This window comes from Streptomyces griseoruber, assembly GCF_001514205.1.
In the GTDB taxonomy this organism is placed as follows: domain Bacteria; phylum Actinomycetota; class Actinomycetes; order Streptomycetales; family Streptomycetaceae; genus Streptomyces; species Streptomyces griseoruber.
In genome coordinates, this window is the sequence record NZ_KQ948763.1 from 702,802 (window position 1) to 750,654 (window position 47,853).

The 47,853-nt window shown below is 72.1% G+C and carries 37 protein-coding genes and 3 pseudogenes; 25 read left to right on the forward strand and 15 right to left on the reverse strand.

The annotated features are described in order from the left end of the window. From AQJ64_RS02955 to AQJ64_RS02965, 3 genes and pseudogenes are all read left to right on the forward strand, one after another. Nucleotides 1–602 (forward strand): histidine phosphatase family protein (locus tag AQJ64_RS02955; protein ID WP_063808069.1); only part of this gene is annotated, 602 nt, incomplete at its 5' end. A 42-nt stretch (nucleotides 603–644) separates the two neighbouring features. Next, nucleotides 645–2,264 carry an ABC-F family ATP-binding cassette domain-containing protein gene (locus AQJ64_RS02960; protein WP_055638897.1) on the forward strand — a complete coding sequence of 540 codons (1,620 nt, stop codon included), beginning with the start codon at nucleotides 645–647 and terminating at the stop codon, nucleotides 2,262–2,264. A 27-nt stretch (nucleotides 2,265–2,291) separates the two neighbouring features. Further along, nucleotides 2,292–2,561 (forward strand): annotated as a pseudogene (locus AQJ64_RS02965) (DUF6158 family protein); the annotation flags it as partial. Nucleotides 2,562–2,760: 199 nt separating this feature from the next. Here the strand turns inward: AQJ64_RS02965 and AQJ64_RS02970 are convergent. Further along, nucleotides 2,761–3,048 (reverse strand): hypothetical protein, encoded by a 288-nt coding sequence (locus AQJ64_RS02970; protein ID WP_055638898.1) that lies wholly within the window; start codon nucleotides 3,046–3,048, stop codon nucleotides 2,761–2,763. 379 nt (nucleotides 3,049–3,427) lie between these two features. Between AQJ64_RS02970 and AQJ64_RS02975 the strand changes: the two genes are divergently transcribed. From AQJ64_RS02975 to AQJ64_RS02985, 3 genes are all read left to right on the forward strand, one after another. Then, nucleotides 3,428–4,219 (forward strand): hypothetical protein, encoded by a 792-nt coding sequence (locus AQJ64_RS02975; protein ID WP_059202380.1) that lies wholly within the window; start codon nucleotides 3,428–3,430, stop codon nucleotides 4,217–4,219. Between the two features lie 205 nt (nucleotides 4,220–4,424). Then, nucleotides 4,425–5,672, forward strand: a complete 1,248-nt coding sequence (locus tag AQJ64_RS02980) for an aminotransferase class I/II-fold pyridoxal phosphate-dependent enzyme (RefSeq protein WP_055639204.1) — start codon at nucleotides 4,425–4,427, stop codon at nucleotides 5,670–5,672. Next, nucleotides 5,669–6,772 (forward strand): MBL fold metallo-hydrolase, encoded by a 1,104-nt coding sequence (locus AQJ64_RS02985; protein WP_059202381.1) that lies wholly within the window; start codon nucleotides 5,669–5,671, stop codon nucleotides 6,770–6,772. The genes AQJ64_RS02980 and AQJ64_RS02985 overlap by 4 nt, the downstream gene beginning before the upstream one ends. Before the next feature lie 19 nt (nucleotides 6,773–6,791). On the opposite strand, the gene AQJ64_RS02990 is transcribed toward AQJ64_RS02985, so the two are convergent. Together AQJ64_RS02990 and AQJ64_RS02995 are read right to left on the reverse strand one after the other, a co-directional pair. Further along, the gene (locus AQJ64_RS02990) at nucleotides 6,792–7,418 is read right to left on the reverse strand and encodes a DedA family protein (protein ID WP_055638525.1); all 627 of its coding nucleotides are present in this window, start codon (nucleotides 7,416–7,418) and stop codon (nucleotides 6,792–6,794) included. Next, nucleotides 7,415–8,188: an MBL fold metallo-hydrolase gene (locus AQJ64_RS02995; protein WP_055638526.1), complete on the reverse strand. Its 774-nt coding sequence runs from the start codon at nucleotides 8,186–8,188 to the stop codon at nucleotides 7,415–7,417. Before AQJ64_RS02995 ends, AQJ64_RS02990 begins: the two co-directional genes overlap by 4 nt. An 84-nt stretch (nucleotides 8,189–8,272) precedes the next feature. On the opposite strand from AQJ64_RS02995, the gene AQJ64_RS03000 reads away from it, so the two are divergent. From AQJ64_RS03000 to dnaK, 7 genes are all read left to right on the forward strand, one after another. Next, the gene (locus AQJ64_RS03000; RefSeq protein WP_055638527.1) at nucleotides 8,273–8,674 is read left to right on the forward strand and encodes a hypothetical protein; all 402 of its coding nucleotides are present in this window, start codon (nucleotides 8,273–8,275) and stop codon (nucleotides 8,672–8,674) included. A gap of 94 nt (nucleotides 8,675–8,768) precedes the next feature. Next, nucleotides 8,769–10,889: a phage holin family protein gene (locus tag AQJ64_RS03005; protein ID WP_055638528.1), complete on the forward strand. Its 2,121-nt coding sequence runs from the start codon at nucleotides 8,769–8,771 to the stop codon at nucleotides 10,887–10,889. A 77-nt stretch (nucleotides 10,890–10,966) separates the two neighbouring features. Then, complete coding sequence (locus AQJ64_RS03010; RefSeq protein WP_055638529.1) at nucleotides 10,967–12,028, forward strand: ATP-binding protein; 1,062 nt, start codon at nucleotides 10,967–10,969, stop codon at nucleotides 12,026–12,028. Nucleotides 12,029–12,047: 19 nt separating this feature from the next. After that, on the forward strand, nucleotides 12,048–13,847 hold the full coding sequence (locus AQJ64_RS03015) for a vWA domain-containing protein (protein WP_055638530.1): 1,800 nt from the start codon (nucleotides 12,048–12,050) through the stop codon (nucleotides 13,845–13,847). Between the two features lie 68 nt (nucleotides 13,848–13,915). Further along, nucleotides 13,916–14,341, forward strand: coding sequence for an OsmC family protein (locus AQJ64_RS03020; protein ID WP_055638531.1), 426 nt, complete (start codon nucleotides 13,916–13,918; stop codon nucleotides 14,339–14,341). A 627-nt stretch (nucleotides 14,342–14,968) separates the two neighbouring features. Beyond that, entirely contained in the window at nucleotides 14,969–15,742 is a 774-nt protein-coding gene (locus AQJ64_RS03025) for a glycerophosphodiester phosphodiesterase family protein (protein WP_055639138.1), read from the forward strand. A 70-nt stretch (nucleotides 15,743–15,812) separates the two neighbouring features. Next, nucleotides 15,813–17,708 carry a molecular chaperone DnaK gene (dnaK, locus tag AQJ64_RS03030; RefSeq protein ID WP_059202382.1) on the forward strand — a complete coding sequence of 632 codons (1,896 nt, stop codon included), beginning with the start codon at nucleotides 15,813–15,815 and terminating at the stop codon, nucleotides 17,706–17,708. A 139-nt stretch (nucleotides 17,709–17,847) separates the two neighbouring features. Here dnaK and AQJ64_RS03035 read toward each other — a convergent pair whose 3' ends face one another. After that, nucleotides 17,848–18,654, reverse strand: a complete 807-nt coding sequence (locus tag AQJ64_RS03035) for an SAM-dependent methyltransferase (protein ID WP_059202383.1) — start codon at nucleotides 18,652–18,654, stop codon at nucleotides 17,848–17,850. Between the two features lie 50 nt (nucleotides 18,655–18,704). Next, nucleotides 18,705–19,568 carry a helix-turn-helix domain-containing protein gene (locus tag AQJ64_RS03040; RefSeq protein ID WP_055634289.1) on the reverse strand — a complete coding sequence of 288 codons (864 nt, stop codon included), beginning with the start codon at nucleotides 19,566–19,568 and terminating at the stop codon, nucleotides 18,705–18,707. A 313-nt stretch (nucleotides 19,569–19,881) separates the two neighbouring features. Between AQJ64_RS03040 and AQJ64_RS03045 the strand changes: the two genes are divergently transcribed. Further along, nucleotides 19,882–20,310 (forward strand): hypothetical protein, encoded by a 429-nt coding sequence (locus tag AQJ64_RS03045; RefSeq protein WP_055634290.1) that lies wholly within the window; start codon nucleotides 19,882–19,884, stop codon nucleotides 20,308–20,310. Here the strand turns inward: AQJ64_RS03045 and AQJ64_RS03050 are convergent. Next, on the reverse strand, nucleotides 20,296–21,129 hold the full coding sequence (locus AQJ64_RS03050; RefSeq protein WP_055634291.1) for a helix-turn-helix domain-containing protein: 834 nt from the start codon (nucleotides 21,127–21,129) through the stop codon (nucleotides 20,296–20,298). The two genes, AQJ64_RS03045 and AQJ64_RS03050, sit on opposite strands and share 15 nt — an antisense overlap. A gap of 60 nt (nucleotides 21,130–21,189) precedes the next feature. Between AQJ64_RS03050 and AQJ64_RS03055 the strand changes: the two genes are divergently transcribed. Next, nucleotides 21,190–22,284 carry an ADP-ribosylglycohydrolase family protein gene (locus AQJ64_RS03055; protein ID WP_240512632.1) on the forward strand — a complete coding sequence of 365 codons (1,095 nt, stop codon included), beginning with the start codon at nucleotides 21,190–21,192 and terminating at the stop codon, nucleotides 22,282–22,284. Nucleotides 22,285–22,358: 74 nt separating this feature from the next. Here the strand turns inward: AQJ64_RS03055 and AQJ64_RS50490 are convergent. After that, nucleotides 22,359–22,484: pseudogene (locus AQJ64_RS50490) on the reverse strand (aminoglycoside phosphotransferase); the annotation flags it as partial. Between the two features lie 215 nt (nucleotides 22,485–22,699). On the opposite strand from AQJ64_RS50490, the gene AQJ64_RS03060 reads away from it, so the two are divergent. From AQJ64_RS03060 to AQJ64_RS03070, 3 genes are all read left to right on the forward strand, one after another. Beyond that, nucleotides 22,700–23,005, forward strand: coding sequence for a 4a-hydroxytetrahydrobiopterin dehydratase (locus AQJ64_RS03060; protein WP_055634292.1), 306 nt, complete (start codon nucleotides 22,700–22,702; stop codon nucleotides 23,003–23,005). A 209-nt stretch (nucleotides 23,006–23,214) separates the two neighbouring features. Beyond that, complete coding sequence (locus tag AQJ64_RS03065) at nucleotides 23,215–23,988, forward strand: class I SAM-dependent methyltransferase (protein ID WP_055634293.1); 774 nt, start codon at nucleotides 23,215–23,217, stop codon at nucleotides 23,986–23,988. Nucleotides 23,989–24,088: 100 nt separating this feature from the next. After that, nucleotides 24,089–25,960 carry a rhamnogalacturonan lyase gene (locus tag AQJ64_RS03070; protein ID WP_099053969.1) on the forward strand — a complete coding sequence of 624 codons (1,872 nt, stop codon included), beginning with the start codon at nucleotides 24,089–24,091 and terminating at the stop codon, nucleotides 25,958–25,960. A gap of 61 nt (nucleotides 25,961–26,021) precedes the next feature. Here AQJ64_RS03070 and AQJ64_RS03075 read toward each other — a convergent pair whose 3' ends face one another. The 3 genes from AQJ64_RS03075 to AQJ64_RS03085 form a co-directional block, all read right to left on the reverse strand. Further along, nucleotides 26,022–26,357, reverse strand: coding sequence for a hypothetical protein (locus AQJ64_RS03075; protein ID WP_157880946.1), 336 nt, complete (start codon nucleotides 26,355–26,357; stop codon nucleotides 26,022–26,024). Between the two features lie 115 nt (nucleotides 26,358–26,472). Continuing rightward, complete coding sequence (locus tag AQJ64_RS03080) at nucleotides 26,473–29,145, reverse strand: cellulose binding domain-containing protein (RefSeq protein ID WP_055634296.1); 2,673 nt, start codon at nucleotides 29,143–29,145, stop codon at nucleotides 26,473–26,475. A 143-nt stretch (nucleotides 29,146–29,288) separates the two neighbouring features. Then, nucleotides 29,289–32,204 carry a glycoside hydrolase family 48 protein gene (locus AQJ64_RS03085; protein ID WP_055634297.1) on the reverse strand — a complete coding sequence of 972 codons (2,916 nt, stop codon included), beginning with the start codon at nucleotides 32,202–32,204 and terminating at the stop codon, nucleotides 29,289–29,291. A gap of 264 nt (nucleotides 32,205–32,468) precedes the next feature. On the opposite strand from AQJ64_RS03085, the gene AQJ64_RS03090 reads away from it, so the two are divergent. The 4 genes from AQJ64_RS03090 to AQJ64_RS03105 all read left to right on the forward strand — a co-directional run bounded on the left by AQJ64_RS03090 (nucleotide 32,469) and on the right by AQJ64_RS03105 (nucleotide 39,644). Beyond that, nucleotides 32,469–33,959 carry a cellulase family glycosylhydrolase gene (locus AQJ64_RS03090; protein ID WP_211286458.1) on the forward strand — a complete coding sequence of 497 codons (1,491 nt, stop codon included), beginning with the start codon at nucleotides 32,469–32,471 and terminating at the stop codon, nucleotides 33,957–33,959. 66 nt (nucleotides 33,960–34,025) lie between these two features. Continuing rightward, the gene (locus AQJ64_RS03095; RefSeq protein WP_059202385.1) at nucleotides 34,026–35,756 is read left to right on the forward strand and encodes a glycoside hydrolase family 6 protein; all 1,731 of its coding nucleotides are present in this window, start codon (nucleotides 34,026–34,028) and stop codon (nucleotides 35,754–35,756) included. Nucleotides 35,757–35,920: 164 nt separating this feature from the next. Further along, nucleotides 35,921–36,943: a class I SAM-dependent methyltransferase gene (locus AQJ64_RS03100; RefSeq protein ID WP_079061462.1), complete on the forward strand. Its 1,023-nt coding sequence runs from the start codon at nucleotides 35,921–35,923 to the stop codon at nucleotides 36,941–36,943. Between the two features lie 61 nt (nucleotides 36,944–37,004). Then, complete coding sequence (locus tag AQJ64_RS03105; protein WP_157881032.1) at nucleotides 37,005–39,644, forward strand: hypothetical protein; 2,640 nt, start codon at nucleotides 37,005–37,007, stop codon at nucleotides 39,642–39,644. 107 nt (nucleotides 39,645–39,751) lie between these two features. Here AQJ64_RS03105 and AQJ64_RS03110 read toward each other — a convergent pair whose 3' ends face one another. The 3 genes from AQJ64_RS03110 to AQJ64_RS03120 all read right to left on the reverse strand — a co-directional run bounded on the left by AQJ64_RS03110 (nucleotide 39,752) and on the right by AQJ64_RS03120 (nucleotide 44,034). Further along, the gene (locus AQJ64_RS03110) at nucleotides 39,752–40,588 is read right to left on the reverse strand and encodes an aldo/keto reductase (RefSeq protein WP_055636120.1); all 837 of its coding nucleotides are present in this window, start codon (nucleotides 40,586–40,588) and stop codon (nucleotides 39,752–39,754) included. A 172-nt stretch (nucleotides 40,589–40,760) separates the two neighbouring features. Continuing rightward, complete coding sequence (locus tag AQJ64_RS03115; RefSeq protein WP_059202386.1) at nucleotides 40,761–42,587, reverse strand: AMP-dependent synthetase/ligase; 1,827 nt, start codon at nucleotides 42,585–42,587, stop codon at nucleotides 40,761–40,763. A gap of 529 nt (nucleotides 42,588–43,116) precedes the next feature. After that, nucleotides 43,117–44,034 carry a LysR substrate-binding domain-containing protein gene (locus AQJ64_RS03120; RefSeq protein ID WP_055633979.1) on the reverse strand — a complete coding sequence of 306 codons (918 nt, stop codon included), beginning with the start codon at nucleotides 44,032–44,034 and terminating at the stop codon, nucleotides 43,117–43,119. Nucleotides 44,035–44,173: 139 nt separating this feature from the next. Here AQJ64_RS03120 and AQJ64_RS03125 point away from each other — a divergent pair, with 139 nt between their 5' ends. Together AQJ64_RS03125 and AQJ64_RS03130 are read left to right on the forward strand one after the other, a co-directional pair. Further along, nucleotides 44,174–45,190: a bile acid:sodium symporter family protein gene (locus AQJ64_RS03125; protein ID WP_055633980.1), complete on the forward strand. Its 1,017-nt coding sequence runs from the start codon at nucleotides 44,174–44,176 to the stop codon at nucleotides 45,188–45,190. Between the two features lie 80 nt (nucleotides 45,191–45,270). After that, on the forward strand, nucleotides 45,271–45,798 hold the full coding sequence (locus tag AQJ64_RS03130) for an isochorismatase family protein (RefSeq protein WP_055633981.1): 528 nt from the start codon (nucleotides 45,271–45,273) through the stop codon (nucleotides 45,796–45,798). Between the two features lie 73 nt (nucleotides 45,799–45,871). Here AQJ64_RS03130 and fdhD read toward each other — a convergent pair whose 3' ends face one another. Beyond that, on the reverse strand, nucleotides 45,872–46,720 hold the full coding sequence (gene fdhD / locus AQJ64_RS03135) for a formate dehydrogenase accessory sulfurtransferase FdhD (protein WP_055633982.1): 849 nt from the start codon (nucleotides 46,718–46,720) through the stop codon (nucleotides 45,872–45,874). Nucleotides 46,721–46,727: 7 nt separating this feature from the next. Then, nucleotides 46,728–47,021, reverse strand: a pseudogene (locus AQJ64_RS03140) (4Fe-4S binding protein); the annotation flags it as partial. Between the two features lie 251 nt (nucleotides 47,022–47,272). Here AQJ64_RS03140 and AQJ64_RS03145 point away from each other — a divergent pair. Continuing rightward, nucleotides 47,273–47,853, forward strand: a 581-nt coding sequence (locus tag AQJ64_RS03145; RefSeq protein ID WP_159060271.1) for an MFS transporter, incomplete at its 3' end; no start/stop codon positions are given.

Here is a 47,853-nt window from a genome sequence, read left to right on the forward strand (position 1 = left end):
CCGCCGTCCCCGGTCCCGGCCTCACCGCACTCGGCGAACAGCAGGCGGCCGCCCTGGTCGACGCCCTCGCCGGCGAGGACCTCGACGCGCTGTACGCCTCCACCCTCGTACGCACCCAGCTCACCGCCGCCCCCCTGGCCGCCGCCCGCGGCCTCGACGTCCATGTCCGCGACGGCATCCGCGAGGTCTTCGCCGGCGACCTGGAGATGCAGGCCGGCGAGTCCGCGCACGCCGCGCTCTACATGCGCACGGTGTTCGCCTGGGCCGCCGGCGACCTGGGCCTGCGCATACCGGGCGGCGAGAGCGGCGCCGAGTTCCTCGCGCGCTACGACGCCGTGGTCGCCGAGGCCGCCGCCGGCGACGCGTCCGCCGTCGCCCTCGTCAGCCACGGGGCCGCCATCCGCACCTGGACCGCCGCCCGCGCCCGCAACGTGGACGTCCCCTTCGCCGCCGCCCACGGGCTCGCCAACACCGGCACCGTGATCCTGGAGGGCGACCCCGCGTCCGGCTGGCAGGTCCTGACCTGGGCGGGCGCCGCGGTGCGGCCGGCGGGCGGGGGCGGCCCGGCGGGCGAGCCCGCCACCGGGGACCGGCGGGATTAAGAGTTTGCCGCCCGGCGGGGGCGGCCCGCAGAATGCCTCCTCATGGGACACCTGGAAGCCGCGCACCTCGAGTACTACCTCCCCGACGGGAGGGCGTTGCTCGGCGACGTGTCCTTCCGGGTGGGCGAAGGGGCCGTGGTCGCCCTGGTCGGCCCCAACGGCGCCGGCAAGACCACCCTGCTGCGCCTGATCTCCGGCGAGCTGAAGCCCCACGGCGGCACCGTGACCGTCAGCGGCGGCCTCGGCGTGATGCGCCAGTTCGTCGGCTCCGTACGCGACGAGACGACCGTACGCGACCTGCTCGTCTCGGTGTCCTCGCCCCGTATCCAGGACGTCGCGAAGGCCGTCGACAAGGCCGAGCACGCGATCATGACCGTCGACGACGAGGCCGCCCAGCTCCAGTACGCGCAGGCCCTCTCCGACTGGGCCGAGGCCCGCGGCTACGAGGCCGAGACCCTGTGGGACATGTGCACGACGGCGGCGCTCGGCGTGCCCTACGACACGGCGCAGTTCCGGCTCGTACGGACCCTCTCCGGCGGCGAGCAGAAGCGGCTGGTGCTGGAGGCCCTGCTGCGCGGCACCGACGAGGTGCTGCTGCTCGACGAGCCGGACAACTACCTCGACGTCCCCGGCAAGCGCTGGCTGGAGGAGCGGCTGAAGGAGACCCGCAAGACGGTCCTCTTCGTCTCCCACGACCGCGAACTCCTCTCCCGCGCCGCCGAGAAGATCGTCTCCGTGGAGCCGTCGCCCACCGGTGCCGACGCCTGGGTGCACGGCGGCGGCTTCGCCACCTATCACGAGGCCCGCCGTGAACGCTTCGCCCGCTTCGAGGAGTTGCGCCGCCGCTGGGACGAGAAGCACGCCCAGCTGAAGAAGCTCGTCCTGAACCTCCGTCAGGCGGCCTCCATCAGCCATGAGCTGGCCTCCCGCTACCAGGCCGCCCAGACCAGGCTGCGCAAGTTCGAGGAGGCCGGACCGCCGCCGGAGCCGCCGCGCGAGCAGGACATCAAGATGCGGCTCAAGGGCGGCCGCACCGGAGTAAGGGCCGTCACCTGCAAGGGACTTGAACTGACCGGCCTGATGAAACCCTTCGACCTGGAGGTCTTCTACGGCGAACGGGTCGCCGTCCTCGGCTCCAACGGCTCCGGCAAGTCCCACTTCCTGCGCCTCCTCGCCGGTGACGGAGTGACCCACACCGGCGAGTGGAAGCTCGGCGCGCGGGTCGTGGCCGGACACTTCGCCCAGACCCACGCCCACCCCGAGCTCCAGGGCCGCACCCTCCTCGACATCTTGTGGAAGGAGCACTCCCAGGACCGGGGCGCGGCCATGTCCCGGCTGCGCCGCTACGAGCTGACCCAGCAGGCCGAACAGGCCTTCGACAAGCTCTCCGGCGGCCAGCAGGCCCGCTTCCAGATCCTGCTCCTGGAACTGGAGGGCGCGACCGCGCTCCTGCTCGACGAGCCCACCGACAACCTCGACCTGGAATCCGCCGAGGCCCTCCAGGAGGGGCTGGAGGCCTTCGAGGGCACGGTCCTCGCCGTCACCCACGACCGCTGGTTCGCCCGCTCCTTCGACCGCTACCTCGTCTTCGGCAGCGACGGCCGGGTCCGCGAGACACCGGAGCCGGTGTGGGACGAACGGCGCGTGGAGCGGGCCCGGTAGGCGACGCCCGGGGGCCCGGGGGCCCGAATGTTCGTACAGTGGAGTGGACGCAGTAGGCGGAACGACGAGCGGGGCACCACCATGACCGGAGTCGACCCTGACCGGCTGGACGACCAGCAGCTCATGAAAGAGCTGGAGACGATCCACCGCACGCGCCACGACACCCTGCTGTACGGCTCGAACGACGCCCTGCGCGCCCACAACGACCGTATGGCCCAGCTGGAGGGCGAGTACCTGCGCCGCAACCCGGGCCGCTTCGTCGCCCCCGGCCGCACCCGCGACGGGGCCAGGGAGCGGCCCGTCGCGGCCGAGGGCGGCCGCGGCGCACGCCCCGTGACCGGGACGGTCGCGGCGCGCACTCCGGTCGGCAAGTGGGGGCCGGGCTCGACGGGCGGGGGCTCCGGGGCGACGTGAGCCGACCGGACGGCCGTCCGGGCGCGGGGCGGCCCCGGGATCCGCAGCCGGATCCCGGGGCCGCCCTGTTCAGTGCTGTGCCTTACTGGCCGCTGTCCTCGCCGCCATCGGCCTGTACGCTGCCGTTGCCGTTGCCGTTGATGCAGCTGTACTGGGCCCCGTTGTCCTGGTTGGCCGACCCGAGGCCGAGAAGCGCTCCGAGTCCGAGGTTCAGCTTCGAGAGGTTCACCAGGCCGACGTTGACCTCGCCCGTCTGGGTGCAGTTCTGGGCGTTGCCGTCCGAGCCGTTGGCGGAGGCGACTCCCGCACCGGCGAGGGTGAGGCTGCCGATCATTGCGGCCACGAGGCCGGCCTTGCGAAGCGTGCGCATTACATCCCCTTTGCTTTCTGGGTGTGTGTCTTGTGATGTAACTGAACGTTACGAGTGTGCACCGTATGTTACGATTGCACCTTTTGCACCCCAACACGCCGACCCATCCACGGCAACCACTGGCATGCCACCCGGGGGACACGGGAGCGCCGAAGTCACCCGTTCGGAACCGTGCGCAGACCTCACCGGCCGCTCGCGGCCACCGCCTCGGCCGGATCGGCCGTGTTCCTGCCCCACCCCCCCGTCCGCACTCACCCGTGTGGCGGGTCCCCGTCCCGCCAATGGACCGCGGCCGCGCGCGGCCGCGGTCGTCTGCGGCTGTGATGAGGGCGGGGCGTGAACGCCGTGCCCCGTCCTCGCCGGCCGAAGGAGCCGTCCCATGCGCCGCACCGCCCCCTTCCTCCTCGCCGCCGCCCTGCTGGTCGCCGCCGGGCCGGTCGCGGTCGCCGATCCGGCGGCCGAGGTCGGCCCCGGCAGCGCCGACCCCGGGGGCAGCGTCACCGTGTCGGTCTCCTGCGACCCCCTCGGCGGCACCGCCCCGGAGACCCTGGACGCCGCCTCACCGGCGTTCTCCGAGGGGACCGTCAAGCTGACCAAGGTCCCCGGCGGCGACGAGACGGCCGCCGGGCCCACCTACCAGGGCAGCGCCCACGTCGCCCCCGACCTCGGCGAGGACGACGGCGGGCTCGGCCCGGACACCGCCTGGACCGTCGACGGCACCTGCCCGGCACCCCCCGGCGGCCAGGGCAGCCCCTGGAGCGCCACCTTCGACGTCAACCGGCCCACCCCCGCAGGCGGCACCACCGCCGCAAGCGGGGGCGCGGGCCTGGACGGGGGTGTCGGCGCGGGTAGCGGCGCGGGTGCCGGCGCGGGTGTCGGCGGGGGTGCCGGCGGGGGCGGTGTACCGCCCTGCCCCCCGGCCCCCGGCCAGAGCGCCTCCTCCTGCGACGGCGGCCGCACCTGCCCCCACGGCAACCCCTGCCCCACCGCCCGCCCCACGGAGCGGCCCACCACCCCGGCCACCGTCGAGCACGGCGTACGGGCCGGCACGGGCGGTACCTTCCGCGACTCCGTGCCCGCCCTCGTCGCCGGCGGACTGCTGATCGCGGGCGCGTTCGGCGCCGCCGCCCACCGCCTGCTGCGCCGCCGCAGGACCCCGGCGGACGCCTGACCCCGCCCCACGGTCCGGCCCCGCTGTGACCGGCGCGACGCGGGCGGGCGGCCATGGGGCCGGGACCCACGGGGTACACAGAGCGCGGGGGCACGACCCGCCCCGTACGAGACGGCACACACCACCGGCACCCCGGGCACCGCACCCCACGCGGCCCGGCGGGCGCCGGCATCCGGCACCAGGGACGTACTGCGCGGAGGACCCCATGCGGCGCACGGAACCGGAAGGCCACGGGCCCGTCCGCTACGGCCCACCGCTCCCGCCCGACGGACTGCCCGTCCTCCCCGAACTCGCCGACGTCCTCGCCCGGGCCGCCACGCGCGCGTACGGCGAACCCGTCGGCGGCGGCCCCGAACTCCTGGACGCCGCCCGCGGCCACCTGGAACGGCGCGGCGCCCCCGCCGGGCCCGGCCGGACCGTCGCCGCGCCCGGAGCGCCCGCGCTGCTGGTCGCGCTGACCGCCGCGCTCGGCGGCGACGTCCTGGTGCCCCGGCCCTGCGCGGCCTGGTGGGCGCCGTACGCCCGCCTCCTGGGCCGTCCCGTCTTCCACGTGGCGACGCCCGCCGAGTGCGGGGGCGTACCGGACCCGTACGCCCTCCTGGAGACCGTGCGCCGGGTGCGCGCCGAGGGCGGCGAGCCGCGGCTTCTGGTGCTGTCCGTCGCCGACGACCCCACCGCCACCGTCGCCCCGCCCGAGGTGCTCCACGAGGCCGTCGAGGCCGCCGCCGGGGAAGGCCTGCACCTGGTCAGCGACGAGACCTGGCGCGACACCCTGCACACCCCGCACGACACCGTACTGGTCGGTCCCGCCGAGATGCTGCCCGAGCGGGTCACCGTCGTCACCGACCTGGCCGGCGCGCTGCTGCCCGGCGGCTGGCCCGCCGCCGTCGCCCGGCTGCCCGCCTCGGCCGCCGGGGACGACCTGCACGCGCGCGTCCTCGACGTCCTCACCGCCCTCGACGCGCGCGTGGCCGCACCCGTCGCCGCTGCCGCCGCGTACGCCCTGGCCGAACCCGAACCGGTCGCCGCGCGTGTGGCCGCCACCGTACGGCTGCACACGCGCGTGGCCCACGCGCTGCACGCCACGGTCGTGGCCGCGGGAGCCCTCGCCCTGCCGCCGCGGGCCGGACGCCACCTGTACGCCGACCTGGGCCCCCTGCGGGAGGCGCTCGCCGCGCGCGGTGTGGGCGACGCACAGGACCTGGAGGACTTCCTCACCGCCCGGCTCGGCATGCCCGCCCCCGGCGGCCACCGCTTCGGGGACGACCTCGGCGCGCTGCGCGTACGGCTGTCCACCGGCTCCCTGCTGGGCGGCACGGACGCCGAACGCGCGGAATGCCTCACCTCGCCCACGCCGTTGGAACTGCCACACGTGCAACGCGCGTTGACGCTTCTGAGGTCGGTCTTCGACGATCTCCGTGACGACGCTCAGCGACGGGAGCCTCCTCGATGACGCAGCAGTCCGAGTCGACCACCACCACCGCCGGACCCGTGCCCCCGCAGGACACCGACACCCTGGTCCCGCCCCCTTTCCCCCCGCTCGCCGAGCCCCGCCCGCTGGGCGAGCGGCGGGTGTGGCCGCGCACCTTCCACGACCGGCTGACCGCCCCGCTGCCCGGTCTCAAGGCCCTCGCCCGCTTCGCCCGCGAGGGCTCCGTACGCCCCGGCAGGGAAGGTCTCGCCGACGTCCCCCGGCTGCCCGTCGCGCCCGCCCCGGTGCCCCGCGCGGACGCCGGCACCCTCGCCGTCACCTGGGCGGGACACGCCAGTTGGGTGCTCGGCATCGGCGGACTCACCGTCCTCACCGACCCGGTCTGGTCGCGCCGCATCCTCGGCACCCCCGCCCGCATCACCCCCGTCGGCGTCCCCTGGGAGGACCTGCCGCCCGTCGACGCGGTCGTCATCAGCCACAACCACTACGACCACCTGGACGCGCCGACACTGCGCCGACTCCCGCGCGACACCCCCGTGTTCGTGCCCGCCGGACTCGGACGCTGGTTCCGGCGGCGCCGGTTCACGGCCGTGACCGAGCTGGACTGGTGGGAGGCGGCCGAACTGTCCGGCGTCCGCTTCGACTTCGTCCCCGCCCACCACTGGTCCAAGCGCACCCTCCTCGACACCTGCCACTCCCTCTGGGGCGGCTGGGTGCTCACCGCCCCCGACGGACAGCGCCTGTACTTCGCCGGCGACACCGGCTACGGCCACTGGTTCTCCCGCATCGGCCGCCGCCACCCCGGCATCGACCTCGCCCTGCTGCCCATCGGCGCCTACGACCCCCGCTGGTGGCTCAGCGACGTCCACTGCGACCCCGAGGAGGCCGTCCGGGCCACCCTCGACCTCGGCGCCCGCCGCATGGCCCCCATGCACTGGGCGACCTTCGTCCTCTCCGCGGAACCGGTCCTGGAACCCCTGGAGCGGGTACGCGCCGCCTGGGAGAAGGAAGGCCTGGCCCGCGACGACCTGTGGGACCTCCCCATCGGAGGCTCACGCCTGCTGCACCCCCCTCAGGGGCGCGGGGAACCGCGCGACCGGCCCCAACCGGCCCGCAGGTGACCACGGCCTTCCTCCGGCCTCACCCGGCGGAGCGGAACCTCCGCCACACACTCGGCGCCGCGCTGATCAGAACGGTCAGCGCGACCGCCGTCACCACCCCCTGCCACGGCTCCGGAAACAACGAACCACCCAGAATCCCGATCAACTGATAAGTGAGCGCCCACGCCAGACAGGCCGGCAGATTGCCCCGCACGAACCGCCGCAGCGGCCAGTCCGCCATCAGACAGGCCAGCATCACCGGTATCCGGCCCGCCGGCACCAGCCGCGACAGCACCAGCACCGCCACGTCGTGCTCGGCGAGCCGCGTCTGCGCCTGCTCCAGCCGCTGCTCCGGCGCCCGCGCCCGGATCGCCTCCAGCCAGCGCGAGCCGTTCCTCGAGCGCATCCCGCGCCGCCCCAGCCAGTACAGGGTCGCGTCCCCGAGGAACGCCGCCAGCGACGCCGTCACGAACACCAGCGCCAGCGAGAACGGCGCGGTCTGATGAAACGCCACCACCGCCGCCGAACTCACCAGCGCACCCGTCGGCACCACCGGCACCAGCGCCCCGATCAGCACCAGCAGGAACAGCGACGGATAGCCGATCGCCTGCTGCGTGGACTCCGCCGGTACGACCGTCGTCGCGGCCGCGGCGAGCCACCACCTCACCGCACGACCTCGGGGCGCACGCTCTCGCCGTGTTCCAGCCGGTGCACCGTCACGCCCGGCGCACGCAGCGCCGCGAGGCGCACGAACTCCTCACCCGGCGCATGGAACTCATGGGGGCGCACGGCGTCCATCCCGATCGGCCAGTACGTGCCGTAGTGCACCGGCACCGCGCTCCCCGGCGCCAGCCGGGCCAGCGCCTCGGCCGCCCGGCCCGCGTCCAGATGCCCCTCGCCCAGGTACGGGCCCCAGCCGCCCACCGGCAGCAGCGCCACGTCGACCGGCCCGACCTCGCGCACCATGTCCTCGAACAGCCCGGTGTCCCCGGCGAAGTAGGTGCGCGCCTCGCCCTCGATGACATACCCGAGCGCGGGGGAGCGGTGCGGGCCCACCGGCAGCCGCCGCCCGTCGTGCCGCGCGGACACCGCCCGGATCCGCACCCCGCCCACCGAGGTCACCTCCCCCGGCTCCACCTCGCTGACCTGGAGATGCGTCAGCCGCCGCAGCCCCGGTACGGCGCGCGGCGCACCCCGGGGCACCAGCAGGCGCGTGCCCGGCGCGAGACGCGCCAGCGAGGGCACATGAAGATGGTCGGCGTGCAGATGGGAGACGACCGCCACGTCCGCCCGCCACGCGGCCGACGGGGGGAGCACGCCCCGGCGGCGCCGCAGATGCGCGAGCCGGCGCACGAACAGAGGGTCGGTCAGCACGCGCACGTTCGCATCCTCGACCGTACAGGTCGCGTGACCCCACCAGGTGATCTCCACCGGCACCCCTTTGCCTCCTTCGCGCGACTCCCCCGAAGCCTACGGGCAGGAGTAGGGTCGGCGGCGAAACCCGGAGGTGAGGGGGACGCCATGGGACCGGTGCGGGTCACGGCGATCGCGAGTCTGACGCCGCTCGAGGAACTGGACGCCGATCCCTTCCTGGTGGACTCCCGCAGCCAGCACGCGATGTGCGCGCGCTGGGCCGCCCAACGCGGCTACACCGTCAGCCGCGAACTGCTGGTGCGCGCGCTGCGCGCCGACCACTGCGTGCTCTGGGACGGGGTGCGGCCCGGCGTCGACCTGTTCGTCGCCCCCAGCCGCCGGGTCCTCGAGAGCGCCCTGTCGGACGTCGAGGAGTTCACCGAGGAGTGCGCCCGCCGCGGGGTCCGCGTGGAGACCGTCGGCTACGCCGAACCCGCCTACGACGCCCAGATGAAGGCCCGCGTCCACCGGCGGCTGTCGATGCCCACGGCCGGCTACGACGGACGGTGAGGACGCCGACCGGGCCGGTTGTCAGTCCCGTGTGACAGGGTGGACGACGGCCCCTCCTTTCGGCGTCGGGGCCGGAAGACGAGGTGACCGGGGCGTGCGTGGGGTGCGGTGGCGGCGGGCCGTCAGCCAGGCGGGGCGGAGCCTTGCCGTGTGGGCCGTCTCCACGCTGACGATGCTGGTGCTCGCGGGGATCCTGCCCGACTTCCGGCTCCAGTCCGCCGACGGCGACAGCGCCACCACCATCGCCGTCACCGCGGCCGTCGGCGCCGGCGTCTTCGGTCTCCTCTCTGCCCTGGTCTGGCCCCTCCTGGTCCGTCTCCTGCTGCTGGTGCCGGCGCTCGTCCTCGGCCTGCTGGTGTTCTTCCTCAACGGCTCCCTGCTGCTGATAGCGCTGCGGCTGACCCCCTCCGGACAGACCGAGGCCGCGCCCGAGACCGCCGTCATCGTCGCCGCCGTGATGTCCGCCGTCGCCTCCGCGACCGGCGGCGCCCTCGCCGTCCGCGACGACGACGCCTACCGCCGCCGCCTCTACCGGCTCGCCGACCGCCGCCGCCGGGGCGGCCCGCCCTGCGCAGCCACCCCGGGCACCGTGTTCCTCCAGCTCGACGGCGTCGGCCACGACGTGCTGTCCGCCGCCGTCGACAAGGGCCTGATGCCGACGATCGCCACCTGGCTCGGCCGGACCCCGGGCACCGGCCCGGCCTCCGCCACCGACGGCCGACCCGGCCCGGGGCCCCGCCCCACCCACCGCCTCACCCCCTGGCACACCGACTGGTCCAGCCAGACCGGCGCCAGCCAGCTCGGCATCCTGCACGGCAGCAACCACGACGTGCCCGCCTTCCGCTGGTACGAGAAGGACAGCCGGGAGGTGATGGTCTGCAACCGCCCCACCAGCGCCGCCGAACTCCAGCGCCGCGCCGTCGAGCGCACCGGCGACGGCGGACTCCTCACCCTGGACGGCGCCAGCCGCGGCAACCTCTTCGGCGGCGGCGCCGACGAACAGGCCCTCGTGCTGTCCATCGCCACCCGCAGGCGAGGCCGCGAGACCCGCTCCCGCGCCGGCTACTTCGCCTACTTCTCCGACCCGGCCAACGCCGTGCGCACCGCCCTGTCCTTCGTCGCCGAGGTGGTCCGCGAGATCGCCCAGTCCACCCGCGCCCGGCTGCGCAAGGAGCGCCCGCGCGTGAGCCGCGGCGGCCTGTACCCGTTCGTCCGCGCCTTCGCCACCGTCGTCGAACGCGACGTCGTCGTGGCCGCCGTCATGGGCGACCTGCTCGCCGGCCGCACCGCCGTCTACGCCGACCTGGTCGCCTACGACGAGGTCGCCCACCACTCCGGCCCGCTCGGCCGGGACACCGAACAGGTCCTCGGCCGCCTCGACCGCGCCCTCGCCCTGATCGAGAAGGCCGCCGAGCACGCCCCCCGCCCCTACCGGATCGTCGTCCTGTCCGACCACGGCCAGAGCCCCGGCGAGACCTTCCGCGCCCGCTACGGCCTCACCCTCGGCGACCTGGTGCGCGCCGGCTGCGGGCTGCCCGTGCCGCGCCGCGCCGAACACACCCACAGCGGTGCCGAGGCCCGCGCGGCTGTCCGCGCCGCACTGCGCCGGCCCGTCGAGGAGAGCGGCGAACGGCACCGCCCGTCCGGCCGCCGCTCCGAGCCGATCGTGCTCGCCTCCGGGAACCTCGGCCTGATCTCCTTCCCGGACGTCCCGCACCGGATGACCAAGGAGGAGATCGACGCCCGTCACCCCGCCCTGCTGTCCACCCTCGCCAACCACCCCGGCATCGGCTTCCTCCTGGTCCGCAGCGAGGAGCACGGCGGCGTCGTCCTCGGCGCGTACGGCGCCGAGACACCCCTGGCCCGGCTCGACGACGACCCCGGCCCGCTGGCCCCCTTCGGACCCGGCGCCGCCGACGCCGTGCGCCGCACCCACTCCTTCCCGCACACCGCCGACATCATGGTCAACTCCTTCCACGACCCGGCCGACGGCGAGGTCCTCGCCTTCGAGGAGCAGATCGGCTCCCACGGCGGCCTCGGCGGCGCCCAGTCCAGACCCTTCCTGCTGTCCCCGCTCACCCTGTCCGTCCCCGTCGACGACAGCGGGCTCCTCACCGGCGCCGAACACGTCCACCGCGTCCTGCGCCGCTGGCTCCGCGAATCCGACGGACCCCAGATACCCCTGGAGCCGGCCCCGGAGGAGCGGGCCGCCTGAAAATCGGCTGCGCCGCCACGGCCGTACACCCACACTGGGCGGGTCGCACTCCCCTCCGGCCCCAAGGAGCAGCAGCGTTGCAGGCTGCCGTCACCGTCACGCCCTCCCGCATCCCCGAACTCCTCCTCGGCCTCGCCACCGTGCGGCCGGTCTTCCTCTGGGGCGCCCCCGGCATCGGGAAGTCCTCCCTGGTCCGGGAGTTCGCCGAGTCGCTGGGACTGGAGTGCGTGAGCCTGCTCGGTACGCAGCTCGCACCGGAGGACCTGATCGGCGTACCCCAGATCCGCGAGGGACGCTCGGTGTTCTGCCCGCCGGAGGCGATCGCCCGAGACGAGCCGTACTGCCTGTTCCTGGACGAGCTGAACGCGGCCACCCCGGACGTGCAGAAGGCGTTCTACTCGCTGATCCTGGACCGCCGTATCGGCACCTACGAACTCCCCCAGGGCTCCATCGTCATCGGCGCAGGCAACCGCGCCACCGACAACGCGCTCGCCCGGCCCATCGCCTCCGCGCTCGTCAACCGCCTCACCCACGTCCACCTGGAGGCCTCCCCGAGGGACTGGCTGGCCTGGGCGGCGGCCCACGGCATCCACCCCTGGGTCCTCGACCACCTCACCGACCGGCCCGACCACCTGTGGTCCAAGCCGCCGAAGACCGAGGAACCCTTCTCCACGCCCCGCTCCTGGCACATGCTCTCCGACGCGCTGCACTCCTTCGGCCAGGGCCTCGACGAGGACACCCTCAGGGTCCTCGCGCACGGCACGCTCACCCCCGCGCACGCCACCGCCTTCTGCGGCTACGTCAAGATCGTCCGCAGCCGGTACGGCATCGAGGCCGTCCTGCGGGGCGACGCGCCCTGGCCGCACCGCGTCGAGGACCGCGACCTGCTCTACTACCTCGCCGACTCCTTCCGGGGCCGGCTGGTCAAGGAACTCCCCGCCGTCAAGGAGCACATGTCGGCGAACGGCCGGCAGACCGCGTACCGCGCCAAGTCGCTCCTCGTGCAGCTCGCCGAGATCTCCGTTGAGGTCGCCCAGACCGTCATCGCCTCCGACACCGACGGCAACCCCGTCCTGCCCTCCTGGTTCCTGGTCGAGGCGGCCCGCGACATGCCCCGGCTGGTGGAGGCACGGCGATGAGACGGACGCAGGAGGGGCGATGAGCCGGGGCGGGCGGGGCAAGAAGAAGCGGGACCTGGCGGCGGAGGCGTTCGCGGAGGGGCTGCGGCTGATGCACGCCAATCCGGCCCTCGACGCCGTCGCGTTCAGTGTGTGCCGCGAGGAGGAGTGTAAGTCGGCGCCCCGGGACGGCCTCGTCCGGGCCGACTCCGACGGCACCCTCCACGCCCACCCGGCCCGGATCGCCGACCCCGCCGTCTGGGCCTGGTCCCTCGCCCACGCCGCCCTCCACCTCGGCTTCGGCCACCTCCCGGCGGCCGAGGGCGCCCGCGTCCAGCCCGACCGGTACGACATCGCCGCCCGCTGCACCGTCGTCAACCGCTTCCTGCTCACCTTCCCCGTCGGCAGACCCCCCGAGGAGCAGCCGCTCACCCACCCCGACGGCGACGAGGAACAGCTCGCCGCCCGCTGGCGCCGCGACGGCCTCCCCACCGCCTACCAGCACTGCGGCACCGCGGGCCCGGACCCCGACCAGCTGCTGCTGCCCTGGGACACCTGGCGAGGCGGCCGGCCCCCCGACCGGCAGCTCGCCTTCGCCACCGCCCTCACCCGGACCGTGTCCGCCGCCATGGACATGGCCGGCGGCCGGCGCGCCTCCCTCGACGACGACCTGGACCCCGCGCGCCCCTGGGAACGGGCCCTGAGCTGGTTCATCTCCTCCTACCCGCTGCTCGGCGGCATCGCGGCCGGCATCACACTCGTCCCCGACGCCGAGCTCGCCCGCGCCCACGGCATCCAGATCGCCGCCGTCGACGCCGAGGCGGGCGAGATCTACCTCAACCCGCTGTACCGGCTCGAGGACGACGAATGGCGGTTCGTCCTCGCCCACGAGATGCTGCACGCCGCCCTGCGTCACGGCGACCGCTGCGGCACCCGCGACCCCTACCTCTTCAACGTCGCCTGCGACTACGTCATCAACGGCTGGCTGCGCGAGATGCAGATCGGCACCATGCCCGACGGACTGCTGTACGACCCGGAGCTCGCCGGTCTGTCCGCCGAGGAGGTCTACGACCGCATCGCCGGCGATCTGCGCCGCCTGCGCCGTCTGTCCACCCTGCGCGGCAGAGGCGTCGGCGACGTCCTCGGCGGCCCCCTCGGCCCGCCCCGCGACTGCGTCGACCTCGACGGCTTCTACCGGCGCGGCCTCGCCCACGGCCTCGACCTGCACCAACGGGAGGAACGCGGCCTGCTCCCCGGCGGGCTCGTCGAGGAGATCCGCGCCCTGAGCCATCCTCCGCTGCCCTGGGACGCCCGGCTGGCCCGCTGGTTCGACGAGTTCGTCCCCCGTCCGGAGCCCGTACGGTCGTACGCCCGCCCCGCGCGCCGCCAGGCCTCCACCCCCGACATCCCGCGCGCCGGACGGTACTTCCCGCCCGAGGAGACGCCCCGCTGCACCTTCGGCGTCGTCCTGGACACCTCCGGCTCCATGAACACCGCCCTGCTCGGCAAGGCCCTCGGCGCCATCGCCTCCTACGCCGAGGCCCGCGACGTACCCGCCGCCCGCGTCGTGTTCTGCGACGCCGCCCCGCACGACGCCGGCTATCTCCCCGTCACCGAGATCGCCGGCCGGGTCAGGGTGCGCGGCCGCGGCGGTACGGTCCTGCAGCCCGGCATCGACCTGCTGCACCGCGCCGACGACTTCCCGCGCGACGCTCCCGTGCTGGTCATCACCGACGGCTGGTGCGACGTCCTGCGCATCCGGCGCGAGCACGCCTACCTGATCCCGCAGGGCGGCCGGCTGCCGTTCACGGCTCAGGGGCCGGTGTTCCGGGTGCGGTGAGCCAGAGTGTGATCGGATGGGGTCCACGGAAACCCGTCCGACGGGAAACCCACGCGAAAGGAACAACCGTGGCCACCACGCGCTCCGCTCACACCGTCTGGGAAGGCAACCTGCTCGAGGGCAACGGCGTCGTCACCTTCGACTCCTCCGGCATCGGTCAGCAGCCGGTGTCGTGGCCGTCGCGCGCCGAGAAGGCGAACGGCAAGACCAGCCCCGAGGAGCTGATCGCCGCCGCCCACTCCAGCTGCTTCTCCATGGCCCTGTCGCACGGGCTGGCCGGCGCGGGCACCCCGCCCACCAAGCTCGTCACCTCGGCCGACGTCACCTTCCAGCCGGGTGAGGGCATCACCGGCATCCACCTGACCGTCGAGGGCACGGTCCCCGGCCTCGACAACGACGCGTTCGTCGCCGCCGCCGAGGACGCCAAGAAGAACTGCCCCGTCAGCCAGGCCCTCACCGGCACCACGATCACCCTGTCGGCCAAGCTCGCCTGACCCGACAGACCCACCCCACCGGCCGGCACGCACCCCGCGTACCGGCCGGCGGCGCGCAGGGGCTGCGCGGGGCCGGTGCCGCACGCCCGGTGCGGCGGGCCGGGTGGCGGCACGGCTGGTGAGGCAGGACGGCAAGGTCACGCCGGTGGGGTGAGCGGGGTCCGGCAAAACGCGCGCAGCGGCCGATGGCGGGGGCCAGGAACACTGGCCGGTGCCGCACGCCCCGGACGCCGACGCCCTCCGCCCGCCCCGCGCACCACCCGGGTTCGGCGCGTTCGCGCCGCGGGTATACCCGCCCGGGCCGCCCGCACGACGGCCCCGCCGGGCGACGGAGGGAGGGCGCCGGTGCCGGACATCACCGATCATGAAGCGGTGCCCAGCCGCCCACAGCCCCCCGAACCCACCCCGCCCCGAGACCCCTCACCGCCTTCCACGCTCCCACCCTTCCCGGACACCCCACACCCCTCCGGACCTCCGCCGCCTGCGGACATTTCCCGGTCCTCCGAGCGCTCGCCGCTTCCGGGCACCCTGCGGTCCTCCGGACCCCCGCCGCTCCCGGGCACCCCCCAGCCCTCCCAGACCCCACGGTTCTCCCTCCCCCCGTCGCCGCCCGGGGGCCCGCGAGGGATCCCCGCCGTCTCCGCTCACCGCGGTGGTTCCGAGCGGGGGCGTGCCGCGACGTTGCGGGCGTACGAGGACGCGGTCGGCTCGGGAGCGGAGTACGCCGAGTTCGACATCCGCCGTACCGCCGACGGCGTCCTCGTCGTGCACCACGACGCCCGGGCCGGAGGCCCCACCGGACCGCCGGTCGGCCGGATCACGTACACCGAGCTGTGCGGGCGCGCCGGCTACGACGTGCCCGCCGTGGAGGAGGTGATGGCCCTGGTCGCCGGGCGGCTCGCCGGGCACCTGGACCTGAAGGAGACCGGCTACGAGCACGAGGTCGTCGACCGGGCGGTGGCCCTGCTCGGCCGGGACGGCTTCGTCGCCACCACCCTGGAGGACCGTTCCGTCGCCGCGATCACCCGGGCCTTTCCCGGGGTGCGCACCGCCCTGTCGCTGGGCCGCGACCGCCGCGAGGTCGGCTTGGCCCGGCTGGCCGCGACCCGGGCCGGCGAACTGTTCCCGCTGCGCCGACTGCGGGCCTGCGGCGCGCACGGCGTGGCCGTGCACCATCTCCTCGCCCGCGCCACCGTGCTGCGCCGGGCGGCCCGGCACGGCCTGTTCACCCTGGTGTGGACGGTCAACGACGACCCCGGACTGCGCCGTTTCCTCGCCGACACCCGGGTGGACGTCCTGGTCACCGACCGGCCCCGGCGGGCGGTGGCACTGCGCGACGAGACGCGACGGACCCTCGCTGAGGGGCACCCGCCCGAGGGTGCGGCCCCGACGCCCCATTGACAGAAACCCGCGCACGATTTGTGCTGGAAGTCCGGTGGCACGCGTGGCTCCCTGGCGGAAGGTGACGGCGATGGGACGTCCGGTCGGCATCGATCTCGGCACCACGAACTCGGTGGTGGCCGTCCTGGAGGGCGGCGACCCCACGGTCATCGCCAACGCGGAGGGCGCACGGACCACCCCGTCCGTCGTGGCCTTCGCCAAGAACGGCGAGGTACTCGTCGGCGAGGTCGCCAAACGGCAGGCCGTCACCAACGTCGACCGCACCGCCCGCTCGGTCAAGCGGCACATGGGCGACGCGCAGTGGCGCTTCCCCGAACAGGGCGATGTGGACGGCACCCGCTACCGCGCCCAGGAACTCTCCGCCCGCGTCCTGCAGAAACTGAAGCGGGACGCCGAGGCCTACCTCGGCGAGGACGTCACCGACGCGGTGATCACCGTGCCCGCCTACTTCGACGACTCCCAGCGGCAGGCCACCAAGGAAGCGGGGGAGATCGCCGGCCTGAAGGTGCTGCGGATCATCAACGAGCCGACCGCCGCCGCCCTCGCCTACGGCCTCGACCGCAGCCAGGAACAGACGGTCCTCGTCTTCGACCTCGGCGGCGGCACCTTCGACGTCTCGCTCCTGGAGATCGGCGACGGCGTGATCGAGGTCAAGGCCACCAACGGCGACACCCTGCTCGGCGGCGACGACTGGGACCAGCGGGTCGTCGAGCACCTCGTGAAGAAGTTCAAGGGCCAGTACGGCATCGACCTCGGCAACGACAGGATGGCGCTGCAACGCCTGCGCGAGGGAGCCGAGAAGGCGAAGATCGAACTGTCCTCGTCCTCCGAGACCACGATCAACCTCCCCTACCTCACGGCCTCCGCCGAAGGCCCCCTGCACCTCGACGAGAAACTGACCCGCGCTCAGTTCCAGGAGCTCACCGCCGACTTGCTCGACCGCTGCCGCACCCCCTTCCACCAGGCCGTCAAGGACGCCAAGGTCAAGCTGTCCGCGATCGACCACGTCATCCTCGTCGGCGGCTCCACCCGGATGCCCGCGGTCACCGATCTGGTACGGGAGCTGACCGGCAAGGACCCGCACAAGGGCGTCAACCCCGACGAGGTCGTCGCCGTCGGCGCCGCCCTCCAGGCGGGCGTGATCCGCGGCGACGTCAAGGACGTCCTCCTCCTCGACGTCACCCCGCTGTCCCTCGGCATCGAGACCAAGGGCGGCATCATGACCAAGCTCATCGAACGCAACACCACGATCCCCACCCGCCGTTCGGAGATCTTCACCACCGCCACCGACAACCAGCCCTCCGTCGGCATCCAGGTCTACCAGGGCGAACGCGAGATCGCCGCCTACAACAAGAAGCTCGGCGTCTTCGACCTGACCGGTCTGCCGCCGGCCCCGCGCGGGGTCCCGCAGATCGAGGTCGCCTTCGACATCGACGCCAACGGGATCATGCACGTCTTCGCCAAGGACCTCGCCACCGGCCGCGAACAGAAGATGACCGTCACCGGCGGCTCGGCGCTCCCCAAGGACGACATCGACCGGATGATGCGCGAGGCCGAGCAGTACGCCGACGAGGACCGCGCCCGCCGCGAGGCCGCCGAGACCCGCAACCAGGCCGAGCAACTCGTCTACCAGACCGAGAAGTTCCTCCGCGAGAACGAGGAGCGGGTGCCCGCCGAGACCAGGGAGGAGGTGTCCTCGGCGATCACCGAGCTGAAGGGCCTGCTGGAGCAGCAGGCCGACACCGCCGCCCTGCGGACCGGCCTCGACCAACTGGCCGGCGTCAGCCAGAAGATGGGCCAGGCGATGTACGCCCGGGCCCAGCAGACGCCGACCGCCACCCCCACGGCCGACGACGACGCCGGGCGCGGTGCCGGCCGAGGTGCCGGCCGGGCGACGGACGACGACGAGACGGTCGTCGACGCGGAGATCGTCGACGACGACAGCGACCAGGCCAAGGGAGCCTGACGAGGAGGCCGGAGGGGGCGGCCGGACAGGGCGGCCGGAGGGGGGGGCGGCCGGAGGGGGGGGCGGCCGGACGGGGCGGCCGGAGGGGGGCGGCCGGACGGGGCGCCGTCGCCGATACCCGCGTACGGCGCCCCCCGGGTCACGCCTTGCGGGCGACCCCCGCGTACACCGGCACGATGCCCTCCGCCTGCGCCGCCACGTCCTCCGGTTCCGGCCGCCAGCCCGAGACCGGGATCAGACCGGGGCCGAGCAGTTCCAGCCCCTCGAAGAACCGCGCGAACTCGGGGAGGGAGCGCGGGAAGAACGGGGTACCGCTGCGCCGGAAGTGGTTCGCCGCGTTCTCGATGGCCTCGGGGCTGAGGTCCGGGGTCACCTGCGAGAGGATCAGCCAGCTGCCCGGAGCCAGCCTCGCGACGTACTCCCGTACGAGGTCGTAGGCGCCGTCGTCGAGGTAGTGCGTCAGCGCCACCAGGGACAGTGCCACCGGCCGGTCGAGGTCGAGGGACCGCGCGGCCCGCTCCAGCAGCGCCGCGAGGTCACGGACGTCGGCGTGCACGTACTCGGTGGAGCCCTCGGCGCTGCCGTGCAGCAGCGCCTCGGCGTGCCGCAGCACGATCGGGTCGTTGTCCGCGTACACCACCCGCGCCTCCGGCGCCACGCCCTGGGCGATCTGGTGCAGGTTCGGCTCGGTGGGGATACCCGTGCCGATGTCCAGGAACTGCCGGATCCCCGCCTCGGCGGCGGCGCGCACGGCGCGCTGCATGAAACGCCGGTTGGCGCGCGCCCCGCGCAGCACCGTGCCGTCCACGGCGAGGATCTTCCGGGCCAGCTCCTCGTCCACCGGGTAGTTGTCCTTGCCGCCCAGCCACCAGTCGTAGACACGCGCCGGATGCGGCCTGCCGGTGTCGATGCGGACGGGTGCCTTCCGGTCCTCGGATCCGGTCATACGGGCTCTTGCTCCTCGCGCGTGGGGCGGACAGGGCGGTCAGGTCGTGCTCAGAGGGTCTCGCGGAGGTCCTCCAGGAGCCCGCGGGTCTCCTGGGCGGACGCGGCGTGCGTCGTCAGATGGTCGAGGACCTCCAGATGCGCGGAGACCTCCTTGCGCGAGTCGAGATACAGGGCGCCCGTCAGATACTCGGTGACGACCATGTCGGGCAGCTCGGGCTCGGCGAAACGGAACAGCGAGAAGGGCGCGGCCGTCCCCGGATGCGGGCCGTCGGCGAACTCGGCGATCTGCACGGTGATCCGGTCCCGCTCGGTCAACTCCAGCAGCCTGTCCAGCTGTTCCCGCAGGACGGAGGGGTCCTCGCACACCGGGCGGCGCAGCACCGTCTCGTCCAGCACCGCCCACAGATGCGGCGGGTTCGCACCGTCCAGCAGCCGCTGCCGGGCCATGCGCAGCGACACATGCCGTTCGATCGCGTCCGGCGTGGTCCGTCCGACCGTGCCGGCCTCCAGCACGGCACGGGCGTACCGCTCCGTCTGCAACAGCCCCGGCACGAAGTGCGGTTCGTAGCTGCGGATCAGCCGGGCCGCGCCCTCCAGACTGACGTACAGACTGAACCACTCCGGCAGTACGTCGTGGAAGCGCTGCCACCAGCCGGGGAGGTTCGCGTCCTCGGCGAGCCGGACGAACGCCTCGGCCTCGCCGTCGGATACGCCGTACGCCTCCAGCAGCACCTGCACGTACGGGATCTTCAGCGCGACCTCGGCCATCTCCATGCGCCGTACGGTCGCCGGAGCCACCCGCAGCGCGCGGGCCGCCTCCTCGCGGCCGAGACCGGCCGCCTCGCGCAGCTCCTGAAGCCGTCTGCCGAGCACCACCTGGCCCACCGTGGGCGCGGGCCGCCGTTCACTCACGCCACGTCTCCCCTACGTGTCGAGGCACGCGGGTCAGTGTGTCATGTTCCGGCCGCAGTCACACGGGTACGGCGATGAGGTCCTTGCCACGTGTGACGCCAGGGGCACGTGAAGTCAGCGGGCCATGACCTCCGGGGTAATCGACTCGTCCCGTTCCGGGCGGGATCATGGAGTCACCGGGTTCCGGGCCGGCGCACTCCGGCCCGGAACCCGGCCCGATCACGCACCCGTACCCGTACCCGCTCACGATCCCGTACCCGCTCACGCTCACGATCTCGAACCCGATCCCGACCTCGACGGAGGGTGATTCGCCATGTCCGCAGCCCAGCCCACCCCGCTCACCGCACTCGCCCGCACCGCCGAGCCGTACGCCGCGCTGCGCCGCTTCCTGGCCGTGGACGCCGTCGTGACCGGCGTGAACGGTCTCGCGTACCTCGCCGCGTCCGGCCCGCTCGGCCGCCTCCTCGGCGTCGACGCCACCCTGCTCCTCGCACTCGGCTCGTTCCTCACGGTGTACGCGGTCGCCGTCGGCGTACTGGCCTCCCGGGCCCGACCGGCGGCGCTGCCGGTGCGGGCGGTGGTGGAGGCCAACCTCACCTGGACCGTGCTCAGTTGCGTCGCCCTCGCCCTCTGGCTGTCGCCGACCGCGGCCGGCGCGGTGTGGACGGTGCTCCAGGCCCTGACGGTGGCCGGCTTCGCCGTACTCCAGCACTTCGCCCTGAAGGCATCAACTCATCAGTGAATGAAGGAACTTGACCGTCGCCGGATCGGCCGGGAGCAGCGTCTCGACGGCCAGCTCGGCGACGGTCACGTCCATGGGTGTGTTGAACGTGGAGATCGACGAGATGAACGACAGGGTCCGCCCCGCGTGCTCGATCTGCATCGGCAGCGCGAAGTACGGTACGGGCTCCGGAGGTTCGGCGAGACGCCCGCTCTCCTCCGGCACCGGGTAGGCGGCGACCTCCTCGTACAGCGCCCGCAGCGGAGCCGAGCGGTGCAGGGCGATCTGACGCTCCATCTGAGCCAGGAGATGGCCCCGCCACTCGGGCAGGTTGCGGATGCGCGGCGCCAGCCCCCGCGGATGGAGGGTGAGCCGCATCGCGTTCAGCGGCGGCGCGAGCAGCGACTCCGGCAGCCCCTCCAGCAGCATCGCGATGCCCCGGTTGGCCGCCACGACGTCGTACCTCGCGTCCACCACCAGCGCCGGATACGGCTCGTAGCCCTGGATGAGCCGCTCCAGACCGGCCCGCAGCGCGTCCAGCGCCGGGTCGTCGAGCGGGGTCTCCGGATAGCGCGGGGCGTAACCCGCCGCCAGCAGCAGCGCGTTGCGCTCCCGCACCGGCACCTCCAGATGCTCCGCCAGCCGCAGCACCATCTCCTCGCTGGGCCGGGAGCGGCCCGTCTCCACGAAACTGACGTGCCGGGCCGAGGAACCCGCCCGCAGCGCCAGCTCCAGCTGACTGACCCGCCGCCGCTCGCGCCAGGCCCGCAGCAGGGGGCCCACCCCGGGCTCGGCGGGGGCGGCGGACGCGGCGTTCGTACTGGTCGCGACAATGGCCATACGCACGACCGTAGTCGACAGAGCCCGCGCAGGGGCGTGGGCGAGAGGTGGTGGACGACCGTGCCGTGGATCGCGCGGAGCAACGCGTTCGAGGCCGAGGCGGTGTACCGGGCGCGGGTGCGCGGCTGTCTGCTGGGCGGGGCGCTCGGCGACGCGCTGGGCTACCCGGTGGAGTTCGACTCCCTCGCCCGGATCCGCGCCACGCACGGCGAACACGGCGTCACCGGGCTCGTCCCGGACGCGGCGGGCGTGGTCGGCCGGATCAGCGACGACACCCAGATGACCCTGTTCACCGCCGAGGGCGTCGAACAGGCCGTGCGCCGCGAACGCGGGAAGGGGATCGGCGGCGGCGCTCCCCGGCTGGTGCGCTGGGCCTACGAACGCTGGCTGCACACCCAGCGCGTCCCGGCACCCGACGGCGGCCCCACCGCCCACGGCTACGCCGGCCCGGCCGGCGGACTGGTCACCGAGCCCTGGCTGTACGCCCGCCGCGCCCCGGGCAACGCCTGCCTGAGCGGACTCCAGCAGGACTTCGTCCCCGAGCCCTGGGCCGAACTCGGCCCGCCCGGACCGGTCAACCCGGACTCCAAGGGCTGCGGCGCCGTCATGCGGGCGGCACCCTTCGGCCTCACCGGCGCCTCGGCGGAGTCCGCCTTCCAACTCGCCGCGGTCTGCGCCCAGATGACCCACGGCCACCCCACCGGCTACTACGCGGCCGGCGCCCTCGCCGCGATCGTCCGGCACCTCGTCGACGGCGAGTCCCTCGAGGGCGCGGTCCTGCGCACCCTGCGCCTGCTGGCCCGGCACCCCGGCCACCAGGAGACGAGCACCGCCCTGCGGCAGGCCCTGGACCTGGCGGCGGAGGGCGACCCCACCGCCGAGAAGACCGAACGGCTCGGCGCCGGCTGGATCGCCGAGGAGGCCCTCGCCATCGGCGTGTACGCCGCCCTGGCCCACACCGACGTCGAACGCGCCCTGCTGCTCGCCGTCAACCACTCGGGCGACAGCGACTCCACCGGCTCCCTCTGCGGCAACCTCGTCGGCACCCGCCACGGCGACCACGGCCTCCCGCACACCTGGCTGCGCCGGCTGGAGGGCCGGGCCCGTATCGCCGCGCTCGCCGACGACCTCGCCGACGAGGCGGCCCGGGCCTGAGCCGGCTTCACGCCCTCCGGCCGGGATCCGTGATCACGGCCCGACCGTCGCGCCGAGGCGTCGCAGGGAGGCGGCGCAGGGAGGCGTCGCAGGGAGGCCTGGGCGGACGGCCCCCAGGTGGGCTTGCCTCCGGGGCGGCCGTGGACACCGGCGTCTCCGATGGGGAGGAGGGCGAGGGCCCGCAACACCGCCCAGCCCGCGGGCGCGCTGGTTGTCCCAGCCGAGCGCCGCGAGTCTCAGGGGCCGATCCGACGGGTCGGGGTACTGCTCGCGCAGCAGACCCCGGATCGGGTCCTCGGCGACGTCCGTCTCGGTGGTCGTCAGGCGGAGCAACGCCAGTCCCCTGACCAGGGCCGCCGCCGCTCCGCTGTGGCAGGCTGGACGGGTACGCGACACCCACGAACGGAGTCACCCCGTGGCTGTGGAACCGCTCTCCCAGAAGGAGATCGAGGACCGTCTGTCCGAACTGCCCGGCTGGGCCGTGGACGGCGACCGCCTCACCCGCTCCTACCGCCTGGCCTCCCATTTCGCCGCGACCGCCCTCGTCGTCCATGTGGCGCAGATCCAGGACGCGCTCGACCACCACTCGGACCTCACCCTCGGCTACAACACGGTCTCCCTCGCCGTGAACACCCACAGCGTCGGCGGGGCCGTCACCGCGCTGGACTTCGAGCTGGCGCGGCGGGTGGAGGCGGCGGCGGGCGGACACGGAGCGGACTGACGCCGTCGGGCGACGGCATACAGTCTGCGAAATGTTGTGTGCGGGGGTCGGTCACCTGTATGCCGCATCCGGTCTACAGCATTCGACAGACGACATCCGGCGAGCTGTATGCGGCTCGCGGCCTACAGTGTGGCGCACATCGCACATCGCACATCGCACATCGCACATCGCACATCGCATACAGCCGACGGGCGGACCGGGGAGCGCGCGTGCTGGACTACGACAAGGAAGCCGAACGCTACGACGCCTCACGCGGCGGCGAACCCCGCGCGGCCGCCGCCGCGGACGCCGTCCTCGGGCTGCTGCCGCCCGGAACCCGCAGTCTGCTGGACGTCGCCTGCGGCACGGGCATCGTCACCCGCCGGCTCGCGTCCGGTCCCGGCGCCCCCCAGGTGACGGGCGTCGATCTGTCGCCCGAGATGGCCCGGCATGCCGGTGCCCGGCTGCCCGGCGCGATCGTACGTGCGGACAGCCGCCGACTGCCCTTTCGCGACGGGCGGTTCGACGCGGTGAGCAGCGTGTGGCTGCTGCATCTGGTCGAGGATCCCGGGGACGTGCGGAGGATCGTCGCCGAGTGCGCCCGGGTGCTGCGGCCGGGCGGGGTCTATGTCACCACCGTCGACAAGGGTGCCTCGCACAACGTGGGCAGTGACATCGACGGCGTCCTCTCGTCCCGCCCGCGCCGCCCGGCCTCCGACGCAGCCGTGCTCGTCGAGTCGTATGCCGCCGATTGCGGCCTGATCCCCGCCGGGCAGGCCCGTTTCGCCGGCCGGGGGCAGGGGCGCAGTCCGCGCCGGGCGATCGCCGACCTCAGGCGCGGCTGGTTCGTCACCCTGCCGCCCGGAGACCCGCTGGCCGAGGAGTTCGCCGCCCGCCTCGCGGCCCTGCCCGACCAGGAACGGCCGCGCCCGGAACCGGAGTTCACCCTGCGCGCGTTCCGGAAACCACCGCAGGTGCTGCCGGATCCGGCGTCGAACAGCTGAATTCGGCGGCCCCGAAGTGGCCGAAACATGCGGCAACGCGGCCGAACCCCACGGCGACTGAGAGTGCGGAACCCGTCCGTCCTCTCTGGAGGTTCGTCCCGTGCAGCACCCGCGCAGGCACCGCAGACGCCGAGCCCTCCTCTCGGCGACGACAGCCGCCGCGGCCCTGGTCGCCGCCGGCCTGACCGCGCTCGGCACCGGCACCGCCTCGGCCGCCACCGCCCGCCAGGTCGAGGCCCTCGACCGGGGCGTGGTCAGCGTCCACACCGACAGCGGCAACCTGGTCAGCTGGCGCTGGCTGGGCACCGACCCCGACAGCGTCTCCTTCAACGTCTACCGGGCCGGCACCAAGGTCAACGCGACTGCGGTCACCGGCTCCACCAACTACTTCCACTCCGGCGCCCCCGCCCAGGCCGACTACACGGTCCGTGCGATCGTGGGCGGCGTCGAACAGGCCGACTCGGTGCACGCCATCCAGTTCCGCACCGGCTACAAGGACGTCCCGATCACCCCGCCGGCCGGCGGCACCACCCCCGACGGTGTCGCCTACACCTACGAGGCCAACGACGCCTCCGTGGGTGACCTCGACGGCGACGGCGCCCTGGACTTCGTCCTCAAGTGGCAGCCGACCAACGCCAAGGACAACTCCCAGTCCGGATACACCGGCAACACGATCGTCGACGGCATACGACTGGACGGCACCCGGCTGTGGCGGGTCGATCTGGGCCGCAACATCCGTTCCGGCGCCCACTACACGCAGTTCCAGGTGTACGACTACGACGGCGACGGCAAGGCCGAGGTCGCGATGAAGACCGCCGACGGCACGGTCGACGGCACCGGCACGGTGATCGGCAGTTCCTCCGCCGACCACCGCAACTCCAGCGGCTATGTCCTGTCCGGCCCCGAGTACCTGACCATGTTCAACGGGCTGACGGGCAAGGCGATGCAGAGCGTCGACTACGTCCCCGCCCGCGGCACGGTGTCGTCCTGGGGCGACTCGTACGGCAACCGCGTCGACCGCTTCCTCGCGGGGACGGCGTACCTCGACGGCTCCCGCCCCTCCCTGATCATGGCGCGCGGCTACTACACCCGTACGGTGATCGCCGCCTGGGACTGGCGCGGCGGCGCCTTCACCCGCCGCTGGACGTTCGACACCAACTCCTCCACCAACAGCGGCAAGGGGTACGACGGCCAGGGCTCGCACAGTCTCTCCGTCGGGGACGTCGACGGCGACGGCAAGGACGAGATCGTCTACGGCGCGATGGCGGTCGACGACAACGGCAACGGCTTGTGGACGACGAAGACGGGCCACGGTGACGCGCAGCACCTCGGCGACCTCGACCCGTCCCACGCGGGCCTGGAGTACTTCAAGGTCTCGGAGTCGAGCAGTCAGCCCGCCGAGCTGTACATCGACCCGGCCAACGGCACGGTCACCTGGCAGCTGGCCGCCTGCTGCGACAACGGCCGCGGCGTCGCCGGCGACATCTGGGCGGGCAACGACGGCGCCGAGGTGTGGTCGGCCTCCGACTCCTCCGTCCGTGACGAGGCGGGCGCGACGAAGGGCCGCGAACCGTCCTCCGTCAACTTCCTGTCCTGGTGGGACGGTGACACGACCCGTGAACTCCTCGACGGCACCCACATCGACAAGTACGGCACCTCCTCCGACACCCGCCTGCTGACCGGCTCCGGCGTCCACTCCAACAACAGCACCAAGGCGACCCCGTCGCTGTCCGGGGACCTCCTCGGCGACTGGCGCGAGGAGGTCGTCTGGCCCACCACCGACAACACCGCCCTGCGGATCTACTCGACCCCGTACGAGACCACGACGCGCATCACCACCCTCCTGCACGACACGATGTACCGCACCGGCCTGGCCTGGCAGAACACCGCCTACAACCAGCCCCCGCATCCGGGCTTCTTCATCGGCAACGGCATGACGACGGCACCCCGGCCGACGGTGTACACCCCCTGACCGGGGCGTGCAGAGGCCCCGCCCGAGGTCGGACGGGGCCTCTGCACGCTCGTGCGGCGGATCAGTTCAGCGCCTTGGGCACGTTCCCGTAGAACTGGATGGCGGACCATCCGCGAGAGGTGAGCAGCTCGTTGATGGCGTTGGCGACATCCAGCGCGGTGACGTCCTTCTCCGGCGGCCCGGGCATCATGTCGATGGTGAAGTTCACGCTGATGTAACCATCCTCCGGGCCCGGCTGGGTGACCCCATGAAACGGGACGTTGTAGCCCCACGCCGGGGTCGACTCGTCCGTCTGCTCGGCGACCGCGGCCTCCTCGGCCTGGGCCGCGCCGGCGGACGCGAGGACCGCGCCCGCCGCCGCCGAGCCCGAAGAGACCAGCAGGGCACGTCTGGACACTCCCATGTTTCCCCCATTCCCTTCTCCTGCCCCCTGGGTGAAGGCGGGATCGATCGTATGAGCGAAACCCGGGCCGTGGTGCTGAACCAGATCATCCGGTTGGCCGGTGCCGGGCTCACACCACCGTGCAGCTCTGATCACCCAGCTTGAACGCCGTCGGTTTGCCGTTCGAGCCCGTCCAGCTGCCCGTGAAGCCGAAGCTCACGGAGGCGCCCGCCGCCACGTTGGCGTTCCAGGTGACGTTCTTCGCGGTCACCGCCGTACCGGACTGGGTGTAGTCGGCGTTCCAGAGCTGGGAGACCGTCTGGCCGTTGGGGAAAGACCAGTTGAGGCTCCAGCCGGACCACGCGCTCGTGCCCGTGTTGGCGAGTTTCACGTCCGCCTGGAAGCCGCCGGACCACTGGTTGGTGATCGTGTACGTCACCGCACAGGCCCCGGTTGGGGTGGGATCCGTACCGCCGCCACCGTCGCCGCCCCCGCTTCCGCCGCCGCTCGGGTCGGAGGTGTCGCCGTAGATGACTCCCCGGCCGTTCGTCGACACGTACACCCGACCGTAGACACGCGGGTCACCGGTGATCGCGGCGCCCGTCCAACCCCACTGGTGGGCATCGTCGTTGATGCGGGTCCAGGTCACGCCCTTGTCGGTCGAACGGAAGATCCCGCGCACACCGGCGATCTTCGCGCTGGTGTAGAGCGTCTGGTACGAGGCACCGGTCGCCGCCTTCCCGAAGCCGATGGTGTCGGCCTGCTCGACCCCCGACAGCTTGGTGAACGTCGCGCCGGAATCGGTGGAGTGCCACAGCCCGTACGCCCCGTCGCTTGCCCCGCCGGCCAGCCACACGTCGCCCTTCGTACCGGGAAGCGCCTTGAAACGCACGCTGTCCCCGCTGGGCAGGCCCGTCGCCGACGACGCGGTGAAGGTCGCCCCGCCGTCCGAACTGACGTATAACTTGCCGGACTTGAAGCCGTAGAAGGTCTTGGGGGCGACCCGGTCCGACTCGACGATCGCACCGGAGGGGATCCCGCTCGACGCCTGCCACGACGTACCGAAACCGGTTGTGTACTGCACCCCGGTGCCCGCCGGACTCCACACGAACCGGCTGCCGTCCGCCGCCGCGGCCACCGTCCCGCCGCCGCTCACCCCCGAAGGATCCGTCCCGGCGAACCAGTTGGCCCCGTTGTCCGTCGAGAACGCCACATGCGGGCCCGAGTCCAGATCGCCGACCCGGACCACCGTGTTCGGGCTGGTCTCCGCGAAGTCCAGACTGGTCGTCGTCGTGAAGTTCGGCGAGGTGAACATCATCGACGGCACCTTCGTCAGATCCGTGTGCCGGAAACCGCCGACGTCACCGAGTGCGCTGAGCAGCGGCGCGCCGGTCGGGGGAGAGGCCAGGTCGTTGACCGCCGTCTCCTCCAGCCCCTGCACCATCGGCTTGACGGTGAACTGGCCGCCGCTGTCCCAGTTGGTGAGGTTCTCCGTGCCGTAGACCGTCGCGCCCGTCCCGTACATCATGCGGGCGGAGTTGAACGGGTCGATCTCCAACGCCTCGGTCATCCAGCCGAGTTTGGGCGCCTGCTCCGGCGGCGACGGGTTCGCGCCCCAGGTCAGCCACGGCGACGAGGAGACATCCATCGTGAACCGGTTCGCACGGTTGGGATACGAGGTGTAGTCCCATGCCTTCGTCCAGGTCCCGCCGCTGTCCGTGGAGCGGAAGATCTGGGTGTCGGGCCACCAGGAACTGTATGCGGTCGCCATCACGGTGCCGGGTTTCTGCCGGTCGACCGTCAGCCCGCTGAAACCGTAGTAGGTGTCGGCCTCCGCCACCGGGCTGATGTCCGTCCAGGTCCCGGTCGCCGTCGCGTACCGCATCAGCCGGCCCTTGCCGCCGTCGTACGGACCGCCCTTGTCGCTGTATGCGATGTACAGATAGCCGTTGACGGTATCCAGTACACCCTTGTGCGCCAGATAGCCCGTCGGCTGCCCGGCCAGCCGCGACCAGGTCGCCCCCGCGTCCGTCGACCGGTACACCGCGTTGTCCTTGTCCGCGACCCCGACGTAGATCGTCTTCGTCGCCGTACCGGACGTGCCCGTCGACTCGTCGAAGGTGACCCAGACGATCCCCTGGTTGTCGCTGGCGTACCCGCTGGTGTCGCTGGGATCCTGTACGTAGGTGCCGACATTGGGGAAGTTGCTCACCTGCGACCAGGTGACCCCCGAGTCCGTCGACCGCCACAGCCCCTTGCCGCTCGGCGCGCCGAGGTACAGCACGCTGTTCCGGTTCGGGTCGACGGCGAGCCGCTCACCCATGCCCCGGCCGGGCATGTTCCCGCCCAGCTTGAAGGGGAGATCCGTCTTCTGCCAGCTGGCGCCCCGGTCCCCGGACCGCAGGACGGCGCCGTTGCCCGGGTCCCAGCTGTTGGTGTACGTGCCGACCGCCGCGTACACCTTGTTCGGGTCGACCGCGTCGGAGGCCAGGCTCACCACGCCGGTGTGCCCCCAGTCCGCCCAGCCGACCGAGTCCAGCAGCGGCGTCCAGGTCTTGCCGGACTCCTGCCAGCGGTAGGCGCCGCCGATGTCGGTGCGGGCGTACGCGAGGTTCTTCTCCTTGCGGTTGAAGACGATGCCCGGGACGAAGCCGCCGCCGTCGATCCGGGCGTTCTTCCACGTGTACGACTCTGCGGCCAGCGTCGCCTCGGGGGTGGGGCCGGCGGCCAGTGCGGGCGGGCCGCCGGCGAGCAGGCCGGCGGCGAGCACCAGCACAGCCGTCAGAATGCGCTTTCTTCGCACGGTGGGGGTCCTTCCTCGCGAAGCCATGTGTGCGGGGGGAGGTGCGGGAAGTACGACGTGCCGGGTGCGGGATGCGCCACTACCGGGCGGCCCCCATGCGGGAAGGGGCCGCCCGGCGCGGTACGCGGAGCGTTAGCGGGGACTTATTCGAGGAGCTCCGCGTACGAGCCCATGGCCAGGGCGATGTCGGCCTGGGCCCAGAACCGGTGGTACGTGAACACGGGCGCGGCACCGCCCGCGAGATAGCTCTCGATCTTCGACCACGCCGGGTCGTTCTTGTAGAAGGAACGCAGCGAGGTGAAGGTCGAGGAGGAGCTGATCGTGTCGCCGTTCGGCATCTTCCCGCTCCAGCCGCTCGGGACGTACACGCCGTCGTCGAAGCGGTTGTAGTCGGCGCGGGTCTCGGGGACCGCGATGCCGAGGGCGTCCTGGTAGTTGGTCCACATGCCGTCCAGGAGCGCCTTGGCGGTCGTCTTCGCCTCCGTGTCACCGGACCTGGCGGCGTAGTACGTCAGGGTCTTGGCGTACGCGGCGGCCACGCCGACGTCGTTGGTGTAGTCGGCGACGGTGACGTGAAGTCCCGTGTTGGCACCGGGACTCGAGGCGTTCCAGGTGTCGGGCTGGCCCGACCACTGGAGGGTGGAGGGGATCAGGAAGGTGCCGTCCGGGTTGATCGTGGTCTTGGACAGCGCCCAGTCGACCCACTTGTCGAGGACCGTCCTGGCGGCCGTGTTCCCCGTCTGCTGGTAGTACTCGGCGACCCGCTCCATCGACCAGGCCTGGAACCCGAACCACTGGTTGGACGGCGGGTCGTGGTAGACGGGCTGCTGGTCGTAGTACATGCCGTAGAAGGTCGACGTGCCGGACGGGGGAGTGGCGTAACGGCCGGCCCAGCTGTTGGTCGCACCGCCCGCGATGGCGCCCTCGCTGGACTGCAGCCAGCGGTAGAACTCCATCTGCCGGGTGAGGGACTTGGCCCAGTCCGACTGCCCCGTCGCCGACTTGGGCTTGAGGTCGGCGTAACTGCTCAGCGCGTAGGCGGCCAGGGGGTTCTGGTAGCCGCCGTGGGTGTGGCTGGAGCCGATGCGCCAGGCCCAGCCGGCGCTGGTGTCCGTGGCGCCGCCCCAGGCGTAGTACCAGGACAGCAGATAGTGCGAGGCGTCCTTGCCGGTGCCGGCCGCGCACGCGGTCGGACCGACACAGTTGCCGATCTTCTTGAAGTACTTGTCGTACATCGCATACCGCAGATAGTCGCCCATCTTCGCGGCCTTGCCGACGGTCGCCGAAACGTCACCGCCCTTGCCCTGCGCGGTCGCCCAGACGTCCGCCCAGTACGCCGCCTGCACCGCCCGCGCGTCGGCGTCCGGGGCATTGGTGTACTTCCACTGCTTGGCGTAGGACGAGTCGCCGGTGAACAGGTCCAGATACCCGTTCGTGCCGCCGTACTTGAAGGCGTCGCAGGTCGGCTGCGGAACCGTCTCCCACACCGACTCCTGCGCACCGCGCTGGAAGGTGTTGATGTACGACGGTCCGGTCGCGGTCGGGCCCGCCTCGCACTTGCCGGGCTCGTTGCCGTAGCCGTAGACGTTGTCGACGTCCTGCAGCCAGTGCATACCGTAGACGTCGTCCGTACTGTATGCGGTCTTCAGTTCACCGGCTATCGGATCCGATCCCACCGACACACCCGTGTCCAGCCTCGCCGGATACTCGTTCGGCGTGTCCAGCTCCGGCGCGTACGTCGCCGGTTTCGACGCGTTGTAGAAGGAGTTCGTCGGCTGGTCGGCGTGGGTGGGGATCATGTACTTCTCCATGATGTCCCACGCGCCGTTGAACTTGGTCCAGTCGCCGGTGATCTTGCCGTACATGGCCTGCAGCCAGAGAAGGTAGCTGTAGGCCTCGGACGTGGTCTCGTGGCCCTGGTCCGGCGCCTCGACGATCAGCGTCTCCACGGAGTGGTAAGGGATGCCCTCGGGGGAGAAGTAGCCGTTCGCCGGGTTGGTGATCTTGCCGTAGAGGTCCAGGAACCGCGCGTCGTACACCTTGCTGCCGGCGATCTCGGTGACCGTGACCGACGCCTTCGCGTGTCCGGTGGCCGTCGACTCGAAGACGGCCGCGCCGGTGCCGGAGGCGTTCGCGGTGACGGTCACCTTCTGGGCGGTGCTCCAGTTCGACGGGGTGAAGGTGAGCGAGGCGCCCCCGGTCACCGTCAGACCCGTGTTGCCGCTGACCCGGGCGGTCGTGACGGTCACACCGGCCGACGGCTGGGTCGACAGCTTCACCTCGTAGGTGCCGGTCTTGCCCTGCTGCACCGCCAGCTGGTTGGTGGAGGCGACCACGGCCGGTCCCGAGGCGACCGTGATGCCGACCGGCGTCGACGAGCCCGACGCGCCCAGACTGTCGTAGGCCTTCGCCACCAGTGAGTGACTGCCCACCGACAACCCGGAGGCCGACAGCGTGTACGGCGCGGTCGTGTCCGTGCCCAGCAGGGTCGTGTCGTCGTAGAACTCGACCTTGGTGACGGTCGCGTTGTCGGCGGCCGCGGCGGTCGCCGCGAGCGGCACCGCGTTGCCCTGGGTGTAGACGGCGCCCGCCGCGGGGCTGGTCAGCACGGTGACCGGCGGCTGGTGCGCACCGGTGCAGGTGGTGCCGTTGATCGCGAAGGCGGCGGGCGCGGTGTTGGTGCCGCTGTAGGTGAACTGCGCGCCCGTGCTCACCGCGGCGCCCGCCGCGATGGTCCCGTTGTAGGTGGCGTTGTTCACCGTGATCTGCTGGCCGGACTGCGACCAGGTGCCGTTCCAGCCGTTCGTCAGCTTCTGGTTGCCCGTGTAGGCGTACGTCAGGGTCCAGCCGCTGATGGGATCGCTGCCGCGGTTGGTGAGGGTGAGGTCGGCGGTGAAGCCGGAGCCCCAGTCGTTGGTCTTGTAGTCCACGCTGCACTGGAGCGCCGCCGCCTGGGCGGGCGTCGGGAGCGTGCTCAGCATGGCGAAGGGAAGCGCGAGGGCCGCGACTACGGCGGTCCACAGGCGCCGCGTCGGGCGACGTCTGCGTACGGGATCCATGGTTCCGGTTCCTCCTTGCGGCTCTAAGCGGTGGGGGGAGGAGCAACAAGCCCTGAACCAGTGGGAGCGCTCCCATAGTGGGGAAAGGGGTGAAGGCGGTCAAGGTGCTTGAAGAGTCGAAAACATTCGACGCGAGAAGTTGAGGGAAAGTCAGCGTCTCCCCTGTTCTTTGCCAGCGCTTGGCGCTAGCTTCGAAACACCAGTGGGAGCGATTCCATCAGTCGACGCGTCCGTCACGACGCGCTGAGCTGCAAGGAGTCGCTCATGCGACACCCCCCTCGTTCAATCCTTTTAGCCGTCGCCGGCACGGTCGCCCTCGGGACGGGCGTGACCCTGCCGGTCATGACGGCGCAGGGAGCCACGCCCGCGTGCACGGTGGAGTACTCCGTCACCGGCCAGTGGGACGCCGGCTTCCAGGGCGCGGTGCGGATCACCAACAACGCGGCCGCCGTGAGCAGTTGGACCCTGACCTTCGACTTCGCGAACGGGCAGAAGGTCACCCAGGGCTGGAGCGCCAAGTGGTCCCAGTCGGGTACGGCCGTCACCGCGGCCAACGAGAGCTGGAACGGTTCGCTCGGCACCGGCGTGAGCGTCGACGCGGGCTTCATCGCGTCGAAGGGCGCGACGAACGCCGTGCCGACGACGTTCCGGCTCAACGGCACCCCCTGCAACGTCGACGGCGGCTCCACCCCGACGCCGACCCCCACCGCGACGGCCACCACCCCGCCCGGCACCGGTGACGCACCACCCCGGCTGCACGTCTCCGGCAACAAGCTCGTGGACGCCGACGGCCGCACCCGCCGGCTGCTCGGCGTGAACCGGTCCGGCGGCGAGTTCATGTGCGTCCAGGGCCGCGGCATCTGGGACGGACCGGTCGACGACACGGCCGTCCAGGCGATCGCCGACTGGCACGCGAACACGGTCCGCATCCCGCTCAACGAGGAGTGCTGGCTCGGCCTGTCGAACATCAACTCCGCCTACGGCGGCGCGAACTACATCAACGCCGTCAAGGACCTGGTGGCCCGCGTCAAGGCGCACGGCATGACCCCGGTCGTCGAACTGCACTGGACCTACGGCCAGTACACCGGCAACTCGGCCGGCTGCGCGGACGTGCACGCCAGTTGCCAGAAGCCGATGCCCGACATGCAGTACACCCCCGCGTTCTGGACGTCGGTCGCGAACACCTTCAAGAGCGACCAGGCGGTCGTGTTCGACCTGTTCAACGAGCCCTACCCGGACCGCGCGACCTCCACGACCACCCAGGCCTGGCAGTGCTGGCGGGACGGCGGCACCTGCCCCGGCATCGGGTACGAGGTCGCCGGTATGCAGGATCTCGTCGATTCCATACGGTCGACCGGCGCCCGCAACGTGATCCTCGCCGGCGGCCTCGCCTACTCCAACGACCTCAGCCAGTGGCTGACGTACAAGCCCACCGACCCGGCCGGCAATCTCGCCGCCGCCTACCACGTCTACAACTTCAACTCCTGCGCGAGCGAGAGCTGCTGGAACTCCACGCTCGCCCCCGTCGCCGCCCAGGTGCCGCTCGTGGCGGGCGAGATCGGGGAGAACACCTGCTCGCACGCGTTCGTCGACCAGGTCATGAAGTGGTTCGACGACCGTGACCTGTCGTACCTGGGCTGGACCTGGAACACCTGGGACTGCTCCTCGGGCCCGTCGCTGATCTCCAGCTACGACGGGACCCCCACCGCGTACGGCACCGGGCTGCGCGACCACCTGCGCGCCCTCGACGGATAGGCGCCATCAGCAGCAAGGGACGTCAGGAACGGACAACACCCGCGACGGACAAGGAAACCCGCACTCATGAGCCGTAGCAGAACAGCGATGCTCGCCGCGCTGGCGCTGGTCGCCGGCGCCTCCGGGACGGCACTCGCGGTGGTCCCGGGCGATCCGGGCATCGCCGCCATCCCCTGCACCGTGGCCTACACCGTGCAGAACCAGTGGGACACCGGCTTCACCGCCAACGTCACCGTGACCAACAACTCGGCCGCGAAGACCAGTTGGTCGGTGAAGTGGGCGTACGCCGGGAACCAGAAGATCACCAACGGCTGGAACGCGAAGATCACCCAGTCCGGTACGGCCGTCACCGCGAACAACGAGACCTACAACGGGACGCTGCCGAACGGCGGTTCGGTCAGCTTCGGCTTCCAGGGCTCCTACAGCGGCAGCAACGCGGTCCCGGCCTCGTTCACGCTCGACGGAGTCACCTGCAACGTCGACAGCGGCGGCGGCACCCCCACCCCCACCGATCCCGGTACCCCCACCGACCCGGGCACCCCGTCCACCAAGGTCGACAACCCCTACGCGGGCGCCAAGGTGTACGTGAACCCGGAGTGGTCGGCGAAGGCGGCCGCCGAGACGGGCGGCTCCCGCATCTCCAACCAGCCCACCGGCGTCTGGCTCGACCGCATCGCCGCGATCAACGGCACCAGCACCAGCATGGGCCTGCGCGCCCACCTGGACGCGGCCCTCGCCCAGAAGGGCAGCGGCGAGGAGGTCGTCCAGCTGGTCGTCTACGACCTGCCCGGCCGTGACTGCGCCGCCCTCGCCTCCAACGGCGAGCTCGGCCCGACGGAGATCGACAAGTACAAGACGCAGTTCATCGACCCGATCGCGGCGATCCTCGCGGACAGCAAGTACGCCTCGCTGCGGATCGTCACCACCATCGAGATCGACTCGCTGCCCAACCTGGTCACCAACACCGGCAGCCGGCCCACCGCCACCGCGGCCTGCGACACGATGAAGGCCAACGGCAACTACGTGAAGGGCGTCGGCTACGCGCTGAACAAGCTCGGCGCGATCCCCAACGTCTACAACTACATCGACGCCGGCCACCACGGCTGGCTCGGCTGGGACGACAACTTCGCCCCGTCCGCCCAGCTGTTCTACCAGGCCGCCACCGCGGAAGGGGCGACCGTGGACGACGTGCACGGCTTCATCACCAACACGGCGAACTACAGCGCCCTGAAGGAGAACAACTTCACCATCAACGACAGCGTCAACGGCACCTCCGTACGCCAGTCGAAGTGGGTGGACTGGAACCGGTACGTCGACGAGCTGTCGTACGCGCAGGCCTTCCGCACCCAGCTGGTGTCCACCGGCTTCCGGTCGGGCATCGGCATGCTGATCGACACCTCCCGCAACGGCTGGGGCGGCACCGCACGCCCGACCGGCCCGGGTGCCACGACCAGCGTCGACACGTATGTCAACGGGGGCCGCTACGACCGCCGTATCCACATCGGCAACTGGTGCAACCAGTCCGGCGCCGGCCTCGGCGAGCGCCCGCAGGCCGCACCGGCCGCCGGGATCGACGCGTACGTGTGGATGAAGCCGCCGGGTGAGTCCGACGGCTCCAGCTCCGCCATCGCCAACGACGAGGGCAAGGGCTTCGACCGCATGTGCGACCCGACGTACACGGGCAACGCCCGCAACGGGAACAGCATGTCGGGGGCCCTGGCCAACGCTCCGCTGTCCGGGCACTGGTTCTCGGCCCAGTTCCAGCAGCTGATGCAGAACGCCTACCCGCCGCTGTAGGAACCGGCGCGGTCCCGTCCGGCCGCTCCCGCACTCGGGGAGCGGCCGGACGCGGCGGATTCCGGGACCGGAGGAGCGAAATTTTTGCCGTCCCGGCAACAATCATGGCCCTCGCGCGGTGCGTCGGAGCACTCTTGCGACACACCGACGAGAGGCTGACCACCATGGCGCACCACCCGCACGGGCACGGCGAAGACAAGCACGGCGAAGACAAGCACCGCGAAGACAAGCACGGCGAACACAAGCACGGCGAGCACGGGCACGGCGAACACCAGCAGGGCGAGTGCCGGCACGGCGCACACGGGCAGGGCGGTCACCGGCACCGTCACGGGCACGGCCACCACACCGACATCGACTGGGCGGAGATGGCCCCGCACCTCGTGGCCCAGGCGGAACTGTTCACGCCGCTGTACGAGCGGGCCCTGGCCTGGCTCGCCAAGGAGGTGACCGAGCCGGGCCTGATCGTCGACCTGGGCAGTGGTCCGGGCGTCGTCTCGGGGCTGTTCGCCGAGACCTTCCCCGGCGCCCGCGTCCTCGCGGTCGACGGCTCCGAGCCGCTGCTGGAGCAGGCCGGCGAGCGCGCCGCCCGGCTCGGCTACGCCGACCGCTTCGGCACCCTCGCCGGTGAACTCCCCGGCGCCCTGGACGAGTTGGACTACCCCGCCGACTTGCTGTGGGCGGGCCGCAGTCTGCACCACCTGGGCGACCAGCGCGCCGCCCTCACCACCTTCGCCCAGCGGCTCGCGCCCGGCGGCACGCTGGCGATCATGGAGGGGGGTCTGCCGAGCCGGTTCCTGCCACGCGACATCGGCATCGGCCGCCCCGGCCTGGAGGCGCGGCTCGACGCGCTCCAGGAGGAGTGGTTCGCGCAGATGCGGGCCGATCTGCCCGGCTCCGTCGAGGTGACCGAGGACTGGCCGGCCCTGCTCGGCTCCGCCGGCCTGAAGCACACCCGCAGCCGCAGCTTCCTGCTCGACCTGCCCGCCCCCGCCTCCGACCGGGCCCGCGCCTACGTCACCGACTCGCTGGGCCGGCTCCGCGAGGTCTACGCCGACATCCTCGACCCCGAGGACCGCGCCGTACTGGACCGCCTCCTCGACCCCGCCGACCCGGCCGGCGTGCGGCGCAGGTCCGACGTGTTCGTGCTGGCCGCACACACCGTGCATACGGCGGTGAAGCCCGCGTAGCCCCGACGGCGAGCCCCCGCACGCCCACCTCCCCTCCGTCGTCCATGGTGACCTGGGTCACATGTCGGCGGTACGATGGGAGTGCGGTTCCGCTCGCGGCATCCCGGACGCGGTCCGTGCGGGGGAGACGGGGGCCGTCATGGACCGTTACGTCAGTCAGGACATCAGCGGCTGGACCGAGTTGCGCGTCCACGGGGTGTCGGGGACGCCGCCGGAGACCGAACTCTGCCACCCCGCGGTCGCGTTGGTGGCGGGCGACCGCCTCGCCGGCTTCTACCGGCGGATCTGGGAGTGCGCCCGCGGCGCCCCCGACAGGCCGGACTTCCGCCGCGAGGGATACGCCTGGGGGAAGCTCACCTCGGGCGACAACTCCCGTGCCCTGTGGCTGCTCCTGCTGCCCTTCATGTTCCTGAACCTCGCCTACTACATGGACCCGGGACACCGCGTCGTCGGCGGCCACACCCGGGTCGTGCCGGAACGCAACGCCGTCCAGCGGCTCCTCGCACTCTCCCTCACCGGCACCTACGTCCTGGCCGCCACCTCCGTGTCGATGGACCTGGTCGCCTGGCAGTGCGGAGCGCACACCGGCCCGTCCCAACCCACCTGCTCCAGCGGCGGGTTCTGGCTGAACTGGCTGCACTACGGCTGGCTCGACTCCACCGGCCGGCACCTCGCCGTCGCCTCGATCGTGCCGCTCGCCCTCGTCGGGCTGCTGTGGTGGACGGCCCGCAGGACCTGGGCCACCATGGAGGCCCAACAGGTCCCGCAGGTCGACCGCGTGGCGGACGTCCGACTGCCGCTGGAGGACCGCCGGCTGTGGAACGGCCGCGGACCCGTGCGCAAGCTGCGCGCCCTGCACGTCGCCGGCGCCCTCGCCCTCGTGGGCGTCCTGCTGCTCGCGCCACTGCTGCCCGGCGCGGATCTCACCACCCTGTCCCACGGCGGCACCTGGCACCCGGCGGCGGCCGTCGTCCGCAACCTCCTGCTGCTCGCCCTGCTCCTCGTCGTCGCGCTGGTGGTGGCCTGGGTGCCGTTGGTGAAGGACCGGGACCGGCCCGGGCAGGACGCGCCCCGCACGGACGACGACGGCGATCTTTACCGCATCCTGCCCTGGCTCGTGGCCGCGCTCGTGGCGTGTGCCCTCGCCGTGGCCTGCTGGGGCGCGGCGAACGCCGGCCCCACGGACACCACGGCCGGGACGACCGCGCTGCCCTGGCAGACCGGCGCGGTGCGCTGGCTGCTCATCGCACAGGGCGCCCTGCTGGTGCTCCTCGCCGCCTCCCACGTCGTACGGGGCACGGCGAGGACGACACCGGCCGATCGCGACGTCCTCGGCAACCCCGGTTTCCCCCGCCCGGCCTGGGGCGGCATGAGCATGGCCGGGGTCGCCCTCCTCGCCACCCTGCTGGCGACCGCCCTCGCCGCCGGCGTCACCCTGCGCGTGGCGGAGATGCTGGGCGCCCCCACGGTCCCCGGACACTCCACCGGCGATCAGCGGCCCCTGGTGGTGTCGATCGTCTACTTCTGGGCGGCGGTGTGCGCACTCGCCCTCGTCGTCGTGGCGCTGCTTCTCGCCGCCCGCGCCTGGGCGGGAATGCGCCGCGGCCGCGCGGAGCAGCTGCACCACGTCGAGGCGTTCTACCCTCCCGGCGACGTCCGCACCGCACCGCGGGGGCGGCGCCGGCACATCGCCGGCGTGTGGGCCCGTGCGCGGGGGCTCGGCCCCGCCGCCGAGAGCGCTCTCGGCCTGTTGCTGCTCGCCGCCGCCGTGATCGTGGCGGCCGGAGTCGCCCTGGACCTGGCCCTCGGCACCCGGCTCGTCACCGACGGCTCCCGCTGGCTGACCACCGCCGCCAACCTCGTCCTGACCGGCCTGGTCGCCGGACTGCTCTGGGCCGGACGCCAGGCCTACCGCAACGAAAGCTTCCGGCGCACGGTCGGCATCCTCTGGGACGTCGGCACCTTCTGGCCGCGCGCCACCCACCCCTTCGCCCCGCCCTGCTACGCCGAGCGGACCGTGCCCGACCTGCTGACCCGCCTGGAACACCTCACCGGTACCACCGGGGAGCACCGGGAGCACCGGGAGCACCCTGAGCCCCAGGAGCCTCAGATTCCGCGGGGCGGCCGGGTCCTGCTGTCCTGTCACTCGCAGGGCTCCGTGATCGGGGCGGCCGTCCTGATGCAGGCGAACACCGCGGCCGGCGTCCGCACCGCCCTGCTGACCTACGGCTGCCCGCTGACCGGGCTGTACGCGCGGTTCTTCCCTGCCTACTTCGACGCCGGCGCCGTACACCGCCTCGGGCAGCTCCTCGCGCACGAGGAGGGGGAGCTGCCCGCCCCCGGGGAGGATCCCGGCCTCGCGAAGGACACGCGCTGGTACAACCTGTACCGCGCCAGCGACCCCATCGGCGGGTGGGTCGTACGGGATACGGCCCCGCTGCGGCCGGGCGACCCGCTACGCCGCGGGGACCGGCAACTGCTCGACCCGATGAAGCTGTGCAAGCAGCCCGGCGACACCTGCTACCAGCCCCCGAAGGGACACTCCGACTACTTCTCCGACCCGGCGTTCGACGCGTGCGTCCGCGATCTCGTCGGCGGCGGCACCGGTCCGAGGCTCATCGCACCGCCGCCCACCGCCGTACCCGTCGTCCTGTCCGAGTCGGTGGACGGCGCGGCCCCGGTCACACAGGCCCGGCTGTGAGAGAACGGGCCAGGACGAGGGAAAAGAGAACGACGAGGGAAAAGAGAACGACGAGAGGAGAGGGGCGTGACCGGCGGCCACGCCCCTCACCCACGACGATCCCGGGCTCAGCCGATGTCGAACGTCGACGGGTCCGGACCGATCCGCCGGTCCTCGTTCAGCGCGCTGATCGCCGCCAGGTCCTCGGTGTCCAGGCTGAAGTCGAACACCGCGATGTTCTCCCTGATCCGCGACGGCGTCACGGACTTCGGGATCACCACGTTGCCGATCTGGAGGTGCCAGCGCAGCACCACCTGGGCCGGGGTGCGGTTGTGCTTCTGGGCGATCGCGACGATCGCCGGGACCTCCAGCAGCCCCTTGCCCTGGCCCAGCGGCGACCAGGCCTCGGTGGCGATGCCCTGCTCCGCGTGGAACTCCCGCAGCGCGTGCTGCTGGAGGTGCGGGTGCAGCTCGATCTGGTTGACCGCCGGGACGACCGCCGTCTCGCCCGTCAGCCGCTCCAGCTGTTCGACGGGGAAGTTGGAGACACCGATCGCCTTGACCCGGCCGTCGGCGTACAGCTTCTCGAACGCCTTGTACGTGTCGACGTACTTGTCCCGGGCCGGCAGCGGCCAGTGGATGAGGTACAGGTCGACGTACTCCAGGCCCAGCTTGTCGAGCGAGGTGTCGAACGCGCGCAGGGTCGCGTCGTAGCCCTGGTCGGAGTTCCAGAGCTTGGTGGTGACGAAGATGTCCTCGCGGGGCACCCCGGAGGCGGTGATCGCCTTGCCGGTGCCCTCTTCGTTGCCGTAGATCGCCGCTGTGTCGATGCTGCGGTACCCGGCCTCCAACGCGGTGGAGACCGCCCGCTCCGCCTCGTCGTCCGGCACCTGCCAGACGCCGAAGCCCAGCTGGGGCATCTCCACGCCGTTGTTGAGGATGATCGGGGGGACCTTGCTGCTCACGAGCTCTCGATCCTTCGGTTGTCCGTCAAAGTCGTACTCCCATCGTCAACGATCACACGCCGTGATGCATTCCTGACCCCGAATCCCGAATCCCGAATCCCGAATCCCGATCCCGAATCCCGATCCCGAATCCCGATGCCGGATTCGGACCCCGGATTCGGACCCCAGGGCTTCACGTCCGGTACAGCGCGTCGACCTCGTTCGCGTACGCGTTCTCGATCGCCTTGCGTTTCAGTTTCAGCGACGGCGTGAGCAGCCCGTGCTCCTCGGTGAACGGCTGGGCCAGGATGCGGAAGGTGCGGATCGACTCCGCCTGCGAGACCAGCGTGTTCGCGGCCACCACCGACCGGCGCACCTCCGCCTCCAGATCCGCGTCCCGCACCAGCTCGGCGGGCGTCATCTGCGGCTTGCCGCGCATCTGCAGCCAGTGCTCCACCGCCTCGGCGTCCAGCGTGACCAGCGCGGCGACGAACGGCCGGTCGTTGCCGACGACGATGCACTGACCGACCAGCGGATGGTCGCGCACCCGCTCCTCCAGCAGCCCCGGCGAGACGCTCTTGCCGCCCGAGGTGACGAGGATCTCCTTCTTGCGGCCGGTGATGGTGAGATAGCCGTCCTCGTCGAGGGAGCCCAGGTCGCCGGTGGCCAGCCATCCGTCGTGCAGGGTCTCGTCGGTCGCCTTGGGGTTGTTGAGGTAGCCCTGGAACACGTTGTCGCCGCGCAGCCAGATCTCCCCGTCGTCCGCGATGTGCACGGTCATCCCGGGGATGGGCTGCCCGACCGTGCCGTAGCGGGTGCGGCCGGGCGGGTTGGCGGTCGCGGCCGCCGCCGTCTCGGTCAGCCCGTACCCCTCGTAGACCTGCACGCCCGCGCCCGCGAAGAACAGCCCGAGCCGGCGGTCCATCGCCGAACCGCCCGACATCGCGTGCCGCACCCGGCCGCCCATCGCCGCGCGCACCTTCGCGTAGACGACCTTGTCGAAGAACTGGTGCTGCATCCGCAGCCCCGCCGACGGACCCGGCCCGGTGCCCCACGCCTTCGCCTCCACCGCCTCCGCGTACGCCGTCGCCACCTCCACCGCCTTCTCGAACGGCCCCGACCTGCCCTCCCGTTCGGCCTTGCGGCGGGCCGCGTTGAACACCTTCTCGAAGATGTACGGCACGGCCAGGAAGAAGGTCGGCCGGAACGCGGCCAGGTCCGGCAGCAGCGCCGCCGCGTTCATCTGGGGCTGATGACCGAAACGGACCTTGCCGCGGATCGCGGCGATCTGCACCATCCGCCCGAACACATGCGCGAGCGGCAGGAACAGCAGCGTCGCCGCCTCGTCGCCCTTGCGCGAGTGGAACACCGGCTCCCAGCGTTCGATGACCGTGTCCGCCTCGAACATGAAGTTGCCGTGCGAGATCACACAGCCCTTGGGGCGGCCGGTGGTGCCCGACGTGTAGATCACCGTGGCGACCGAGTCCGGCGTGACCGCCTCCCGGTGCCGGTGCACCACCTCGTCCTCCACCGGGGCGCCCGCGTCGTACAGCTCCTGCACACACCCCTCGTCCAGCTGCCACAGCTGTCCGAGCCGCGGCAGCCGGTCGATGACCGTGGCGATCGTCATCGCGTGGTCCTCGTGCTCCACCACCGCGGCCGTGCACTCCGCGTCGTACAGCATCCAGAAGCACTGCTCCGCCGACGACGTGGGATACACCGGCACCACCTGCGCGCCGATCGTCCACAGCGCGTAGTCGAACAGCGTCCACTCGTAGCGGGTGCGGGACATGATCGCGACCCGGTCGCCGAACCGGACACCCCGCGCGAGCAGGCCCTTCGCGAGCGCGAGGACCTCGTCGCGGAACTCGGCCGACGTCACGTCCCGCCACCGGCCGTGCTCGTCCTTGCGGCCCAGCGCCACATGGAGCGGGTCCTCCTGGGCGTGCTGGAAGACGACGTCGGCCAGACCGCCGACCGGCGGCGCCAACGCCAACGGAGGGTTGGTGAACTCGCGCAAAACCAGCACCCCGCTTCTCAAGGCCGCGCAGCGCCGTGAAAGCTACCCCACCCTCGGGCGGGGCGGGAGGGGCCGGAAAGCGAGCGATGCTCTCGTCTGCGCTGGTCAGTGCCGGAAAATGGGCTCACATGGGGAAGGGTCGGACAGAAAACTGACGGTTCAGTAAGTTTCGGTGCCGTGATCTCCACCGAATCTGCCCGCAGCGCTTACGCCGCCCGACCCCTCCCTCGAGGCTCCCGGACGACGCGCCGCTTCCTCCTCGGTCAGCGCCGCGGCGGTTGATTCCGTCACTCTGCCGGGCCCGTCATGCGCGAGGCGTGTGCCGGTGCCATCCCGGTCCGCGGACCGCGGACCGCGGACCGCGGTATGCGATCTGCCGTCTGCCGTCTGCCGTCTGCCGTCTGCCGTCTGCCGTCTCCGGTATGCGATATGCGGTACGCGGCGTGCAGTAGGCGGTGTGCGGTGTGCGGTGTGCGGTGTGCGATGTTCGGTATGCGATCTGCGGGTTGTGTATGCACCCTTCTCCCCCTCAGCCGCCCTCCCCGCCTTCCCGTGAACCGCCGCGTCGACCGCCCCCTGCCGTCGGCCGCCGTTGCAGGCGGTCCCCGCCCGCCAGGATCGCCGCCGCCAGCGCGTCCGCCGCTCCCTGGGCCGATGTGCGCCGCCGTCCGTGCACCAGGACGAAGTCGACGCGGCCGAGTTCCGGGAGTCCCGCCCGGTCGGGGACCCGGACCAGGCCCGGTGGGACGAGGCCGCGGGAGTGCGCCATCACGCCGAGGCCGGCCCGGGCCGCGGCGATCAGTCCGTTGAGGCTGCCGCTGGTGCAGACGATGCGCCAGGCGCGCCCCTGCCGTTCGAGTGCCTCGAAGGCCAGGGCGCGGGTGATGCCCGGCGGCGGGAAGACGATGAGCGGCACCGGGCGCTCGGGGTCCAGGCGGAGCCGTTCGGCGCCGATCCACACCAGGTCGTCGTGCCAGACCAGTTCGCCGCGCGGGTCCTCGGGGCGCCGCTTGGCGAGCACCAGGTCGAGTTTTCCGGCGGCCAGGTGTTCGTGGAGGGTGCCGGACAGTTCCACGGTCAGTTCGAGGTCGACCTCGGGGTGGTCGTAGCGGAAGCCCTCCAGGATCTCCGGCAGCCGGGTGAGGACGAAGTCCTCGGAGGCGCCGAAGCGGAGCCGGCCGCGCAGTCGCGTCCCCGTGAAGAAAGCGCTTGCCTGCTCGTGGACCTCCAGGATCCGGCGCGCGAAGCCGAGCATCGCCTCGCCGTCCTCGGTGAGTTCCACGGAGTGCGTGTCCCGGGTGAACAGCGACCGCCCGGTCGCGTCCTCCAGTCGCCGTACGTGCTGGCTGACGGTGGACTGACGCAGCCCTAGCCGGCGCGCGGCCTGGGTGAAGCTCAGTGTCTGCGCGACCGCGAGGAAGGTCCGCAGATGGGAGGGATCGTACACAGTCGGCACTGTACTGGTTATCGCATACCGCGATCGCAGTCAGAGCGGTATGACGGATTCCCGATCACGGACCGGAAGAGGACGATGGAGAGGGGCCCTCCGGCCCCGACGCACCCCCATCGAACGTACGTGGAGCACCGTGAAACGCCTGCAGTGGCCGAGTTGGATGCCGGTCGACCCCTACATCCTGCTGTTGCTCGGGACGGTCGGGCTCGCGGCGCTGTTCCCGGCCCGTGGCACCGCCGCCGACGTGGCCTCCGGGGCTTCCACGGCCGCCATCGCCTTCCTCTTCTTCCTGTACGGCGCCCGCCTCTCCACCCGCGAGGCGCTCGACGGCCTCAAGCACTGGCGGCTGCACACCACCGTCCTCGTCTGCACCTTCGTCGTCTTCCCGCTGCTGGGTCTCGCCGCCCGCGGTCTGGTGCCGGTGTTCCTCACCCAGCCGCTCTACCAGGGGCTGCTCTTCCTCACCCTCGTCCCCTCGACCGTCCAGTCGTCGATCGCCTTCACCTCGATCGCCCGAGGGAACGTTCCTGCGGCGATCTGCGCCGGCTCCTTCTCCTCCCTGGTCGGCATCGTCGTCACCCCGCTGCTCGCGGCCGCGCTCCTCGGTGCCGGCGGGGGAGGCTTCTCGGCCCACTCGCTGGTGGAGATCGTGCTGCAACTGCTGGTGCCGTTCGCCGCCGGACAACTGTTGCGCCGCTGGATCGGCCCCTTCGTCGCCCGGCACAAGAAGGTCCTCGGGCTGGTCGACCGCGGCTCGATCCTCCTGGTCGTCTACACCGCGTTCAGCGAGGGCGTGGTCCAGGGCATCTGGCACCAGGTCAGCCCCCTGCGCCTCGGCGGGCTGCTCGTCGTCGAGGCCGTGCTGCTCACCGTGATGCTCGCCCTGACCTGGTACGGCGGCAAGGCGCTGCGCTTCGGCCGGGAGGACCGGATCGCCATCCAGTTCGCGGGCTCGAAGAAGTCCCTCGCCTCCGGACTGCCCATGGCGAGCGTTCTGTTCGGCGCGCACGCCTCCCTCGCCGTGCTGCCGCTGATGCTGTTCCACCAGATGCAGCTGATGGTGTGCGCGGTGATCGCCAAGCGGCGTGCACAGGATCCGCTGGAGGAGCCGTCGGCGGATGCCGAGCAGCGGGCTTCGGCGGCGGTGTGAGGCACCCGAACGCGACCGCCGTACGGGCCTGTTGATCCGGATACCGGGCACGGAACGCTCATGACGGATAACGTTCCGTCATGACCGCACCTCTCACGCTCGTCCCCGCGCGCACGGCCCTCGTCCTCGTCGACCTGATGGACCGGATCGTCGCCCTGCCCCTGGAACCCCGCAAGGGCACCGAAGTGCTGTCCGTCGCCGAGGAGTTGGCGCACGCCTTCCGCGCGGCCGGCGCCCCGGTCGTCCTCGTCCGCGTCGAACGCCCCGGCGTCGCCGACCAGCCGCCCGGCAGCGGACTCGTCCACGGGCTGCTCGCCGAGGGCGACGTGGAGATCGTCAAGCGCACGATCGGCGCCTTCCAGGGCACCGGCCTGGACGAGGCGCTGCGCGCCCGCGGCGTCACCACCGTCGTGCTCGGCGGCATCGCCACCAACCTCGGCGTCGAGTCCACCGCCCGCGCCGCCGGCGACCTCGGCTACGACCTCGTCTTCGTCGAGGACGCCATGGCCGCGCTCACCGAGGCCGAGCACGAGGCGTCGGTCAAGCTGGACTTCCCGCGCCTGGGCACGGTCGTACGGGCGGCGCGGCTGCGTCTGGCGGCGGACTGAGGCGGGACCCCCGCGGCGCAGGGGGCGCTCCCCGCCGTTCGGGACCTCGCCGCTGTGCTGTGGGGGGACCGGGTCACCCGCGGGCGGACGCGGTCCGCAGGGCGATGCGGTCCTCACCCGCGTACACGTTCATGGAGCTGCCCCGCAGGAAGCCCACCAGCGTCAGCCCCGTCTCCGCGGCCAGGTCCACGGCCAGCGAGGACGGTGCCGAGACCGCCGCGAGCACCGGGATGCCCGCCATCACGGCCTTCTGCGCCAGCTCGAAGGAGGCCCGCCCCGACACCAGCAGGATCGTGCGGGACAGCGGCAGGTCGCCGTTCTGCAGGGCGCGCCCGACGAGCTTGTCGACCGCGTTGTGCCGGCCCACGTCCTCGCGTACGTCCAGCAGCTCGCCGTCCTCGCTGAACAGGGCCGCCGCGTGCAGACCCCCGGTCCGGTCGAAGACCCGCTGGGCCGCGCGCAGCCGGTCGGGGAGCGCCGCGAGCAGGTCGGCGTCGACACGGACCGGGGGAGTGTCGGCGATCGGCCAGCGGGTCGTCGTCCGCACCGCGTCCAGGCTGGCCTTGCCGCACAGACCGCAGGACGAGGTGGTGTACACGTTCCGCTCGAGGGTGATGTCGGGGAGCGTCACACCGGGGGCCGTCTTCACGTCGACCACGTTGTAGGTGTTGGAGCCGTCGGCGGTCGCCCCGGCGCAGTAGACAATATTCTGCAGATCGGATACGTCGGCCAGCACGCCCTCGCTGACCAGGAATCCGGCCGCCAGCGCGAAGTCGTCGCCCGGCGTGCGCATGGTGATGGCGAGCGGCTTGCCGTTCAGCCGGATCTCCATCGGTTCCTCGGCGACGAGGGTGTCCGGGCGGGTGGACACCGCTCCGTCGCGTATGCGGAGCACCTTGCGTCGTTCGGTCACTCGTCCCATGTGGTGATCAGCCCCGGTTCTGTACGTGCTGGTAGCCGAAGCGGCCCTTGATGCAGAGATTGCCGTGGGTCACCGGGTCGTCGTGCGGGGAGGTGACCTTCACGATCTTATTGTCCTGCACGTGGAGGGTCAGATTGCAGCCCACCCCGCAGTAGGCGCACACCGTCGTCGTCCGGGTCCGCGCCGACTCGTCCCAGGGGCCCGCCTCCCGCCGGTCGTACTCCGACCCGAACGACAGCGCCCCCGTCGGGCACACCTCGATGCAGTTCCCGCAGTACAGACACGCCGAGTCGGTCAGCGGGGGCGTCCTGCAGAGGATGCACTTACCGAGGGCGCTCCGTTCGGTCGAGGGTACCGAGGCACTGCCCGAACACTGTCGACTGAATATTGTCTACAGTATGGTGGTTGCGGAGGCAGTGGTCCGCGCGGCATCGACCGTGCACGGGGAAACCGGCCGGTCCGACCGTTCGGCGCAGGCTGCATACCGTTCATCGCATACGGTCGACGCGCCGCCTTCTCAACGCCCTTGATCCTTCCTACCGTTCGGGATTCATGAGTCCCCCTGTCGCGCCGCCCGGCTGGAGCCGCTGGCTCGTGCCCCCGGCCGCACTCTCGGTCCACCTCTCCATCGGCCAGGCCTACGCCTGGTCCGTCTTCAAGCCCCCACTGGAGTCCGCTCTCGGCCTCAGCGGCACTCAGAGCGCACTGCCCTTCCAGCTCGCCATCGTCATGCTCGGCCTGTCCGCCGCGTTCGGCGGCACGCTCGTCGAGCGCAACGGGCCGCGCTGGGCGATGACGGTCGCCCTGGTCTGCTTCTCCTCGGGCTTCCTGATCTCCGCGCTCGGCGCCGCCACCGAGCAGTACTGGCTGATCGTCCTCGGCTACGGCTTCGTCGGCGGCATCGGCCTGGGCATCGGCTACATCTCTCCCGTGTCCACCCTGATCAAGTGGTTCCCCGACCGGCCCGGCATGGCCACCGGCATCGCCATCATGGGCTTCGGCGGCGGCGCGCTCATCGCCTCGCCCTGGTCGGCGCAGATGCTGGAGTCGTTCGGCGCCGACCATTCCGGGATCGCTCTCGCGTTCCTTGTCCACGGAATATCGTATGCAGTCTTCATGACCCTCGGCGTGTT

What these genes read in the sequence shown, in the direction of transcription:
- fdhD (WP_055633982.1), bottom strand. Translation starts at nt 46,720, where the DNA reads ATGGGACGAGTGACCGAACGACGCAAGGTGCTCCGCATACGCGACGGA.
- AQJ64_RS02975 (WP_059202380.1), top strand. Translation starts at nt 3,428, where the DNA reads ATGCGCCGCACCGCCCCCTTCCTCCTCGCCGCCGCCCTGCTGGTCGCC.
- AQJ64_RS03015 (WP_055638530.1), top strand. Translation starts at nt 12,048, where the DNA reads ATGAGCCGGGGCGGGCGGGGCAAGAAGAAGCGGGACCTGGCGGCGGAG.
- AQJ64_RS03095 (WP_059202385.1), top strand. Translation starts at nt 34,026, where the DNA reads ATGAGCCGTAGCAGAACAGCGATGCTCGCCGCGCTGGCGCTGGTCGCC.
- AQJ64_RS03090 (WP_211286458.1), top strand. Translation starts at nt 32,469, where the DNA reads ATGCGACACCCCCCTCGTTCAATCCTTTTAGCCGTCGCCGGCACGGTC.
- AQJ64_RS03045 (WP_055634290.1), top strand. Translation starts at nt 19,882, where the DNA reads ATGTCCGCAGCCCAGCCCACCCCGCTCACCGCACTCGCCCGCACCGCC.
- AQJ64_RS02980 (WP_055639204.1), top strand. Translation starts at nt 4,425, where the DNA reads ATGCGGCGCACGGAACCGGAAGGCCACGGGCCCGTCCGCTACGGCCCA.
- AQJ64_RS02970 (WP_055638898.1), bottom strand. Translation starts at nt 3,048, where the DNA reads ATGCGCACGCTTCGCAAGGCCGGCCTCGTGGCCGCAATGATCGGCAGC.
- AQJ64_RS03000 (WP_055638527.1), top strand. Translation starts at nt 8,273, where the DNA reads ATGGGACCGGTGCGGGTCACGGCGATCGCGAGTCTGACGCCGCTCGAG.
- dnaK (WP_059202382.1), top strand. Translation starts at nt 15,813, where the DNA reads ATGGGACGTCCGGTCGGCATCGATCTCGGCACCACGAACTCGGTGGTG.
- AQJ64_RS03130 (WP_055633981.1), top strand. Translation starts at nt 45,271, where the DNA reads ATGACCGCACCTCTCACGCTCGTCCCCGCGCGCACGGCCCTCGTCCTC.
- AQJ64_RS03085 (WP_055634297.1), bottom strand. Translation starts at nt 32,204, where the DNA reads ATGGATCCCGTACGCAGACGTCGCCCGACGCGGCGCCTGTGGACCGCC.
- AQJ64_RS03035 (WP_059202383.1), bottom strand. Translation starts at nt 18,654, where the DNA reads ATGACCGGATCCGAGGACCGGAAGGCACCCGTCCGCATCGACACCGGC.
- AQJ64_RS02985 (WP_059202381.1), top strand. Translation starts at nt 5,669, where the DNA reads ATGACGCAGCAGTCCGAGTCGACCACCACCACCGCCGGACCCGTGCCC.
- AQJ64_RS02960 (WP_055638897.1), top strand. Translation starts at nt 645, where the DNA reads ATGGGACACCTGGAAGCCGCGCACCTCGAGTACTACCTCCCCGACGGG.
- AQJ64_RS03100 (WP_079061462.1), top strand. Translation starts at nt 35,921, where the DNA reads ATGGCGCACCACCCGCACGGGCACGGCGAAGACAAGCACGGCGAAGAC.
- AQJ64_RS03105 (WP_157881032.1), top strand. Translation starts at nt 37,005, where the DNA reads ATGTCGGCGGTACGATGGGAGTGCGGTTCCGCTCGCGGCATCCCGGAC.
- AQJ64_RS03050 (WP_055634291.1), bottom strand. Translation starts at nt 21,129, where the DNA reads ATGGCCATTGTCGCGACCAGTACGAACGCCGCGTCCGCCGCCCCCGCC.